Source organism: Novosphingobium album (ex Liu et al. 2023), from assembly GCF_029076845.1.
In the GTDB taxonomy this organism is placed as follows: domain Bacteria; phylum Pseudomonadota; class Alphaproteobacteria; order Sphingomonadales; family Sphingomonadaceae; genus Novosphingobium.
In genome coordinates this window covers 1-57,671 of the sequence record NZ_JARESE010000033.1, presented here as the reverse complement: position 1 = coordinate 57,671, position 57,671 = coordinate 1, and the positions used below count along the sequence as shown (strand labels likewise).

At 60.8% G+C, this 57,671-nt stretch carries 49 protein-coding genes and 6 pseudogenes (1 of these 55 running past the window's edge); 26 read left to right on the top strand and 29 right to left on the bottom strand.

What is annotated here, in order from left to right:
- Window positions 1-854, top strand: the 3' portion of a protein-coding gene (locus PYV00_RS11305) for an IS110 family transposase (RefSeq protein WP_275228390.1). 160 nt of this gene lie to the left of the window's left edge; 854 of the gene's 1,014 nt are visible here — the last part of the coding sequence; the start codon falls outside the window, past its left edge; it ends in the stop codon at window positions 852-854.
- A 229-nt stretch (window positions 855-1,083) separates the two neighbouring features.
- Here the strand turns inward: PYV00_RS11305 and PYV00_RS11300 are convergent.
- The 3 genes and pseudogenes from PYV00_RS11300 to PYV00_RS11290 all read right to left on the bottom strand — a co-directional run.
- A pseudogene (locus tag PYV00_RS11300) lies at window positions 1,084-1,344 on the bottom strand (transposase); the annotation flags it as partial.
- Window positions 1,345-1,416: 72 nt separating this feature from the next.
- The gene (locus PYV00_RS11295) at window positions 1,417-1,644 is read right to left on the bottom strand and encodes a hypothetical protein (protein WP_342803809.1); all 228 of its coding nucleotides are present in this window, start codon (window positions 1,642-1,644) and stop codon (window positions 1,417-1,419) included.
- A 159-nt stretch (window positions 1,645-1,803) separates the two neighbouring features.
- A complete protein-coding gene (locus tag PYV00_RS11290; RefSeq protein WP_275228371.1) occupies window positions 1,804-2,586 on the bottom strand; it encodes a sulfite exporter TauE/SafE family protein in 783 nt (260 codons plus the stop codon).
- A gap of 283 nt (window positions 2,587-2,869) precedes the next feature.
- Between PYV00_RS11290 and PYV00_RS11285 the strand changes: the two genes are divergently transcribed.
- Complete coding sequence (locus PYV00_RS11285) at window positions 2,870-3,949, top strand: IS5 family transposase (RefSeq protein ID WP_275228370.1); 1,080 nt, start codon at window positions 2,870-2,872, stop codon at window positions 3,947-3,949.
- A gap of 234 nt (window positions 3,950-4,183) precedes the next feature.
- Here PYV00_RS11285 and PYV00_RS11280 read toward each other — a convergent pair.
- Window positions 4,184-4,273 (bottom strand): annotated as a pseudogene (locus PYV00_RS11280) (recombinase family protein); the annotation flags it as partial.
- 305 nt (window positions 4,274-4,578) lie between these two features.
- Between PYV00_RS11280 and PYV00_RS11275 the strand changes: the two are divergent.
- The 9 genes from PYV00_RS11275 (at window position 4,579) to PYV00_RS11235 (ending at window position 14,362) form a co-directional block, all read left to right on the top strand.
- Window positions 4,579-5,745 (top strand): nucleotide sugar dehydrogenase, encoded by a 1,167-nt coding sequence (locus PYV00_RS11275; protein WP_275228369.1) that lies wholly within the window; start codon window positions 4,579-4,581, stop codon window positions 5,743-5,745.
- 44 nt (window positions 5,746-5,789) lie between these two features.
- Entirely contained in the window at window positions 5,790-6,698 is a 909-nt protein-coding gene (gene rfbA / locus PYV00_RS11270; protein WP_275228368.1) for a glucose-1-phosphate thymidylyltransferase RfbA, read from the top strand.
- Window positions 6,689-7,234 carry a dTDP-4-dehydrorhamnose 3,5-epimerase gene (gene rfbC, locus PYV00_RS11265; RefSeq protein WP_275228367.1) on the top strand — a complete coding sequence of 182 codons (546 nt, stop codon included), beginning with the start codon at window positions 6,689-6,691 and terminating at the stop codon, window positions 7,232-7,234. Before rfbA ends, rfbC begins: the two co-directional genes overlap by 10 nt.
- On the top strand, window positions 7,231-8,088 hold the full coding sequence (gene rfbD, locus PYV00_RS11260) for a dTDP-4-dehydrorhamnose reductase (RefSeq protein WP_275228366.1): 858 nt from the start codon (window positions 7,231-7,233) through the stop codon (window positions 8,086-8,088). Before rfbC ends, rfbD begins: the two co-directional genes overlap by 4 nt.
- Window positions 8,081-9,151, top strand: coding sequence for a dTDP-glucose 4,6-dehydratase (gene rfbB, locus PYV00_RS11255; RefSeq protein WP_275228365.1), 1,071 nt, complete (start codon window positions 8,081-8,083; stop codon window positions 9,149-9,151). The genes rfbD and rfbB overlap by 8 nt, the downstream gene beginning before the upstream one ends.
- 68 nt (window positions 9,152-9,219) lie before the next feature.
- A complete protein-coding gene (locus PYV00_RS11250; protein WP_275228364.1) occupies window positions 9,220-10,320 on the top strand; it encodes a DUF1972 domain-containing protein in 1,101 nt (366 codons plus the stop codon).
- Between the two features lie 70 nt (window positions 10,321-10,390).
- Window positions 10,391-11,554: a glycosyltransferase family 4 protein gene (locus tag PYV00_RS11245; RefSeq protein ID WP_275228363.1), complete on the top strand. Its 1,164-nt coding sequence runs from the start codon at window positions 10,391-10,393 to the stop codon at window positions 11,552-11,554.
- A gap of 6 nt (window positions 11,555-11,560) precedes the next feature.
- Window positions 11,561-12,862 (top strand): polysaccharide biosynthesis C-terminal domain-containing protein, encoded by a 1,302-nt coding sequence (locus PYV00_RS11240; RefSeq protein ID WP_275228362.1) that lies wholly within the window; start codon window positions 11,561-11,563, stop codon window positions 12,860-12,862.
- A gap of 114 nt (window positions 12,863-12,976) precedes the next feature.
- Window positions 12,977-14,362 (top strand): hypothetical protein, encoded by a 1,386-nt coding sequence (locus PYV00_RS11235; RefSeq protein ID WP_275228361.1) that lies wholly within the window; start codon window positions 12,977-12,979, stop codon window positions 14,360-14,362.
- 96 nt (window positions 14,363-14,458) lie between these two features.
- On the opposite strand, the gene PYV00_RS11230 is transcribed toward PYV00_RS11235, so the two are convergent.
- Complete coding sequence (locus PYV00_RS11230) at window positions 14,459-15,859, bottom strand: BNR repeat-containing protein (RefSeq protein WP_275228360.1); 1,401 nt, start codon at window positions 15,857-15,859, stop codon at window positions 14,459-14,461.
- Between the two features lie 377 nt (window positions 15,860-16,236).
- Here PYV00_RS11230 and PYV00_RS11225 point away from each other — a divergent pair, with 377 nt between their 5' ends.
- The 4 genes and pseudogenes from PYV00_RS11225 to PYV00_RS11210 form a co-directional block, all read left to right on the top strand.
- Window positions 16,237-16,995, top strand: a complete 759-nt coding sequence (locus PYV00_RS11225; protein ID WP_275228359.1) for a hypothetical protein — start codon at window positions 16,237-16,239, stop codon at window positions 16,993-16,995.
- A 179-nt stretch (window positions 16,996-17,174) separates the two neighbouring features.
- Complete coding sequence (locus PYV00_RS11220; protein ID WP_275228358.1) at window positions 17,175-18,029, top strand: hypothetical protein; 855 nt, start codon at window positions 17,175-17,177, stop codon at window positions 18,027-18,029.
- 74 nt (window positions 18,030-18,103) lie between these two features.
- On the top strand, window positions 18,104-18,823 hold the full coding sequence (locus tag PYV00_RS11215) for an acyltransferase (protein WP_275228357.1): 720 nt from the start codon (window positions 18,104-18,106) through the stop codon (window positions 18,821-18,823).
- Between the two features lie 47 nt (window positions 18,824-18,870).
- A pseudogene (locus tag PYV00_RS11210) lies at window positions 18,871-19,062 on the top strand (transposase); the annotation flags it as partial.
- 31 nt (window positions 19,063-19,093) lie between these two features.
- On the opposite strand, the gene PYV00_RS11205 reads toward PYV00_RS11210, so the two are convergent.
- The 3 genes and pseudogenes from PYV00_RS11205 to PYV00_RS11195 all read right to left on the bottom strand — a co-directional run bounded on the left by PYV00_RS11205 (window position 19,094) and on the right by PYV00_RS11195 (window position 24,639).
- Window positions 19,094-22,645, bottom strand: a complete 3,552-nt coding sequence (locus tag PYV00_RS11205; RefSeq protein ID WP_275228356.1) for a calcium-binding protein — start codon at window positions 22,643-22,645, stop codon at window positions 19,094-19,096.
- 191 nt (window positions 22,646-22,836) lie between these two features.
- A pseudogene (locus PYV00_RS11200) lies at window positions 22,837-23,285 on the bottom strand (transposase); the annotation flags it as partial.
- 133 nt (window positions 23,286-23,418) lie between these two features.
- The gene (locus PYV00_RS11195) at window positions 23,419-24,639 is read right to left on the bottom strand and encodes a glycosyl transferase (RefSeq protein ID WP_275228355.1); all 1,221 of its coding nucleotides are present in this window, start codon (window positions 24,637-24,639) and stop codon (window positions 23,419-23,421) included.
- A 202-nt stretch (window positions 24,640-24,841) separates the two neighbouring features.
- Here PYV00_RS11195 and PYV00_RS11190 point away from each other — a divergent pair.
- The 9 genes and pseudogenes from PYV00_RS11190 to PYV00_RS11150 all read left to right on the top strand — a co-directional run.
- A pseudogene (locus PYV00_RS11190) lies at window positions 24,842-25,099 on the top strand (transposase); the annotation flags it as partial.
- A gap of 156 nt (window positions 25,100-25,255) precedes the next feature.
- Complete coding sequence (locus PYV00_RS11185) at window positions 25,256-25,963, top strand: hypothetical protein (protein ID WP_275228354.1); 708 nt, start codon at window positions 25,256-25,258, stop codon at window positions 25,961-25,963.
- Window positions 25,964-26,583: 620 nt separating this feature from the next.
- Entirely contained in the window at window positions 26,584-28,449 is a 1,866-nt protein-coding gene (locus PYV00_RS11180) for a putative bifunctional diguanylate cyclase/phosphodiesterase (RefSeq protein ID WP_275228353.1), read from the top strand.
- Between the two features lie 727 nt (window positions 28,450-29,176).
- The gene (locus PYV00_RS11175) at window positions 29,177-29,782 is read left to right on the top strand and encodes a PilZ domain-containing protein (protein ID WP_275228352.1); all 606 of its coding nucleotides are present in this window, start codon (window positions 29,177-29,179) and stop codon (window positions 29,780-29,782) included.
- A 736-nt stretch (window positions 29,783-30,518) separates the two neighbouring features.
- Entirely contained in the window at window positions 30,519-31,001 is a 483-nt protein-coding gene (locus PYV00_RS24410) for a sigma factor-like helix-turn-helix DNA-binding protein (RefSeq protein ID WP_428981629.1), read from the top strand.
- A 437-nt stretch (window positions 31,002-31,438) separates the two neighbouring features.
- Window positions 31,439-31,984, top strand: coding sequence for an RNA polymerase sigma factor (locus PYV00_RS11165; protein ID WP_275228350.1), 546 nt, complete (start codon window positions 31,439-31,441; stop codon window positions 31,982-31,984).
- A complete protein-coding gene (locus tag PYV00_RS11160; protein ID WP_275228349.1) occupies window positions 31,977-32,987 on the top strand; it encodes a FecR family protein in 1,011 nt (336 codons plus the stop codon). The genes PYV00_RS11165 and PYV00_RS11160 overlap by 8 nt, the downstream gene beginning before the upstream one ends.
- 165 nt (window positions 32,988-33,152) lie before the next feature.
- Window positions 33,153-35,615, top strand: coding sequence for a TonB-dependent receptor domain-containing protein (locus PYV00_RS11155; RefSeq protein ID WP_275228348.1), 2,463 nt, complete (start codon window positions 33,153-33,155; stop codon window positions 35,613-35,615).
- A 55-nt stretch (window positions 35,616-35,670) separates the two neighbouring features.
- Entirely contained in the window at window positions 35,671-37,758 is a 2,088-nt protein-coding gene (locus PYV00_RS11150) for an Atxe2 family lasso peptide isopeptidase (protein WP_275228347.1), read from the top strand.
- A gap of 10 nt (window positions 37,759-37,768) precedes the next feature.
- On the opposite strand, the gene PYV00_RS11145 is transcribed toward PYV00_RS11150, so the two are convergent.
- From PYV00_RS11145 to PYV00_RS11110, 8 genes are all read right to left on the bottom strand, one after another.
- On the bottom strand, window positions 37,769-39,514 hold the full coding sequence (locus PYV00_RS11145; RefSeq protein WP_275228346.1) for an asparagine synthase C-terminal domain-containing protein: 1,746 nt from the start codon (window positions 39,512-39,514) through the stop codon (window positions 37,769-37,771).
- On the bottom strand, window positions 39,511-40,113 hold the full coding sequence (locus PYV00_RS11140) for a lasso peptide biosynthesis B2 protein (RefSeq protein WP_275228345.1): 603 nt from the start codon (window positions 40,111-40,113) through the stop codon (window positions 39,511-39,513). The genes PYV00_RS11145 and PYV00_RS11140 overlap by 4 nt, the downstream gene beginning before the upstream one ends.
- A 105-nt stretch (window positions 40,114-40,218) precedes the next feature.
- The gene (locus tag PYV00_RS11135; RefSeq protein WP_275228344.1) at window positions 40,219-40,356 is read right to left on the bottom strand and encodes a benenodin family lasso peptide; all 138 of its coding nucleotides are present in this window, start codon (window positions 40,354-40,356) and stop codon (window positions 40,219-40,221) included.
- Between the two features lie 134 nt (window positions 40,357-40,490).
- The gene (locus PYV00_RS11130; RefSeq protein ID WP_275228343.1) at window positions 40,491-41,078 is read right to left on the bottom strand and encodes a GntR family transcriptional regulator; all 588 of its coding nucleotides are present in this window, start codon (window positions 41,076-41,078) and stop codon (window positions 40,491-40,493) included.
- Between the two features lie 180 nt (window positions 41,079-41,258).
- A complete protein-coding gene (locus PYV00_RS11125) occupies window positions 41,259-41,564 on the bottom strand; it encodes a MarR family transcriptional regulator (RefSeq protein WP_275228342.1) in 306 nt (101 codons plus the stop codon).
- A gap of 19 nt (window positions 41,565-41,583) precedes the next feature.
- The gene (locus PYV00_RS11120; protein WP_275228341.1) at window positions 41,584-42,123 is read right to left on the bottom strand and encodes a hypothetical protein; all 540 of its coding nucleotides are present in this window, start codon (window positions 42,121-42,123) and stop codon (window positions 41,584-41,586) included.
- Between the two features lie 22 nt (window positions 42,124-42,145).
- Complete coding sequence (locus PYV00_RS11115; RefSeq protein WP_275228340.1) at window positions 42,146-42,430, bottom strand: hypothetical protein; 285 nt, start codon at window positions 42,428-42,430, stop codon at window positions 42,146-42,148.
- 61 nt (window positions 42,431-42,491) lie between these two features.
- Window positions 42,492-42,965 carry a response regulator transcription factor gene (locus PYV00_RS11110; protein WP_275228339.1) on the bottom strand — a complete coding sequence of 158 codons (474 nt, stop codon included), beginning with the start codon at window positions 42,963-42,965 and terminating at the stop codon, window positions 42,492-42,494.
- A gap of 417 nt (window positions 42,966-43,382) precedes the next feature.
- On the opposite strand from PYV00_RS11110, the gene PYV00_RS11105 reads away from it, so the two are divergent.
- Together PYV00_RS11105 and PYV00_RS11100 are read left to right on the top strand one after the other, a co-directional pair.
- The gene (locus tag PYV00_RS11105) at window positions 43,383-43,574 is read left to right on the top strand and encodes a hypothetical protein (RefSeq protein ID WP_275228338.1); all 192 of its coding nucleotides are present in this window, start codon (window positions 43,383-43,385) and stop codon (window positions 43,572-43,574) included.
- Between the two features lie 317 nt (window positions 43,575-43,891).
- Entirely contained in the window at window positions 43,892-44,221 is a 330-nt protein-coding gene (locus tag PYV00_RS11100; protein ID WP_275228337.1) for a hypothetical protein, read from the top strand.
- Window positions 44,222-44,593: 372 nt separating this feature from the next.
- Here PYV00_RS11100 and PYV00_RS11095 read toward each other — a convergent pair whose 3' ends face one another.
- From PYV00_RS11095 to PYV00_RS11035, 13 genes and pseudogenes are all read right to left on the bottom strand, one after another.
- The gene (locus PYV00_RS11095; protein WP_275228336.1) at window positions 44,594-45,298 is read right to left on the bottom strand and encodes a thermonuclease family protein; all 705 of its coding nucleotides are present in this window, start codon (window positions 45,296-45,298) and stop codon (window positions 44,594-44,596) included.
- A 288-nt stretch (window positions 45,299-45,586) separates the two neighbouring features.
- Window positions 45,587-45,931, bottom strand: coding sequence for a hypothetical protein (locus PYV00_RS11090; RefSeq protein ID WP_275228335.1), 345 nt, complete (start codon window positions 45,929-45,931; stop codon window positions 45,587-45,589).
- A gap of 77 nt (window positions 45,932-46,008) precedes the next feature.
- Window positions 46,009-48,789: a conjugal transfer protein TraG N-terminal domain-containing protein gene (locus tag PYV00_RS11085; RefSeq protein ID WP_342803808.1), complete on the bottom strand. Its 2,781-nt coding sequence runs from the start codon at window positions 48,787-48,789 to the stop codon at window positions 46,009-46,011.
- Between the two features lie 40 nt (window positions 48,790-48,829).
- Window positions 48,830-50,266: a conjugal transfer protein TraH gene (locus tag PYV00_RS11080; protein ID WP_275228389.1), complete on the bottom strand. Its 1,437-nt coding sequence runs from the start codon at window positions 50,264-50,266 to the stop codon at window positions 48,830-48,832.
- Window positions 50,267-50,324: 58 nt separating this feature from the next.
- On the bottom strand, window positions 50,325-51,161 hold the full coding sequence (locus tag PYV00_RS11075) for a conjugal transfer protein TraF (RefSeq protein WP_275228333.1): 837 nt from the start codon (window positions 51,159-51,161) through the stop codon (window positions 50,325-50,327).
- Window positions 51,142-52,866, bottom strand: coding sequence for a conjugal transfer protein TraN (locus PYV00_RS11070; RefSeq protein ID WP_275228332.1), 1,725 nt, complete (start codon window positions 52,864-52,866; stop codon window positions 51,142-51,144). Before PYV00_RS11070 ends, PYV00_RS11075 begins: the two co-directional genes overlap by 20 nt.
- Window positions 52,863-53,573, bottom strand: coding sequence for a type-F conjugative transfer system pilin assembly protein TrbC (gene trbC, locus PYV00_RS11065; protein ID WP_275228331.1), 711 nt, complete (start codon window positions 53,571-53,573; stop codon window positions 52,863-52,865). Before trbC ends, PYV00_RS11070 begins: the two co-directional genes overlap by 4 nt.
- A 50-nt stretch (window positions 53,574-53,623) precedes the next feature.
- Window positions 53,624-54,652 carry a conjugal transfer pilus assembly protein TraU gene (gene traU, locus PYV00_RS11060; RefSeq protein ID WP_275228330.1) on the bottom strand — a complete coding sequence of 343 codons (1,029 nt, stop codon included), beginning with the start codon at window positions 54,650-54,652 and terminating at the stop codon, window positions 53,624-53,626.
- Entirely contained in the window at window positions 54,649-55,293 is a 645-nt protein-coding gene (traW, locus tag PYV00_RS11055; protein WP_275228388.1) for a type-F conjugative transfer system protein TraW, read from the bottom strand. Before traW ends, traU begins: the two co-directional genes overlap by 4 nt.
- Window positions 55,290-55,814: a S26 family signal peptidase gene (locus PYV00_RS11050; protein ID WP_275228329.1), complete on the bottom strand. Its 525-nt coding sequence runs from the start codon at window positions 55,812-55,814 to the stop codon at window positions 55,290-55,292. The genes traW and PYV00_RS11050 overlap by 4 nt, the downstream gene beginning before the upstream one ends.
- Window positions 55,801-56,196, bottom strand: a complete 396-nt coding sequence (locus tag PYV00_RS11045) for a TrbI F-type domain-containing protein (RefSeq protein ID WP_275228328.1) — start codon at window positions 56,194-56,196, stop codon at window positions 55,801-55,803. The genes PYV00_RS11050 and PYV00_RS11045 overlap by 14 nt, the downstream gene beginning before the upstream one ends.
- Window positions 56,197-56,204: 8 nt before the next feature.
- Window positions 56,205-56,600, bottom strand: coding sequence for a hypothetical protein (locus PYV00_RS11040; protein WP_275228327.1), 396 nt, complete (start codon window positions 56,598-56,600; stop codon window positions 56,205-56,207).
- 32 nt (window positions 56,601-56,632) lie between these two features.
- Window positions 56,633-57,619: pseudogene (locus PYV00_RS11035) on the bottom strand (type IV secretory system conjugative DNA transfer family protein); the annotation flags it as partial.
- Window positions 57,620-57,671: the final 52 nt, after the last annotated feature.

Here is a 57,671-nt window from a genome sequence, read left to right as displayed (position 1 = left end):
ACTTTCTGGGCCGGACGCTCGCGCTTTACGGGCACACGATCCGGCTGATGTCGCCTGAATATGTTCAGCCGTACGTCAAGGCGCAGAAAACCGATGACCGCGATGCCGAGGCAATTGCCGAAGCGGCGACGCGACCGACGATGCGATTTGTATCACTAAAGAGCGAAGCTCAGCTCGACCTGCAGATCCTGCATCGCGTTCGGGAACGGCTGGTGAATGCGCGCACGGCGCTGATCAACCAGTTGCGTGCGGTGTTGCTCGAGCGCGGGATCATCCTGCCCAAGGGCCGGATCAACCTGATGCGTCGTCTCGAGGATCTCATGACCAGCGATCCGGCCGTCAGTGCTCGCACCCGGGCGTTGCTGGCTGACCTTCGCGACGAGTGGGCGGGCCTTGATCGACAAGTGAAGAGGTACGACGATGAACTTGCCGCGCTGACCCGCGATGATGAGCAGGCTCGGCGCCTGGCGACCATCCCTGGCGTCGGCGTCATCAACGCGACCGCGTTGCTCGCAGCTATCGGGGACGGCAGCGCCTTCCCCAAGGCGCGGGATCTGGCCGCATGGCTCGGTCTGACACCGCGGCAACACTCGACCGGCGGCAAAACGAAGCTGCTCGGCATCAGCAAGCGCGGAAACGGCTACCTTCGCAAGCAACTGATCCACGGTGCTCGCGCCGCCATGCCGCATCTCGCGGCCAAGCCGAACCAGCTCGGCACTTGGCTGCAGGCTATGTTGACGCGCGCCCATCCCAACGTCGTGGTGGTGGCACTGGCCGCGAAACTGGCGCGCATCGCTTGGGCGGTGCTGAACAAACAGCAGGACTTCGATCGGCAGGCGCTCGTCGTCGCCTGATCGTCTGGAACAGCGGGCGGACGGATACCGCACGCTCACGATGTCTGCGGGAGGTGAAGCGGAGATGGCATAACAGGTCGTACCGGCAGCCTGGAAACCTGGTTCTAAATGTGGTGCTCGGTACCGGGGCGTTTATGAGGACCAGACTGCGCGGATATCCATCTTGGCCAAGGCTTCAGCCTTGAGACCGGATACGTTGATGCAGACCCATCATGCCATCTAGAATTTACCCCTTGCCGACGGGGCGGGCCATACGTTTTAGAATGTCGCGCTCCTCGGTCACCCGGGCCAGTTCACGCTTCAGCTGACGGATCTCCGCATCCTTGCCGGCATCGCCGGACACCTGCCTCGCCAACTGCCGCTTCCACGAATACAGCGAGTGCTGGCTGACCCCGAGCCGTTGCGAGACCTCGGCTACCGGATACCCTCGCTCGGTGATCTGGGCCACCGCATCACGCTTGAACTCATCGCTGAAATTGGGCTTCCCCATCATCGCCTCCTGTCCTCAAAATTAGGATCGAAGGCGTCCAGAAATCTAGGGGCTATTCAAGAGGCTATTCAATCAAACATCTAGAGGCGGCAACCGCCAGGCCAGCGGGCGATCGCCAAGCAAGGCAATAGACGCCGCAAGGATTTCCTTACCCACCAACGGATGCTCCAGGTTGGCAGGGGCGAGGTGCAACAGCGAACGCGCTGCCGGAATATAGTGCAGTTCGTCGAAGTAGAGCGTGGCTGGCGAAAGCAGACCGTACGAGCCCACCGCAATGAAGATGGCGGTGAGGCAAAGCACCCAAAGAAAGGGGGGCGGATGGAGGTTTGACCGAGCCGGTCATTCGGGAATGGTAACGCAAAATTCGAGACTTGGGTAATTCACAATGAGGAAAGCACGTACCGGGCCGACTTTGCTCGGAGAAATCCTAGTAATTCGGGCCGCAAATGCGAAAAGCGGTTAACCCAGCAGCATCTTAAGCCCGGAGATGGCGAGCATCACCGCAAGACAGTTCCGAATCCAGTGATCCTCGACCTTGCCGGTCGCCAGCGATCCGAGGATCACGCCCGGAATCGATCCGATCAGGAGATTGCCCAGCAAGGTCCAGTCGACATTGCCGAGCCACGAGTGGCCGATCGCCGCGACCAGAGCGAGTGGAATCGCGTGGAGGATGTCGGTGCCGACCAGGGTCTTGGCATTCATCCTGAGCGGATAGACCAGCATCAGGAAGACCGCCACCAGCGCCCCCGCGCCGACCGAGGTGATCGTCACCAGGCAGCCGATCAGCGCGCCACTGACAACCGTGAGGATGAGCTGGTGCGAGCGGAATTGCGGCCCCGCCTGCGCGCGAAAGCGGCGCAGGGGGATGCTCAGGCGCTCTTTCATCGGAGTGATGCAGGCGACGACCAGCAGCGCCACACCAAGCAGCCGCATGAGCAGATCGGCTTCCAGCCGCCCGCCGTAGTAAAACCCCAGCCACAACAGGGTGATGACCGCCGCCGGCACGCTGCCCAGCGCCAGCCGGCGCACGACCTGCCAGTCGGGAGAACCGATCTGGCCGTGCAGCGTGCCGCCCACCATCTTGGTGATCGCCGCGAACCACAAGTCCGTGCCGATGGCTTTCGCCGGGGTGAAGTTGAACAGGATGATCAGCAGCGGCGCCATCAGCGATCCGCCGCCCACGCCCGTCAAGCCTACAAGGAAGCCGACCGCCGCGCCGGACAAGACATAGGGAAATTCCATCTAGGTTACGTTTTTGCCCGAGCGGAGGCCCCAGTGAGGCGGGAACAGTGATTTTGAAACACAGAATAGCCAATCGGTAACGTGACCAAAATTGCCTCCGGCGAACGGAATCCGGGACTCTAATTGAACCCATCGCAGCCCGAAAGCAATTCGCTTTGCGTTCGGGACGACTTACGGCATGCCTTCTTACGAGAGCATCGAATGAGCTGGGCACCCGCAAAAACCTGTAGCGTTGGGATGGCTATGATGATTCACTGATCGGGAGCGATCATGGAGGCCGGTCATGGATCCCAAGTCCCTGTTCAGTTTGAGCGAACACCTTCAGATGTTGAGCAAGGAGGGCGATCCGCTCGAGGTTTTGCAGCAGACTGTGGACTTCGAGTATTTCCGTGCCTGGCTCGTGGAGGGGCTCGGCTACGGCGATGGTGCCAAGGGCGGGCGGCCGCCGTTCGATCCGGTGATGATGTTCAAAGCCTTGATCCTGCAGGCGCAGCACAACCTCTCGGATGCGTGGATGGAGTTCATGATCCGGGACCGGTTGAGTCGGCTGCGTTTTCTGGGGCTGTCGCTCGGGGACCGGACGCCGGACGAGAACACGATCCGGCATTTTCGCAACCGCCTGACCGAGACCGGCACGCTCAAGCGGGTCATGAAGGCCTTCGATTGGCAATTGCAGAAGAAGGGCTACATCCCGATGTCGGGGCAGATCGTGGATGCCTCGCTGGTGCCTGCGCCCAAGCAGCGCAATACCGAGGGTGAGCGCGACGCGATCAAGTCGGGCATGAGTGCGAAGGAGATCTGGCCCGACGAGCCGAACAAGGCGGCGCAGAAGGATACCGATGCGCGCTGGACGCTCAAGATCGGTGGCAAGGTCCGATATCGCGCGGATGGCACGCCATTGCCCATGATTGCCCTGCCAGTGTTCGGCTACAAATCGCATATCAGCATTGACCGGCGTTATGGCTTCATCCGGGAGATGGCGGTGACGTCAGCATCGGCCGCGGACGGGCGTATGCTCCGGCAGGTCGTCAGCACGGACAATACCGGCTCCGAGGTCTGGGCCGACAGCGCCTATCGCTCCAGGCGAAACGAGAAGTGGCTGTCGGACCAGATGCTCACATCCCGCATCCACCGCCGCAAACCCAAGGGCAAGCCCATGACGAAGGTAACCGCGCGGGCCAACGCAGCAAAGTCCTCGATCCGGGCTCATGTCGAACATGTCTTCGCGCATCAGAAGATCCGCTTCGGGCTGTTCATCCGCACCATCGGCCTGGCCAGGGCCGAAGCGAAGCTCACCCTTTGCAACTTGGCCTATAACTTCAACCGGCTGATCTTCCACGAACGCCGGGCAAGCATGGGATGACTCTGCCTGCCATCCGGCGAAATCGGGTCACACTGCCCGAAATACCGCCGAAAGGAGACCAACAACGCGCCATTATGGTCGCGCAACGTCGGGCAAAGTCCTCATCGGACGGACCGCTCCAAATTACGCGGTTTTTGCGGGTGCCCAGCTGTCTATCAGGGGGCATTACGTGAAATACCTCATTTGCGCTCAGCCGAAAAGTACATCCACATCGCTGATGAAAAGTGTCGGTCGGATAGCCCGCTCGCACCCCGCCGCCTGCAACGCGTCGTGCTGGAGCGCGGTGGTCTGGTCGGCGGAAGAGACGCGCGCATAGCCGATCAGTGCCGTCCTGTTGGGCCCTTTGTCCGAATTTGCGTCCGAGAATCTAGTTGTCCGACATGCCGTTGAGCAAGCTTGAATTTCTGGACATTGTGTCGTGGTCCGGAAAACCTTGGTATCTCAGACAGCTGGGCTTGGCGTCCGCTCCTTCGGTGAAGGAGATTAAACGAGCCTGTGACAGCTCTGACTCCGTTCACAGAACATAAGCACTGTTCGCAACGGGAGGAACCTCGTATAGCCTTCAGTGTGCAGTTGCAGCATGGTGCAAGGCTGTGTCATTACACTGTGAGGCGGTGCGGGATACGCGAATGAAGATTGCGGTTTTCGGCCTCGGCTACGTGGGGCTTTCCAATGCCGTGCTGTTGGCCCAGCACAACGAGGTGGCGGCGGTCGACATTGCCCAGGAGCGGGTCGACCTGCTCAATGCGCGCAAGTCGCCGATCGTCGATGCCGAGCTGGAGGAGTTCCTCGCCACTCGGCCGCTGAACCTCACCGCTGCCACCGATCCGCAGGCGGCGCTCGCAGGTGCCGACTACGTGATCGTCGCCACCCCGACCAATTACGACGCCGACACCAACAAGTTCGACACGTCTTCGGTTGAGGCGGTGATCGATACCGCCAAGGCCGCCAACCCGCAGGCCACGATCGTCATCAAATCGACGATCCCCGTGGGCTTCGTCGAGGATGTGCGCCGGCGCCTCGGCACCCACCAAGTGATCTTCAGCCCCGAGTTCCTGCGCGAGGGCCGCGCGCTCTACGACAATCTCCATCCGTCGCGCATCATCGTCGGCGAGCAATCAGAGCGGGCGCGGATCTTCGCCGATCTGCTGCTGGAAGGAGCGGAGAAGAAGGATGTCGAGATCCTCTTCACCGATCCGAGCGAGGCGGAAGCCATCAAGCTTTTCGCCAACACATACCTCGCGATGCGCATCGCCTTCTTCAACGAGCTCGACAGCTACGCGATCGCGCACGGGATGGACTCGCGCCAGATCATCCTTGGCATCGGCCTCGACCCCCGCATCGGCCAACACTACAACAACCCCAGCTTCGGCTATGGCGGCTACTGCCTGCCAAAGGACACCAAGCAGCTGCTGGCCAACTATTCCGAGGTCCCCCAAAACCTGATCCGCGCGATCGTCGACGCCAACCGCACCCGCAAGGACTTCCTCGCCGACCAGATCATTGCCCGGCGGCCACGCAAAGTCGGGGTCTTCCGCCTGGTAATGAAGGCAGGATCGGACAATTTCCGCCAGTCCTCGATCCAAGGCATCATGAAGCGGATCAAGGCCAAAGGCATTGAGGTCGTCGTCTATGAACCGGCCATGCAGGGAGACGAGTTCTTCGGCTCGCGCGTGATCCGCGATCTTGCCGAGTTCAAAGAGGCGAGCGATGTCATCGTCGCCAACCGCATGACGACCGAGATCGAGGATATAAAAGACAAGGTCTTCACCCGTGACTTGTTCGGGTCAGATTGATCTCTGTTATGTTCGAATACTGCGATCAAGACTAAGGGGGTAAAGTGAGAAAAGGAATAATCCTTGCCGGTGGGTCTGGAACTCGCTTATATCCGCTGACCCGCGGTGTGTCGAAACAGCTTATGCCTGTCTATGACAAGCCGATGATCTACTATCCGCTATCGGTGCTCATGCTGGCCGGCATCAGAGAAGTTCTGGTCATTACGACTCCCCATGACCAGGCCGCCTTCCAAGCGGTGTTGGGTGACGGAAGCAGCTTCGGCGTCCAGTTGCAGTACGCTGTACAGCCAGAGCCGGCAGGGCTTGCACAAGCTTTTCACATCGGCGCTGATTTCGTGGGCAGTCAGCCTTCTGCACTTATCCTTGGCGATAACATCTTCTATGGCCACGGCCTTCCTCAACTCCTCGACCGTGCCGATGCGCGAGAGAGCGGCGCCACCGTATTTGGCTACTACGTCAACGACCCCAAGGCCTATGGTGTGGTCTCATTCGACGCGCAGGGACGGGCGGAAATCATCGAAGAGAAGCCGGCCCATCCCAAGTCCAACTATGCCGTCACAGGGCTCTACTTTTACGATGGGCAAGTTGTTGATCTTGCCTCCGATCTAAAGCCTAGTGAGCGCGGCGAGCTCGAGATCACCGACCTGAACCGGCTCTATCTGGAACGCGGCCAGCTTTCCGTGGAGATCATGGGCCGCGGCTATGCTTGGCTCGACACTGGCACACACGGTTCGTTGCTTGATGCGGGCAACTACGTGAGGATTATTGAGGAAAGGCAAGGCTTGAAGATTGCCTGCCCCGAGGAGATCGCCTGGCGCAATGGCTTCATCGATGATGCGCAGCTTGAAGTGATCGCAGCTCCTTTGGTGAAGAGCGGCTACGGCGCTTATCTTCTTAATCTGCTCGAGAATCGAGAAGCCGTGCTTGAGAATGGGATCTCGACATGGAATTGACCCCGACTGAGATCGAAGGCCTGCTGATCGTAGAGCCACGTGTGTTCGGCGACGAACGCGGCTTCTTTCTGGAGAGTTGGAACCGGCACACTTTCGCGCAGCTTGGCCTGGATCTGGATTTCGTTCAGGATAACCACAGCCGTTCCGCACGCGGCGTGCTGCGGGGCCTGCACTATCAGCAGCCCAATCCACAGGGAAAGCTCGTCCGTGTCGTTGCCGGGCGCGCATGGGATGTGGCGGTGGACCTTCGTGCCGGCTCGCCCACATATGGTCGCTGGGTTGGGGTGGAGCTGTCAGCCGAGAACAAGCGGATGTTCTGGGTTCCGCCAGGCTTCGCGCACGGTTTCGTCAGCTTGGAGGATGGCACTGACTTTCTCTACAAGTGCACGGCCTTCTACGATCCGGCTAACGAACACTCGCTAATGTGGAACGATCCGACAGTCGGTATCGAGTGGCCACTTGATGGCATCGAGCCGCAGCTCTCCGCCAAGGATAAGGTCGGCAGGCCCCTGCAGGATGTCGAGGCTTTCGCGTGAAGGTTCTGATTGTCGGCGCCAACGGCCAGCTCGGCAAGGGCCTCTCGCGCACGGCGCCGGACGAGGCGAGCATCGTTAGTCACGATATCGACACGCTCGACATCACCGATGCCGAAGCGATCACGGCTGTGGTGAGCGAAGTTCACCCCGATATCGTCTTCAACGCGGCGGCTTACACTGCGGTAGACAAGGCTGAGAGCGAGGAAGAGGCTGCGTTCGCGGTCAATGCTACCGCGGTTGGCTACCTAGCCGAGGCTGCGCGTGGCGTGGGTGCGCAGTTCGTCCACGTCTCGACCGACTTCGTGTTCGACGGCCGCTCGGGCGTACCCTATTCGCCAGATGCCCCCACCGCACCGATCGGCGCCTACGGACGTACCAAGCTAGCCGGTGAGAAAGCGGCAGGCGAGGACGCGTTAATCGTGCGCACGGCTTGGGTCTATGCCCCCACTGGGGGCAACTTCGTGCGCACGATGCTGCGTCTCATGGCTGAGCGGTCCGAAGTGCGCGTGGTCGCCGACCAAATCGGTACTCCGACTTACGCGCCGGGCTTGGCGGCTGCTCTGTGGACGATGGCGGCGAAGGGTGCCAAGGGTATCTACCACTACACCGATGCCGGCGCCTGCAGCTGGTATGACTTTGCCGTGGCGATCCAGGAAGAGGCGCTGGCGGCGGGCCTGCTAGACAGGGCGGTTCCGGTGATCCCGATCAACGCGGTGGAATACTCCACGCCCGCCGAACGACCGCACTATTCGGTGCTGGACAAGGCGTCGACCTTCGCGGTCTTGGGTGGACCAACCTCGCACTGGCGCGAAAACCTTCGCAAGATGATGATTGAGATCAAAACTCATGGCTAACTTGATTGTCACCGGAGGCGCAGGGTTCATTGGCGCCAACTTCGTCCATTACCGTCGCAAGGTTGCGCCTGACGACCAAATCGTGGTTCTCGACTTGCTCACCTATGCCGGCAACCGCCACAACCTAGATGGGCTGGACGACGTGTTGCTGGTCGAAGGAGATATTTGTGACACTGAGCTGGTGTCGTCCCTCATTGCCGACCATCAGATCGACACGATCGTCCACTTTGCGGCCGAAAGCCATGTCGACCGCTCGATCACAGGCCCGGATGCCTTTGTCACTACGAACGTGATTGGCACCCACAGCCTCCTGAAGGCGGCCAAAAAGGCCTGGCTCGATGAAGGCAGCGGTAAGCCCCACCGGTTCCACCACGTGTCCACCGATGAGGTTTATGGATCGCTGGGGCCTAATGACCCCGCCTTCAGCGAAACCACGCCCTACGCGCCCAATTCGCCGTACTCGGCATCCAAGGCCGGTAGCGATCATCTGGTGCGCGCCTATCACCACACCTATGGGCTCGAGACGACCACCAGCAACTGCTCGAACAACTACGGACCCTTCCAGTTTCCCGAAAAACTGATCCCGCTGTTCACGCTCAATGCCTTGAGCGGCAAGCCCCTGCCGATTTATGGTGACGGTATGAACGTACGCGATTGGCTGCATGTCGAGGATCATTGCCGCGGTATCGAAGCTTGCCTGCGCAAAGGCCAGCCGGGCGAGGTCTACAACATCGGCGGTGGTCAGGAACTGCCGAATTTGACGGTGATCGAGGAGATCTGTCGTTCGGTGGACAAGGCGTTTGCTGCGGATCCATCACTCGCCAAACGCTTCCCCGACGCACCGGCCGCGCAGGGTCGCCCTAGCGCGGAGCTTAAGACCTACGTCACCGATCGGAAGGGCCACGACCGCCGCTATGCCATCGACGAAACCAAGGCCCGCACCGAACTGGGCTACGCGCCGGCGCGTGACTTTCCACAGGGCTTCGCCGAAACCTTGGCTTGGTTCCTTGCACGGGAAAACTGGTGGCAGCCACTGCTCGAACGAGCTTCCATCACACGCTGATCTCGACGCACCGCGCGGACCGTGACGAGGGCGCAATCGAACGCATCGCCTGACTGGTAGGAAAGTCCTTGCAAAAGCATCTTATCATACTTGGAATTCGCGGTGTTCCCGCAGCTCATGGCGGGTTTGAAAGCTTCGCGGAACATCTTGCGCCATGGATGGTCCAGCATGGTTGGAAAGTCACAGTCTATTGCCAGGGAAGCGATGCCGGCAAGTGGTATGAGGACTTATGGAAAGGGTGCCGCCGCATCCACGTCCCGGTCAAGCTCGAGAACGCGATCGGGACGATCGAGTTCGACATCAAGTCGACTCTTGATGCCGTAAAACAGGACGCGATTCTGCTCACCCTCGGCTACAACACCGGTTTCCTCTCGGTTTATGCACGTATGCGCGGGGCCTTCAATCTCATCAACATGGACGGGATAGAGTGGAGGCGCGATAAGTACACCAAGGCGCAGCAGATCTATCTCTGGCTGAACGAGCGCATGGCGGCGGCCTCGGGCAATGTCTTAATTGCCGACCATCCAGAGATTGTCCGCCACCATTCCAGCCACGTGCCTGCCGGCAAGATCGAAATGATCCCCTACGGCAGCGACCATATAGATACGGCCGACGCCGCTCTGCTCGACCGTTTCGGGATCAGACCGGATAAGTTCTTCACGGTCATCGCCCGGCCCGAACCCGAGAATTCACTGCGTGAAATCGTCCGGGCCTTCTCACGCAAACCCAGGGGCATGAAGCTCGTCGTGCTGGGCAAGTACGATCGGGCGCATGCCTACCATCTCTCGGTGCTCGACGCGGCGAGCGACGAGGTCGTCTTCCCCGGCGCCATCTACGACAAGCCGACGCTCCATGCCTTGCGGCTTTACAGCCTTGCTTATATTCACGGCCACCAGGTCGGCGGGACTAATCCCTCGCTGGTCGAGGCCCTGGGTGCCGGCAATGCCGTGATCGCTCATGACAATCCTTTCAACCGCTGGGTTGCCGGCGACGCAGGATACTTTTTCTTGGATGAGGATGAATGCGAACAGCAGATCGAGCGCTTAATTACTGTGCCCGAGGCAGGCACCGCTCTGCGTACTGCCGCCCGCATGCGCTGGGAAGCGGCATTCTCTTGGCCCCGGATTCTGGCCGACTATATGGCACTGATCGAACGGTGCCGCTTGTGAGGATTGCCAGGTCGTGCGCCGCGCGTTGGCGTGAACGGGCCGCGAGGCTTTCGTTGCAATACCGCTTGCCATGAGCCCGGATACGATGGCAAGCGCGGGACCCAAGCGCATCCTGTGCGTTCATCAGGGTGGCGAGCTATACGGTTCAGACCGCAGCTTTCTACAGATTGTCGAAGCGATTCGGGAAGGTTGGCCCGACGCGCGCATTCGCGTCATCCTCGCGGTCGATGGCCCCCTGCGAATGCTGCTCGAAAAAGTGGCAAACGAAGTGACCGTGCAGGATCTGTGCGTACTGCGTTTGGCGAATGCGGTCTCGACCCTGTTCAAAGGAACGATCGGCCTTCCTTATTACCTCATGGCCGCCAAACGCGAGATCAATCGCGCTGATCTTGTCTACATTAACACCACCGTGATTGCCGACTATATGATCGCGGCAAGGCTTCCTCCGCACAAGTCGGTGATTCACGTCCGTGAGATTCCCAAGGCCAAGGCTATGCTGGTTGTCCAGCGGCTCGTACGTTTCTCGCGCGCGAAAATCATCTACAATTCGCAGGCCACGGCCGACGCGTTCGCGCTTCCGGTCGATCAGATCCAGACCGTGATCCACAATGGCGTTGCTCCGATCGACCGTCCGGCCCAGCCCGAAATTCCGGCGGTCTTCACGCCTGAGCGGCCGCTGAAGCTCGCCATGCTGGGGCGGATCAGCGATTGGAAGGGGCAGAACCTGCTGATCGAAGGGGTGGCGGCATTGCTACCGGAAGACCAGAAGCGGGTGTCCGTGCGAATCGTGGGCAGTACCTTCCTCAATGTTCAGGGCCCCGTCGATGCCCTGCAGCGTCAGATCGACAAGGCCGGCCTGTCACGCAACGTCTCGCTTGAGCCGTTCAAGGACGACCCGGCCGAAGTCTATCTGTGGTCGGATGTTTGCGTCGTGCCCTCTCGGCTGCCCGAACCGTTCGGCCGGGTCGCCATCGAGGCCATGTCCCACGCACGTCCGGTGATCGCGGCGGCGCACGGCGGGCTTCTGGAAATCGTCCGGGATGCCAAGACGGGCTGGCTGTTCAAGCCCAATGATGCGGCTTTGCTGGCCGAGGCCATCCGGCAAGCACTTGCGTGCCCCACGCGGCTGCGGGCAATGGCCCTTACGGCATTGCATGACTTCGAACAGCGTTTCTCCTCAAACATCATGACCGAACGGGTTTGCGACTTCCTGGGCCGAGTTATGGAGACATAGACTTCAATGAAACGCTCGATGCTTTCAAATTCTCTTGGCGTTGCCGCCCTGAAATTCGGCTCACTCCCGGTGACCCTGCTGACATCGGTCTTTCTAGCACGGACCTTGGGGGCCAGAGACTTCGGCGACTATTCCTATTATCTCTCGCTCGCAAAGATCCTCGCTATTCCACTCGGCATGGGGCTGTTGCAGCTAGTCCTGCGCGAAACGGCCAGCGCCATCAGTTCGCAAGACTGGAACCTCCTGCATGGCGTGTTTAGACGGTCCACCCAATGGTACCTGTTCGCAAGCGCTATACTGTTCCTTGCGGGCGCGGGGTATCTTATCTTTTTTGCCGGAGAAAAGACGACTAAACTCATCCTCACCGCCGCCTGCGTCCTCTCCCTTGCATCGCTGATAGGCCTCATCGCCATCTTAGCCGGCGTGTTGCAGGGCATGAGGAAACCCTTTGCAGCTCAACTCTCGAATTTATTTCTTATGCCGTTTCTTGCTCTTTGCTTTACAGCGGCGTTCTATTTTACGCTTCCCAATGCGTTCGACTTAAATGTTGCGCTCTGCCTCCAAGTGCTGGCAGCCGCGCTGTGCTCGGCTTTCGGCCTAATCCTGGCACGCCGCTACGCACCAGCGCAGGTCCGGGGAACGACTGCAAGCTTTGAGGATCGCAAATGGCTTGCAGCCATGGTGCCATTCTCACTGATGATTGCCGCCAGCGCTTTCAACAACGAGGTCGGCATTCTCTTTCTTGGCTGGCTCAGCACTTCGACGGAGGTAGCGGGATTGAGGGTGGCGCAGAGCGCTGCTCAACTCGTTGGATTTCCTGTTATGATCGCAAATATCATTCTTGCCCCTCATGTAAGCATTTTGGCTCGCGCAGGGATCGAGAACAGATCAGAGCTTCAAAAACTATATACAAATTCCGCAAAAATATCCTTTTTTTCAGCTGTTATGATCGCTCTCCTACTGGGAGTACTTGGAGATTTTATTTTAGAAGTACTGTTTGGAGAAAGGTACATAATTCTCTCATTTTGGCCAATGATAATCATAACATTTGGCAATATCTTCGGGGCGACTTGCGGTTCTGCCGGCACGTTCCTGACAATGGCCGGCCACGAAAAGGATACATTGGCGGGGCAGGCTATTGCCGCCGCGTTTACTTCAATTTCCGCTGTGCTTCTTATCCCCCATTTTGGTGCGGTAGGCGCCGCCATGTCTGTAACGCTTGGATTGATAGCGTGGAACCTATTGCTGGCTATAAGACTAAATCGTCGCCTCGGGATTAGAGTCGGTATTAGGTCCTTTCTGACATGAAAGGTGGACGGCCCTCGCGCGAGCGCCACGCCCTTGGCCGGGCCGTTGCGTGACGAGAACGAAGAACTCAGAATCCATGCCTGCTAGAGAACTGCGCCCATGACAACTCCGTCGATGATCATGCTGTTTGTCATGCTGGCTGCGTTAGCCTTCTCCAGCATCTCCGCGCTTCTTGGTCGCAGCAAGCCGATGCTCTACACCTCGGTGATGCTGCTGGTGCTGAATGACTTTATCCTGGTCCCCGTTAGGGGGACAATACCAAGTGCGCTGCTGCTTGCTTTCAGCAGCTGGCCGGATCTGTTCGTCCTTGTCGGCTTCATCGCTTATGCAATCTGGTTCGGGCACTCGCCAAGAATCCCGGAAATGCCTACGTGGTTCTGGCGGCTAGTGGCTATTATGGTCTTCATAACGTTGCAGGGTATCGTGTTCGGGCTCATGCGCGGCAGTCTCTTCGGCGTTATCGCGAATGCTCGCACGTACGTCCTGCCGCTCTTCCTGCCCCTAGCCCTCTATGCGAACGGTGCCTTCCAGGGCAGGGAACCGATCCGGATGCTCATGGTGATCTTTACGCTGGCGATCGCCATGGCGGCTTATTCCGCCTATCTCAGCATCACCTTCAACGGCGATCCCGCCAGCATCTGGTATTTCGATTTCATCTTCAACACCAAGGTGAGCGGTGGGCTCGCCGACCGATTCGTGACCTACCAGGTTGTTCGCGGCGGGCATCTTCGTGCTGCCGGATTCCTGATCTCTGCGGTTGATTACAGCATCTTTTGCGGTCTCATTCTCGTTCCGGCGCTTTGCGGCGCCTTGTTCTTCCGCAGCCTAAAATATCGAATCTATTCGTTCGTCGCGGTTATCGCCTGCGTCGTCGGGACCGAACTTTCCCGGACACGCGTTGCCTATTCGATTTTCGCCGTCTCGATGGGCATGCTGTGCCTCTACAGACTGCTCGGAATTCGCAAGGCAGCCCAGCAGGTGCTCATTTCGATCACCCTCGTGGTCATGTTTCTGGGCCTGGTCGCGGTTGCCCCTTCGCTGTTCGACGCCTCGGTGAATGGCCGCATCGGCCAATTCTTGGAAACGCTGGTGACGTTCCGGCCCCAAGGATGGGGATTTGGCGCTACGACCAATCTTGCCACGAACTTCAAGGACTCAATGTACCTTTCCTCGATTGGCGCATTGGGGGCCTCAGCGCTGCTGTTCTGGTATGTCCTTTTCACCGTCCACAGGAAGGCGGCCCAGTCCCTGATGGCCTCGCGCCCCAGGACCGATGACTACGCCCTGCGGATGGGTGCGGTGATGGCGATGGCTTCGGCGTGGTTCGCGTTCGGCGTGCATTACTTCATCGGCGGAAGCGGCTGCGCAATGCTGTTCCTTCTGCTATTTGCCGCGATCAGGGACCCCGAGCGAAGGCCGGCGCGCACCACCAAGATCGGGCGTAGTCTTCCGGACACTGTCAAAAGCGCGAATTCCGAGCCATTGCGCGCGGCGTCCTGATTTGATCGTGCGGCTGACGCAGAGCGAAGGGCGACGCCTGGTCGTCGAGCCCATCCACCGCCTCGGACAAGGCTGGGAAGGAACGGCCGCAGATTCTCAGCCGCTGGTCGCAGGGTGGCAGATCTTGGCGTACTTCAAGTCAAACAGTTGTAGCTTGGAAGGAGGGGGGGCGACGTTGCGGGGCTTGTCGCGATTATAAGGTAATGTCTCCCAGCGCAAAAGGTAGCGCGGGGACTGCCCCGTGGAAGCCAGCGCCACTTGGACGGTCATTCCGGCCCTGTTCTTCGAAACCTGCATCAAACCCCGCGGAAGACTTGACTGGTTGTGCAAGCAGTCCTGCAGTGTCAGGTCCTTGTTCGAAATCATGCACTGGTAGCTCTGTTGCCTCAGGACATAGCGTGCCACAAGTTCTCCATCGGCCGCCCTCTTAGTGGCCTGGATCCGCAGTTCCTTGCTAACCGATCCTCCTCCGCTGATCTTCCAGAGAACGCCAAGATCCTTCGCTTGTACGGTGCGCCAACGGCCATCCTCCAACCTGCTGACGAAGATTCCCAGAGTGTCTTTCGCTGTATACTTGCCGAAGACGATCACGGGACGGTCCTGGTTGTCGAACGCCATCCGAATGTTACCGTTAACGATCCCGCTTCCCACCGGCGAGTCCACGACTTTTTCGCCCATGTCGAGCCTGATGGGGATTGGAAGGGGATTGCCCTTGCTGTCGGTCCAGCGGGCAAGGTCGGTGCTGCGGGCATAGAAGATGTCGCGGTTGTTCTCGGCCCCCCGTTTGGCCCGTATCGTCCAGGCGATGTGGTACAGGCCATTACTGTCCTGATAGGGGCCAAGGATATAGGGGCTTCCCGCGCCTCTGAAATCCAGAAACGGTCCATCTGTCTGACTGTTCCAGTGTCGGCTTGCCGGGTCATAGGCGAGCAGGTTGTAAGCGCCGTCCGACGCCACGCCAGTCCTGAACAGATAGAACAGGTCGCCATGTCTGTTTTTGTAGAACTCAGGGTATGTGCCGCTGGCAAATAGGTTACCTTCGCCTATGGCGAGCGGCCGAAGACTCTGGATCATGTCGGGGCCATCCGACTCGAAATAGTTCACCTTAGTGGAGTGCATGTTGCCAGACACATGGAGACGCCCCGAAGGGCCGATGGCCATTACGATTCGGTTGTGGCTGTCCCAGCCGACTCTCGTTGGCAAAACGGTCCGGTCATTAAAGCCCTCACCGTCGTTGCGGGTAACGACCAATTGGCGCTTGTCATTGTAGTAGGCGACGATCTGGCTCGAACCGTTTTCGAGCAGGGCGAACCCAACCGGCTGCCCGGACCAGGCTAATCCGACATCGAAGCATCCGGGAGCGCCGCAAGACTGTTCGTCGGGTTCCCAGCAGGCAACTCTCTGGGCGGAGGCAATATCACTCGTGGCCGATATGCCAAAAGCGGAGAGTGTGATGACAACGCCGCATTTGCTACGAAACCCGCTCAAGATGTCCATATTGGTGTGCGCGCCTTATACGCCCGTAGTGCCTTGTGGTTTTTCAAACTCACAAAGCAGGGTGATATCAGTATGACACTCCAACATGAACCCTGCCTGTAAATGACGGGATTCGATTATGGTTCCACGGTGATATCCGATTGGATCTGCGCATCTCCGCTGGGAATGTCATCAACTATTGATCGTGGCGGACGGTTTGGCCGGCCTGACCGGCGCTGCGCGGGTGTCGGCCGAGCCGTCCGGCGCACCGGTAATCGCGCCCGCCGGACATCCGTGCCCGGTGGGTTGGAATGCCTATTGACACTATCATTCCCCGAACGGCAGATGATGGTGGGTTCCCTCGATTTTCTAGTGGCAGCGCCGGAAACGGAGAGATCATGACAGGTAAGATTTTTTGTGTCGGGATGCACAAGGCGGGCACAACGTCGATCCATGCGTTTGCCAAGGCGATGAGATTGAAGTCATCCCACACGCTCCAGTGGTCGAGAAAGCCTTTGCTCAAGAATTTTCTGGATAAGTACGACGTCTTTAGCGATGGTGGCAATCACTACTACGCCGAGGATGATGAATTTGGGGGCAATCATGACCTGCGCGGCCTTCGTAATTTGTATCCCGACTGCAAGTTCGTCCTGCAATACAGGGAGATAAGGCCCTGGATGGTCTCGAAAATGATCCATGCGGGTTGGTCAGCCGCTACCAGGGTTGAGCCTGACACCGGTGTACTGATTCACGATCAGTGGAAATCCACCAGAACAATGGAAGTGCTGCGGGCATGGATTGCCAATCGCGTCAAGTATCATGCCGCCGCCGCTGCATATCTGAAAAACTTTCCGGAAGATGTTCTTGTCATCGACGTCACGAAGGACAGCAACGCGACTCTGAAATTGGCAGATTTCGTATTTGGTCCCGGCACTTATGAAACTGTCGACAGGCTGGACCAGCTGGACAAGATCAAGAACAGGATAGGCAGGCGGATCGTTCCGATCAACATGCCAAGAGAAAACAAGTCGAAAAACAATCAAGCGGACAGAGCGCGATGCTCGGAGATTGTTAATGGCCTCGTGGATGACCTTGGATTCCAAGTCGAACAGAGCATCCTCGACCTAAAGGACGCCACTGAGAAAGTTTCTGCTTGATCGGGATCGCGCCTCGAAGGCGTTCGGAACATGAGAGTACAAGACGCAAGGCGTCCATGGGTAATGGCGCCGGCCATATCGCGGCGCGCAAGCCATTGTGCCGAGCTTCCCCAAAGTCACCGTGGGCGCAGCCAACGGGCGCCGGTTCCTTCATCTCCCTCTAACGATCCGGAAAAATGATGAACACGGTTGAATCCGGCCAGCTTCCTTGGTTGCATGTCGTGGTCGTACTCTACAAGACACCCGCGCAGGAGAGTACCACTTTGCGTGCGCTCGCCATGCAATCGGAGCGCGCTCCCAACATTTCGATGACGATCTGGGACAATAGCCCGCAGAGCGTTTATGAAAGCGCCACTTTCGAGGGGCTGAAAGGTTGCTTTCAGGCAGTTGAATACGTGCATGCCCCTGAGAACACTCCTCTCTCGATACTGTACAATCGTGTCATCAAGGCAAATCCTGCCGATATTTATCTGCTACTAGACCAGGATTCGGACCTGCCCGCCACCTATCTTGAAACCTTGCACGAGACCTCGCGATCACGACCTGATATCCTCCTCTTTGCGCCAAAAGTCGTGGCGAACGGCCAAATCGTGTCTCCCGGCCAATTCGGCCGGATAAGGGGCAAGCTTCTATCCGGAATCGAACCAGGATTGCGTTCGGCGGAAAAGGCGACGGTTGTGACAAGCGGCCTTGCATTGCGCCGCGCGCTGTTTTTCCAGTTCGACTTGTGGTTCAATGAAAAACTGTGGCTATACTTGATCGACACAGACTTTTTTCTGAGGTTCCGATCTAAGATCGTGTCTTACTGGGTTCTTAGCGAAGAAATCAATCATGGCTCGGCGTTGCGGGAAGAACTCACTCTCGATCAACAAATTTTCAGGTTCCGCAATCTTCGCTGGTCCTACTTGACCATGATGCGCAGTCAGCGCAAAGCAATGGCACCCGCATATGGCTATGCCCTCGCTATGTCATTGAGTCGTGCCATCAAGCAGCGGTCAGCGACCTTTCTTTTTGGCTGGAACAAAAATAGGTAGCCAGTACGCAATTCGGTCATGGCACTTGCCTGAGCCATGCACTTTGTTGGACCGGACCTCCAGGAAAGCACGTCATGCTGAAAGCGATTATCAACATCGCCCTCGCTTGGGCAAAAAAGGATGTTTACATCTCCGAGGATATCCCGTCGGGGCTGGTGCTCGGCGAACTACTCTCTCGAGGAGTTGCGCTTGCAAGAGGTATTTTGCGTGGCTGGGGCGGGGTGTTCGTCTACCGACGTGTGCGAATTCGTGGGCGAAACTTGCGCCTTGGCAAGTTTGTGACGCTAGAGGAAAACGTCGAAATCAATAGCTATGCCATCGATAGAATTGAGATCGGCGACCATTCTAGGATTGGCGCCTATACCATTGTTTCGGCTACGAACAATTTCACCAAGCTCGGCAAAGGTGTCAAAATTGGAGCTTATTCGGGCATTGGCCAGTTCGGCTACATTGGTGCATCGGGGGGCGTGGAAATTGGCTCGAAGGTTATCATGGGCCAGTATGTTTCATTCCACGCATCGAACCATATCTTTTCCGATAACTCCCGTCCGATCAAAGATCAGGGCGTGACCAGCCAGGGCATTCGCATCGAAGACGATGTTTGGGTCGGCGCCAAGGTCACCTTTCTCGACGGAACCGTTGTCCGCAGCCATTCCGTGGTTGCGGCTGGTGCCGTCGTTGCGGGTGAATTTCCGCCCAATGCCCTGATCGGCGGGGTCCCGGCGAGGGTGCTCAAAACACTGGGTCGTGCGGACGAATTTGATCAAGCATCGCGTCCAATGCCCACGCTATGACCGCAACCACGAGGCCGCAGTGAACGCCGTACGCCTTCGGTGAGGGCCTGCCGAACTGGTCGCTCGAGCCCCTCGTGCGGAGCCTGCAGGCGCTGCGTGGCGTCGATCTGATCGTCGCGGTGACCTTTGCCGCCGAAGTGGGCGACGTGACGCGATTCGAGAGTCCTCGCCGGCTCATGGGCTATCTTGGCCTGGTCCCAAGCGAACGGTCGACCGGCGCGTCCGTACAGCGCGGCGGCACCTGATCTGACTGGCCGAACCACATCGCGGTCACCATTCAGCCGGAAGAGCGGACAAGCCAACGGGATCAATCCCGACAATCTGGCTTCCGATCAGAACCCGCCCCGTCTCGGCTTGATAGACCAACATGCGATCGTCATCGGCGAACTCGATCATCATGCCCATGGGACCGACCGGCACGGTCACGGCGAACTCTGCGCCGGTGAGGATAACCGAAGAACCGTAGAGTGCCGCCGTCACCGCCTGAGGCGGTACGTTGAATACGAGAGTATCGTCGCCCAAGTTGAAGGAAGGATCTAGTGTTACCTCTCCACTGAACACTTTGAGATCCTCGGCATTCGAGGTCCCGAACACGGCAATATCGCCAGAAATCGTCGCCGATCCTTTGGCAGCGAAGATTAGTTCGCCCGAAGCTTCAGGATTAGCCCCGCTCGGCAATGGACCGATCTCGGGCGCGGCATCAATCGCGAGCAGCGTAGTGGTAATTGCCTGCTTACCGATCAAGACATCTCCGGTTGTGCTATCGACAAACAGGCTTCGCGCACCATCATCAAAGACGACGTGGATCGCGCTCTTTCCGAAAGGCAGGTAAACGACGGTATCGCCGTCGCTGAGGACGGCGTTAGAGCCATTGCGTCCCACCAACCAGGCTCCTGCGTTGCCGAACAGCCTGACAATGTCGCCGCCCCGGTTGAACGATGGGTCGAAGCTGATTGCACCGGGTTCTTCGAGCACGGTGACATCCTGGAACCCTACGCCGCCGAACATGGCTCCGCTGCCGCCAATCTGAACGACAAGGCCGGTCTGCGCCAGCAACCGGAACTGAGCCGGTTCGTGGGGCAGGCTTGGCAATTCCATCATCTTGGCGTCACCCTGGAAAAATAGCGCGGCCATGCCCGCCAGCACGTCGGTCCCCTCGTCGACGCCGTCGGCGAGATTGCGATCGATCACGGACACCCTGCCATCGGCGTTTAACGTGATCGCGTAGTCATTCGACGAGCCGAGAAATCCTGCGGTATCATCATTGCCGCCGGTGAGAATATCGCTGCCGGCAAGGCCGTAGATGATCCCGCCAACCGAACCGCCGGTCCCGATAAATGTGTCCCTGCCCGCTCCGAGCAGGACATCGCCCAGGATATCGCCGCTGTTCGTAATCCTGTTGGCGTTGGGTGTGTTAGCGTCCAGAAGGATCGAACCGTCGATGTTCCCGGAGTTGTCAATCGTAAGGCCGAACACCGTGTTCAGGCTGCCCCGGGCCGCCTGCACGATCGCGCCATCGATCAGACCGGAATTGTCTATCCTGCTGAATCCTAGGTTGTCGTCATCCGTGATGAGCACGGCTATTTCGGCGGAGATCATACCTTCGTTGCGCAGCGTCCCGCCACAAAGCGTGACGCCGATGGCATAGTTCTTGGCGGCCTCTCCTGCGATGGCCAGAATCGTGCCGGTATTGGTCAGTGTGCTTTGACCCTGCTCGGTGAAGTCGATACCGATGGCGCCGTCCCCCCCTTGGGCCGTGACGAATTTTTCGTTGAGCACGTTGCCCCGGTTGCGGGTCTGGATGGCGACCGCAAACCCGGCCTGCGAATAGGCACCGATGCTGCCCGAATTGGTCAAGGTATATTCGTCGAAGCCGACCGCTGCGTTCGCGAGGATAGCGTAGGCATCGCCAGCGTTGGCCTCGGCATACACAAGGCCATCGTTGGCGATGCTTGAGAAAGTCGTACCCCAGATCCCGATGGCCTCTTCATGTCCGGCCGTCACCGCCTTGATCGAGCCATGGTTGTTCAGGATCAGAGGCGAATAGCTGAGCAGCGCCAGCGCACGGTTCGGTGCCGCGCTCGAAACGACGCCGAAATTCTCGAGCGAGAAGTTGCCCTGAGGAATATCGGTCGAAAATATGACGGCAGTATCGTCGGTACGCACGAAGATGGTGTCGGGATCGATCACCGTCCGGCGCATCAGCGCCGCTGCGTCGAGTGGCACCTCAAAGCTCAGCCCCGTTCCGGCGACGCCGCCGGGCAAGGGCGCCGCCGTCCCCGCACCGACCGGATCAAGGCCACCACCGGCCGCCGCAGGCGTGTCCAGCAGAACCGAAGCGTCGGTGTCGACTGCGACCTTGACGCCTCCTTGAGCATAGACGCGATAGTCACGTCCATTCACGGAGACGACCTGCGCCATCTTCCACAGACCCGCCAGATGAACGCTGCTGCCCGCTGCCTCCGATACGATAAGATGATCGCCTCCTCCGCTGAGCGTTGCGATATCGTCGGCGCGGATCGTAATCGCCTTGCCTGATCCGAGAGCGAGTTCCTCGATGCTGAGTACCCGGCCACTGGCCGCGATCTCGGTCAGGTCGAGATCGCGGCTGCCATCGGCCAAGCGCCACGTGTCGAATCCATCGCCACCGTCGATGCGAGCGAATGCATAATCGCCAGTTTCTATCACGTCGTCGCCAGTGCCGCCCTCGGCCACGTCGCCTGCTTGCGTCACGAGTTTGTCGTCGCCGGTCCAGCCATAAAGCCCGTCGTTGCCCGCACCACCGATCAGCACGTCGTCATTGCCATCCCCGATCAGCAGATCGGTCCCGTCGCCCCCCTCCATGCGATCGTCGCCGACCGAGCCGCGCGCGATATCCGCGCCGCTGCCGCCGATGTAGACGTCATTGCCGAAGCCGAGGTCAACGAGCCCTTCGATTGTGCCGCCCTCGCTGTCGACGCGATCGTCACCTTCGCCCATGAGTACATCCCCGACGATCGCTCCCCGGTTCTCCATCACATCGTCGCCGCGGAACAGGACGACCTCACCCTCGATCCGGCCGCCTGCTAGGTTGCGTACACTTTGGGCATTGTCCTGGTTTGAGGTGGTGAAAACTTCGGGTGGATCGGACGGGGCATACACGGCAATATCGGCGCGGATCGTTCCGTCGTTGACGAGAGTAAAGAACTCAACGAACAGGTTTTCTGCCTGGATGCCTATCGAGGGTATGGCTGCATCGGTCGATACCGCTTCGATCAGGCCGTGATTGGTAAGTTGGAGCGAATCGCCATCAAGGGAACCGCGCCCAAAAACGACGGCGTGTGCGTGCGGCCCCTCCGCATAGATGATCCCGCTGGCTTCGTTCGTCACTCTGCCGCCATTTTCAAGGCGAAGCGCGTAAGTTCCCCCTGACTGGCTCTCGTCTTCACCATAGGTGGCCTTCGCAGCAATTGTGCCGCGGTTTTCGACGATCGCATTGGCTGCTTGTGTTTGCACGGCAAAGGCGTTGCCCCTTGCTGCGTAAGCAACAATGGTTCCGGTGTTGGTGAGGCGTTCGAAAGCGAAAGTGGCAAAGGCTGAGCCGTAGAAATCACTGACACCCGCGTTTCCCGGCTGGATCACTGATTCCGCAATGATCCAGCCGCCGTTGGTAATCACCCCGAACCTTACGGCAGTCGCGCTGTATTTCGTCGAAAAATTCCAGATCGTGCCGGCATTATTGAAAGGCTGTAAGTGCAACAAGTAGATCGGACTGCCGTAGGGTGGTACGAACTCGCTGAGCGGCGGCTTGATCAGATCGTCCAGCGAAACCGCGTACTTCACTTCACCAGCGGTGACCGAGGCTTGGTCGAAGACAGTGATCGTCCCAATGACATTTGCCGATCCCGGACGAGCTGGGAGTATCGGAAAGCTAGTGCCCATATTGATGCAATAATCCCGCTACCAAGCGGTGCAGTGGAACCGCCTCTTGCCAACGCTGTATGGCACGACCACGGTTCCTGTCATCTTAGATTCTAGAATCCGTTTAAGAATGACCAGGGATGGACGATCCGGCGCATCATGAGACCGCCCGGGGGCGATGTGGATCATGACCTCGGAGACGTCCAGACGCTGCTTATAATCGCAAACGTTTCCACCAGCCGAAGGTGCGTTCGACGACCCATCGCTGGGCCAGAACCTTGAAGCGGGGCTTCCTTGTCAGTGCGTCGGACGATCTCCCGTACGAAGTCGCGATATGCAGCGGCCTCCATGAGGCGGATGCGATCATGGGCAACAGATGCTTGAGCCACGGCCAGCGTTCGCGGATCGCCACGACGATGGCCTGGGCGCCGGCACTGTCGGAGATCGGCAGTGGTGAGATTGACCGTGAGCAGCCGGTCATGGGTATCGACGGCGATATGGCGTTTGCGGCCGACGATCTTCTTGCCCGCATCGCCGCGCTTTTCGCCGCCGGCGCCTTGATGTCGCCGAGCTCAGAATGGTGTTTCGCACGGCGTTAAATGAACACGCTTTGAGTCTCGTGATAGTGGGCCGGCGGATATGCAGATTGGCGGCCCTGTTCTCCAACCGCCCCCTTATGCGGTCCTAGGATAAAGTCATCGCCAACTATCAAGCCACATCCATTTTTCGAAAGCACCTTGGCCTTCTCCTAGGGGAATAGCTGATATGATCGGATAGAACCACGCGAATAATCCGATCGATACCGCCAACGCGGCATAAGCAAATGCACGCCATTTACCGTTGCGCGCCCATGCCGCGTCGAGCGCAAGGGCCAGACAGCCCATGAGAAATGCCGCCGGGATCAGGTAATGGTAATAGAACTGCACGGGTTTGGCGCTGCCCATCCAAAAGCCAATCCCCACCAGGTAGAGTATCGAAAGAGCCAGAGTGTCTGCTCGCCGCAGGGTGCAAGCGGACCATACGCACCAGCCAAGACCGCCAAGGCCAGCAAGCATCGAGAAAGGGTTTCCGACGAACAGCACACCACGCCACGCGCCGTCGAGATACTCATAAAGGTACCAGACTGGCCGCAGGTTGAAGACCCATTGAAACCAGACGCTCTGGTAAGGATGCGGCGTAAGCGCTGCGGTTTGCGCGACAATCATGCGTCGGTGGAGATCGATGATGTCGAAGAGGCCATGCCGTGCGCTGATCGGCTCGTAAAAGAGCGCAGGCGCAAACGTGGCCCAATACACGCCAAGAGGCACTATGATGAGCCATGTCGATGCCTCGGGTAGGGACAACCCTTGGGGGATCGACCGAAATGGCGGGTTGTGAGATCGCTTCGAGCGAAGAATGACGAATGCGAGCCAGGGCAGCGGCAGAAATGGCGCCACGCTCCACTTCGCGCCCAGCGAAAGGCCAAGCAGGATTCCCGAGCAGGCCATGTTTGCTCGTATTCCAACCCTGCTCGGGTGGACGGCAGCAGCGAATTGCCAAAGCGCCAGCAGCAGCAGGCTCGCGGCAAAGATATCGAGCATCGCGATGCGGCTCTGGATAAACCAGAGCAGGTTGGTCGCCAAAAGGATGGCTGCGGCAAGCGTGGCGAAGCGACGCCCGCTTGTCCACCAGATGAACCTTGCAAAAGCAAAAAGACCCAGTCCGCCGAACAGCAATGGCGGCAATCGCCAAGCAAGGGGCCGGTCGCCGATGAGAGCGATCGAAGCGGCAAAAATCTCCTTGCCCAAAAGCGGATGTTCCTGGTTTGCCGGGCTTAGATCCAGCAGAAGACGCGCCGCGGGCACATAGTGCATCTCATCAAAATAAAGAGTGGAAGGCGATAGCAGGCCGTAAGCGCCGAGCGCGGTGAACAGCATGGCAATGAACAAGCACCCAAGAAAGGGATCGTCAGATGATGCCGCCGTGTGTCTCATCATTGGCAAAGACTATCCTCAAGGTGCGAGTCTCAGCAATCGAGAAGGTCGAAAGCCACCTCAAGGCTCAGGCTATGGTTCCTTTGTCAAGATGAACCGCGCCGGGCTTGCCGGAGGCTCCAACTTTTGAGAAGGTGGAGCCTATATGAGCAAGACAACGAACAGGTTTGCGCCGGAAGTCCGCGAGCGCGCGGTGCGTATGGTGATCGATCATGAACGCGATTACCCCTCTCGCCGGGCGGCTGTGGTGTCGATCGCAGAGAAGATCGGCTGCGTTCCTCAGACGCTGCATGAGTGGGTGAAGAAGGCCGAGGTCGACAGCGGCAGGCGCGCTGGCGTCCCGACCGAGGTAGCCAACAAGATGAAGGCGCTGGAGCGCGAAGTCCGCGAGCTGCGACAAGCTAAATTCGGTGCGATTTGATCGGTTCCGGCCGGTCTGAGGCGGAATTTTATGGCCTGCAATGGGAAAATTATCGCGCCATTTCACTTTGCGTATGGACCGGAATAGGGCATCCTGCCTTCAGCTAGCATCGGACAGGCGCCTGACAGGGGAAACCAGGTGAAGTATCTGATCTGCGCTCAGCCAAAGAGCGCGTCGACGTCATTGATGACAAGCATCGGGCGAACAGCTGGAATCACCTTCGGACAACAATTCGGGGTCGACAACCGTCGAACGGTGAGATTTCAGCGTCGCTCACTGGAAAAGCTGAACCGACCGATGCGGACCTTGTTCGGCAAAAAGTTCGGGATTCGTCTCGACCATATCGAAAAGGGCACCCTGCGAGAGGCATTCCCCGCGTCGGAATATGGCATCATGGCCCGGTTTCATTCCGACATCGCCGATTTCACGCAAGGCAGGGCGACCAAAATCGAACTGGTCTACACACTTCACAAGCAGCATTTTCCACCCACGAGCGGCAATATCGCCCTGCTGCGCCCTGTTCCCAAGATCGTTCTTGTCCGAGACATCGAGCAGACCCTCGCGGCCTACAAGCGCGTCCCTCGCAACAGCCGCAACCTGGTCTTGATCGAACGGGTCACACACGATCGGATATTCGCCCAGAAGCTTGCCGACGAAATCGAGCGCTGGCAGCGCGGATGGATCGAGGAGGCCAAGGCGCATGGTGGATTGATCTTGGACTTCCAGGATGTCGTCCATTCGCCCGCCTGCGCCATGGCGTCGATCTTCCAGTTTCTGGGGCTTGATCAAGATCTTGTAGGCCCCGATTTCATGATGCCCAAAGAGCGATCTTATCGAGGTCGCTAGCGCCAAAAGGCCGGCATCTTCTGCCTTGGCCGCTCAGCGGCTCTTGTGCCCCGGACAACCCGCGAATGTTCCAAGCCGGAGGCAAGGGCATGGCGAGCGGTTGGAGGGGCATCCGGCAGACCAGCGCGCGTCCTGCGCCCCGGATGGCAGCGCCTTCGGATATCGGTAGAGCGGCAAGCTCTCATCGCCCGCTGCTTGCGCGCGCAGGAGCGCCGCGCCTGTCGGTATTGGCTAGCGAGCGCAGTGCTGCGGCGATGCACGTCGCGGGTTCGGTCTTCATCGGCTGTGCATGGTGGGGAAGCGATTGTCGTGGCCTTGCCTGGTGAGCGCCATGCTCATTCGCAGCCCCTCGGTTGATCGATTAGACGGGGCGGTTTGCATGGCGAATGCGTGACGGCACGGGCCAGCGTGAAAATGGTTGGCGATGCAAATAGCGGATCTGGCAGGCGATTTTGCCAACAGCACGGCCCAAAGACCATTTCCCACTTGGCGATGTCATTGAGTAGCGAACACGAGCCAGCCGATAAGCAATCATTTAACTGCCAATCTGGTAGATCGCTTAAAGCATTGCTGGCGGGAAGTTTTCTCTCGTGCTTACCTTTAGGACGAAAATACTTGAAATGATTGCAAGGGGCGTCCCACTGGCTGACGTCACCGATGAAATATGTCGCGGGATCGAGACGCGTTTTCCGGACCTGAAGTGCTCGGTCCTCTTGGTCGATGCCAGCGGAACGCTGCGTCCCCTTTCCGCGCCATCGCTGCCGGATGCCTATTCGCAATCCCTTGATAGCCTGACGATTGGTCCCAACGTAGGCTCGTGTGGGACCGCTGCCTACACGGGCGCGCCGGTTGAGGTCATCGACATCTCCACCGACCCGCGTTGGCGCCCGTTTCCCGCATTTCGCGATGCGACACTCGCGCTAGGTCTTGTCGCGTGCTGGTCATCCCCGGTCGTCGACCCGACAGGCGTGGTCCTCGCCACTTTCGCTGTCTACTTCGCGGAAAAGCGCGGTCCGCGCGAGACCGAGCGCCAGATCGTGAGTATCGCGCTCCACTTGTGCGATCTGGCGCTCGCCAGGCATCGGCGCGTTGCCGAGCGCGAGCATCGCGCCAATACCGATGCGCTCACATCGCTGCCCAATCGAGGAAGCTTCGCCAGAGCGCTTTCGCATCTGCCGTGCGGCACGGATGCCCACTGGGCGATCCTGCTCATCGATCTCGATAATCTCAAGACCGTCAATGACACCTTCGGCCATGCGTCGGGCGACAGGCTTTTGCAGGAGGTTGCCGCCAGGCTTGCCGCTTTTGCCCTTCCGGATGGCGTATTCCGCATTGGCGGTGACGAATTCGCGATCATTCTCAAGGATCTCGATCGCCTCGGTGACCTTGAGTTTACGGCTGCTGCAGCCCTCGAGACGCTCGAGGCCCCGGTCCATTTCGAACATTTCACCGTTGCTCCCCAAGCGACGATGGGCGGCGCCATGGTGACCGCCGCGGACGATTCGCCCGATCGCGTTCAGCACCACGCCGACCTCACATTGTATCACGCCAAGGACACGCATCGCGGGGGATTTGTCCGCTATTGGCCCGCCATCGCCACGCGTATGGCATCCCGTCGCTCCTCGATCGAAAGCGTCGATGCCGCACTCAAGGGGGGACGGCTCCGGGCCTGGTATCAGCCGATCGTCAGCCTGGCGGACGGCAGGATCGTTGGCCTCGAAGCACTTTGTCGGATGGTGACGCCGGCAGGCGAGATCATCCCGGCACAGATCTTCGCCGAAGCCACCCGAGACGCCCGGATTGCGCCGCTACTGACGCGGCATATGCTTTCGGCCGTCCGCGAGGACATGGCAGACTGGCTCAGTCTGGGACTCGACTTCGGCTATGTCAGTGTCAATGTCACCGCCGTCGACTTGCGCGGCGGCCGATTGCAGGCGGCCTTACGTGAGACGGTCGCCGATGATGCGCTGCTGGAACGATTGGTGCTCGAAATCAGCGAGTCCGTCTACATCAGCGAGCGCGACAGCGTCGTAACAGACGCGGTCTCCACACTCAGATCCACCGGCTTGCGCATAGCGCTCGACGATTTCGGGACGGGCTATGCCTCGCTGACCCATCTGCTCGACCTCCCGGTGGACTTCATCAAGATCGATCAATCGTTCATTGCGCGTTTGCCCGACGATGGAGTGAGCGCAACGATCATCGCGGGTCTGCTTGCAATTGCCCGGGAACTGGGCGCAACCGTTCTGGCCGAAGGCATCGAAGTCGGTCCGCAGGCCGAAAGGCTTCGCGGATTGGGCTGTCAGTTCGGCCAGGGATTTTATTTTTCGCCGGCAGTTGATCGCCACGAGTTGGCGCGGCTGCTGATGCGCCATTCCTCGGCCAATCCGCACAGCATTCCGCTCGCCGGTCGAACACGATCGAACGCGGAAACTGCGCTCGCCCAGCCGCCTGGCGGTAGGCGTATATTGGCGAATCGAGGCTGATTCCCTGCGCCCGATCAGCCGCGCTTGCTTACGACTGACAGCAGCCAGTCGCTCGCCAGTTTCGCCGCCGCTTCCATTGGACGTGAGCCTCGTCGATGGCCGTCATCCGCTATGTCCTGCGTGCCCATTGCCGAGACGCGGCGCGCTTTCTCGGCAAAGGGCACGCAGAAAGCTTGGCGAACCCCGCGAAGATCACTTCCTTCAATCTGCGCGAGCCGCGTTTCCAGTGGAGATGGCGCGCGCTAGACAGCCGAAGATGCGGTCGTGTCGGACCCTATGCGAAGATTGGGCTATAAGGAATGAGGGCGTCGATGTCCTGCGGGATGCCAGGTCGGCACATTTGGTCCTCGAAGTCGAGCGAGCGGTGCTCGTCCAAATCCGGGGTTCCAAGTGATGAGAACCCCTTCCGCTGGATTCCTCCAGCCAGCAGAACTGCTTATGGATTTACTTACACACCTTAGTGCATCTTTAGCTCGTATGCAGGCTATTGCGGATTTGCCAAAAATAAAAATCGCATTGCAATGAGCGATGTATAAAATAAATCTCAACTTAACCACGCATTCTTCTTCTAATTGCACCCCATCCATAATATCGTCCCTCGAGTGCAAAATCGTCGGGTCGCATGGTCGATTGGGGATTTCCCAACTTATCGTGTTTATGTGCGGCCCGGGCTCGCGAAGCCAAGGCCGCCGCTGGGATGCTGTCAGTGGAGTGTCGCTTGACGTGCATGAGCGAATCCGGGCCGAACCAAGGCGAGGGGCAAATCGACCACCGCGGGGCAGGGCGCACGGTGCTGCTCTTGCGCAGCGCGAAATTGCTCACGCCGGCTGGCCAGTTCCTCTGCCTCTTGCGCGATGTGTCCGCGGCTGGCGTTCGATTGCGCTTCCTTCATGCCATGCCCGAGTTCGACAATCGCGTGACGCTCCAGACAGCGAGCCAGGATCAATATGCGCTTGAACTCGTCTGGCAATCGCAGGTCGAGGCGGGCTATCGGTTCTCGCGCCCGATCGATCTGGAGGCATTCATCACCGAAAGGACGCCTTTCGAGCACCGCCCCATCCGCGTCGTTGTCAGCAGCGCTGTGGTGCTGACCATCGGTGAAACCCGGATTCCCGCCAGACTACGGGACGTCTCGCGCGAAGGCGCGAGGCTCGATATCGAAAGCAAACTTGCCCTTGGACAACGTCTGAAGATCGTGGGCCGTGACTGGCCCGAAACCGACGCCACGGTTTGCTGGCGGCTCCATCCCGAGCATGGCGTTTCATTCCAGCGGTCTGTCGAGCTCGCCGAACTCGCACAGCGAATCATGGCAATGAACATGCGAAATGCCTGAAGTGCCGTCTCGTCCCTCGCAATCCTCGCTAGCCGCCTTGCGCCGGATGAATAAAGGGTGAGGTCGGGACCCGCCGCATAGGCAAATGGAAGCGTCATCCTTGAAAGGGCGACATGCGAGACGCTCCGAGAAGATAGAACATGTCTGAGGCGGCTTGCACAAACGTACGGAACGGAGTTTTTCAGCCGTGCAGCGAAAATGGCGCGCCAAGCCCGGGCCTGAGGTTAGCGCTGGCGCAAGCCATTTGAACCGACGCCAGCGACGAGGACTTGCCTTTCTCGACCGAAGACGCAAACTGACCAAAAGAGCGGGCGCTTCTCCACACTGAACCCTGGTGCCGACACAGTCGAACGGATCAGCGGCGACAAGCATTGACGCTATCGCATCGTCGCGCCTCAGCAAAAACCACCCAAATAAGTCGGCTCGCGGAGCGAATTCACGTGCACTTCGGATCGCTGCGCCTCGCCCGCTGGCTTTTTCTTTTGACGCCTTGAAAGCCAGGACAAGCGCGACTGCATCGGCGGCGGGCGAGCGCGTCCTCAATCGTGAGCATCACCGAGATGTATAGGGCAAGCGACCATGCAAAGCGATGCCCGCGAGGTGACGTGAACGCGAGATCACAACACAAATCGCGCACCCAACGACCAGAGGGGAGGGAGCTTGGCGGAGATTGAGGCGTGCCGGACACAGCGTTGCCCTGGCCGCCGCATCTCAAGCCAGCGAGGTCACCAGTGTCATGTCTGTCCGGTTCCTAGGTACGCTCTTGCGCCGCCTTTTCGATCGACTGTTCGATAAGGATAGATCTTCCCCCAACCGCCTCCCGAACGCGGACCAGCGTGCGCTCGTCGTCCGGTCTTGTTCGCTTCTCGATCCAGGGCCGCCAGATGTATCACCAGCGGATGTGGCTGCGGCAATGCAGCGGCTTTGGGCGGCAAATAGCGCGGTCTGGAGCCAGGATGATGCGCACATCGGCAATGACATCGGGATTGGTGGCCGGCTCTTGGCCAGTGATCCGCCAAACCATATCCTCGCTCAGGCGCGGATCGCCGAGGTCATCGCAGGTCTCGAGCCCCTCCCACGGCATGTCCTCATGCTCAGCTGCCGCGATGACCTTGACGATGCCACCATTGCGGCCCGGCTCGGTCTTACCCAGCAGGCTGTCCGGCGTGAACTGGTTCATGCCCTGATCGAACTCGACAAGGCACTCGTCGATCGCTGAACGGCGATGACGTGCAAAACCGCGAACGCGCAAATGTCTCGCCAGTGTGTCGATGGCCGACGCATCGATGCGAGGCCGCACGGGCCGATTTCGCCGACGGTCGGGTGTTGCGCAAGCTCATGGGCCAGTCTTTTGGAGGCTTGCGGAGATGCCGCGCAACGCGTGAACGCTGGCGACTTGCCAATGCATTTCTCGAGAATTTTCAGTTCCTCCTTGCCGACAATCGGAGATGACCGCATAGTGAGGGAAGTCATCGCACGAGGTGCGGGGGCGGATTTAAAAGCGTTCGACCGGACGAAGGTCGACCGTCACATCGTTAGCGCAGATCGGCCGCCTTTGGTGGATGGAGATGCGTGCCTGTGGATCGGTCGACTTATGGTATCTCTTTTCATTCTCGGTTGCGCCCGGTCTGACCGGGGCGGGACTTCGCGAGAGCCATGAAACGTGGTGCCGAGACCCGTACCGAGCGTCGCGATGATGCGCCGCGCGATCATCTGCTCGATCGCCTGTTTCGTTCCGAGGCTCCGCGCCTCGCGCGCTTCATCCGAAAATCAGTCGGCAACCAAGATGAGGTGCAAGATCTTGTTCAGGAGACTTTCGTCAGCTTCGTTGCTGCCGCAAGGACCGGCAAGCTGCGCACGCCGGAAGCCTACCTTCGCACCATTGCCAGAAACCTGCTGTGGGGCCGCGCGCGACGCCCGCAGCACAGGGACGCCTTGCATCTACCCGTCGATGAAGATTTTGAAATCGCCGTCGCTCCTGAGCAGGAATGGATGATGGAGGCTTCCGATTTCCTTCGTCGCTACGAACAGGCCCTGGCAGAGCTACCAGCGCGCACACGAGAGGTCTTCCGCCTGCATCGCCAGGAAGACCTGACATATCAGCAAATCGCGGAGCGCCTCGGACTTAACGTTCGCGCGGTCAAGTATCATATGAGAAAGGCGCTGCTTTATCTCGACAGCAGGGTCAACACCGATGACTGACGCTCCCCGCAATCCCTTTGAAAAAGGGCAACTTCGTTTGGAAGCGACCGAATGGTTCGTCCTCATGCGAGGACCGGACGCCGAACAGCACCGTGCTGCCTTTGAGCAATGGCTTGCAAGAGGTGCCCTCCATAGAGCGGCTTACAACCGTGTGGCGAACCTTTACGCGGCCGGAAAACAGGTCGACTGGGATGCACTGCCGCCGCCGCGACCGGTTCGTGGTGCCTTGTGGCGCACCAAGGCTGCCGCGCTCGCTGGCCTTACGATCATTGGTTTCCTCAGCTGGCGCCTTCTTTCCTCGCCAGGCATGCCAATGGGACATGAGACGCAGCCAGCGGCGATTGCCTCGTCGATTCCACCGGTTTCTGCCTACCTCGCGAACGCGGGTGAAATCCGGCGGGTCCAGCTCACGGATGGGTCTCGCCTGACGCTCGATGAGGGCGCCCTCGTTCTGGTCGACTATCAAGTCCACCGGCGCGGCCTGCGCCTCGAGCGTGGCCGTGCGCGCTTCGAGGTGGCCCACGAGCCGCGCCCCTTTATCGTCGAGGCGGGGGGCAGCGAAATCATCGCGCGTGGCACTGTCTTTGATGTGGCCCTTGAGAAGGGCCGCAGCCTGCACGTCCATCTGCTTCACGGCGCGATCGATGTTCGCCCGCTCGGCGCGTCGAGTGACCGGGACGTGGTCCACATGACCGCCGGGGAAGGGCTGCGCTACCAGGACGGCAGTCCGGCCATTCCGGAGCCCCGCCCAGAGCCTGCGCCCAACTGGCTTTCCTCGCGCATCGAATTTCGGTCGGCAAGCCTTGCGAGCGTTGTCGCGGCCGCTAACAGTCGCTCCGCCCGGAAGATCATCCTTGGCGACCCGTCGCTCGGAGAAACCAGGATCTCGGGCCTGTTCGAAATCGACGATCCCGAAAGCCTTGCCAGCGCGCTCGCTGTGCTTCTCGATCTGAAGGTCGCAAGCGGCCCTGATACGATCGTTCTTGTCAAAAAAGAGAAATAAATTTTCAGGGACAAGTGTCCCGTCCCGCGAAAATCCACTCATTGCCTTGTGACGCCGGCCTCATCGCGGCCCGCTCATCACAAGGGGGAAACCATGCCAATCCGCACTGGCGTGGCGAGCATCGCGCTCGCCACGACGAGCATTCTTGTCTCAACCGCTCCGGCAATGGCGCAGACCGATGTCGCCGACTACGATCTGCCGGCACAGGATCTCGAATCATCCCTGCGCGCAGTCGCAAGACTATCCGGGCGGCAAATCATCATCCTGAGCGAGAAGGTGGCCGGACACCAGGCGCCCGCGCTGATCGGCCGGTTCGACGCCGAGGCGGCCGTGGATCGCCTGCTTGCCGGCAGCGGCATAAAGGCGCGCCGCGCCGGCGAGACGATCCTGGTTGGCGCGCAAGACAAGTCCGGCGAGAACATGGGCGCGTCGGGCGACATCACCGTGACCGGCTCGCGCATCAAAGGGGCGCCTCTGGCGTCTCCGCGCATTACGATCGGCCGCCAGCAGATGTTGGACGCCGGCTTCGGTGATGTCGGGTCGGCCTTGCGTGCCTTGCCGCAGAACTTCGCGGGCGGGCAGAATCCCGGTGTCGGATCAGGCGCGAACGCGGGCGGGATCGTCAACCAGAACATCACCGGCGGGTCGTCTGTCAATCTTCGCGGGCTGGGTCCTGACGCCACGCTTACGCTCCTTGATGGCAATCGCCTTGCCTATGGCGGCTTTGCGCAGGGAATCGATATTTCCGCGATTCCGCTCGAGGCCGTCGATCGTGTCGAGATCGTTCCCGATGGCTCTTCCGCGCTTTACGGTTCCGACGCCGTAGCAGGCGTCGTCAATGTCATCTTGCGCCCGCCCGCCAATGGCCTTTCCGCCCGCGCGCGCTGGGGCAAGGCTACCGATGGCGGGGATTTCTCGCAGCAATATTCGCTCGTGGGTGGAAGCGAGTGGCAGACCGGCGGGGCCATGGCAGCCTACGGCTATCGGCAGAATGACAGCATCCAGGCGCGCCAGCGCGGCTACGCCGCGGCCCTGGGCGATCCTTACGTGCTGTTTCCCGAGCAGACGGTCCATTCCGGCATCCTTCGGTTGACGCAGGATGTCGGCAACGCGGTCCAGTTGCGGTTTGACGGGCTGTTCAACAGCAGAAAGACCGGCCGGCAGATCTCAGCCTACGGCGCCGTGTTGACGAGCGCGACCAGCGATCGCCTTTACGCCCTGGCACCAACCCTCGAAGCCCGCCTGGGCACCAGCTGGCGCTTTTCGCTGCGGGGTGCCTATTCGAAGGGCCGCACGATCGGGCGCGAACGAGATTATGTCGAGGACACCGAGATTTTCAACGCCGCCGTCTGCTATTGCAACGTGCTGCTGGGCGCCGAAGCATTCATCGAAGGGCCGGTGCTGCGCCTGCCTGCCGGAACAGCGCGCCTGGTCGCGGGCGGGGGTTATCGCACCAACAAGTTCGCGAACCGCAATGTCGACACTGGCAGCGGATTCTCCGGCCGCCAGAACGATGGCTACGCCTACGCCGAATTGTTCGTCCCGCTTGTCGCGGAAGCCGACCAGGTTCCCTGGGTGAGAAACCTCTCCGTCACGGCGGCGGGCAGATACGATCGCTACAACCGCTTCGGCGACATCGCCACGCCCAAGCTCGGTCTGGTCTACGGGCCCTTGCCCGGTGTCGAGCTGAAGCTGTCGTGGGGCAGATCGTTCAAGGCTCCGACGCTGCTTCAGCAACTCCAGACAAGGTCAGCTTCACTGGTCAATGCGCAGGCACTGGTGGGCGCCAACGTTCCTGAAGGCGCAACTGCTCTTTATACCGAAGGTGGTGCCCCGGACTTGCGGCCTGAGCGGGCCACCAGCATGAGCTGGACCGCCCAGTGGCAGCCCTCCCAACGCTTCTCGCTCGACGTCACATATTTCCGGATCAAGTATGATGACAGGGTCATCCAGCCCATCGGGAGCTATCTCAACGCCCTCAATCCGGCCTACGGGCAGTTTCTCGTTCGCGCTCCGACTCCGGAAGACGTCGAAGCCGCCATTGCCGCGTCGTCGACCGGGCTGCAAAACTACTCAGGGCTTCCCTATGATCCCTCGCGCGTCGCCTACATCATCGACAACCACTACACCAACGTCGCGAACCAGAAGGTCCAGGGGCTCGATTTCGCCGTTTCCTATCAGCAGCCGGTCGGGCCGGGCAGCATCCTCACCTCGCTAAACGCAACCTGGCTGGAGACGCGACAGAAGAACAGCGCCACCTCTCCCTATTTCGCCTTGTCCGGCACGATCTGGAATCCCCCGAAGGTGCGTTTGCGCGGCACGCTGGGCTGGGAAGGGGAACACATCAAGGCCTACGGTTATCTGAACTACATGGGTGAGCTCGATGACCTTCGCGATACGCCCTCACGTCGTCTGGGCTCCCAGGTCAGCGCGGACCTGTTCGTCGGCTACACCTTCGGCGAGGAAGCTGGCCTTCTGGCCGATCTGGAATTGAGCCTCGCCGTGGATAACCTGTTCAATGCGAAACCGCCGCTGATGATGGCCGCGCCTTTCGTTGAGCCATATGATTCGACCAACTTCTCTCCGGTGGGGCGAGCGGTGGCGCTCTCGATTTCCAAGAAGATCTAGCGTGATCATGGACTCGCGGTTCACGCGCTTGGCACGCTTGGCGGCGGTGCCTGGCATGCTGCTCTTCCTCACCTTGCCCGCTCCATGGGCCTTCGCCCTGGTTCACACCGTCCGTTTGACCAGCACAGCGGCAATTGATGCTCGGGAAGGCTCTCAGCCCTTCGACATTGAGCGGCCCGCTGCGCCTGCCGACACTTGCAAGAACCTGGCTTTCCGCCTGCCCAGGCAAGAGCACGGCAGGGCGGCTGTGCCCGCCGACCTGTTGGCGTTGCGCGATTTCGGGCCCTCTGCACTCGACATGGGTTCCCCTGCGGGCTTTTCGATAGCGCCTGGCGGCCGCCAACTCGCCGTGCAGGTTCGGCAGGCGAACCCGGCGGCCAATGCCTATTGTCAGGCGATCCTTATCTTTGATCTGGCCAAGCCCAAAGCAGCGCAGCGCATCATCGTCATCGGAAATGAGCTCGCGCGGGCCAGCTTCACGCTCGATGGGCTCGCCGGGTTTCCTTCCGGCGGAGCCGTCGCTCTTACGCCCCGATGGTCCCCCGATGGAAGCTGGCTTGCGTTTCTCATGCAGGAGGCGGGCACAATCCGTCTGTTCGTCACGCGCTGCTCGGGCGGCATGCTGTTCCCCGTCTCGGGGCACGGTGCCAACGTCACGGACTTTGCGTGGTCGGCCGATGGCTCCGCAATCACATATGCCGATGACGAGGGGCTTCAGAAGGCGCGGCGTCGTCTCGCGGATCAAGGCCGGGAGGGTTATCTTTATGATGATCGATTCTGGATGCTCGCGGAGCCGCGGCCATTTCCGCGAGGCACTTTCGCAGACTCCGCCCGCGTGGCCCGCATGGCACCCGCCGGCCCTGGAACCAGCGAAGATGCAAGGGCAGACAATGGTCTTGCGAGCATCGCGCAGGCCGACGCCGACAAGGCATGGGTAGAATTCGATCCCAGCCCCCGATTTGCCTACATTTCGCGGCTCCATGTGCGACAAGGCGGGCGGGAAATCGCATGTGGCTACGCGACATGCACCGATGTCGGCGCGGCATGGCTCTTGCCTGGCGGAACTGATGTCGTTTTCCTGCGGCGGGAGGGCTTTGCCCGCGCCCAGACAGGGATCTACCGCTGGCATATCGATCACGGCCACCCGCGACGCCTGGCCAGTACAAGCGACGCCTTTGCCGGCTGCGCTTTCGCGGCGCATCGTCTCTTGTGCGGACGGGAGCGATCGGACCACCCGCGCGACATTGCCGAAATCGATCTCGATGACGGCCAAATCCGAACGATCGTCGACTTGAATCCGGAATGGGATGAGGTCGCACCCGCGCCAGTGCATCGCCTTTTCTGGAAGAACCGCTTCGGGCTCGAGGCGATCGGTGACCTCGTCATGCCCAGTACGACGCCAGCGGGCGCGGCCTTGCCCCTGGTCGTGGTGCAGTATGACACGCGCGGATTCCTGCGCGGCGGGATCGGCGATGAGTATCCCATTTTTCCATTGGCCGAGGCCGGGTTCGCCGTGCTCAGCATCAGCCGGCCGATGGACTACAACACGATGCTTGCGAGGTCGGGCCGCCCAGTGGACCAGGAGAAGCTCATGCGGGACTGGACCGATCGTGCCAGCGTGCACGATTCGCTCGTTACCGCCATAAAGCTCGTCCAAAGCCGCGTCGCCATCGATCCGGCCCATCGCGCCATCACCGGGCTGAGCGACGGGGCTTCGACAGCGACGTATGCCCTTATCCATTCGCGTCTGTTCAGCCTCGCCATCCTTGGCACATGCTGCGAAGATCCCAGCGTGACGACGACAGCGATCGGGCCCGCCTACGAGGCGATGCTCAAGGATTATCAGTATCCCTTGCCTTGGGATCGCAACAAGGAGAGCTGGGCCAAGATAAGCCTGGCGATGAATGCGCAGCGTATCTGTGCCGAAATTCTCATCGAAGCAGCCGATCGCGAAGCGCGGATGGCCCTGGCATCACTGGCATCGCTTCGCGCCCATCGGATCCCGGCTGAAATGTACATTTATCCCGACGAATATCATGTCAAATGGCAACCCGCCCATCGCCAGGCGATCTATCGACGCAACATGGCCAAGCTTATCACCTGGAGAGCGGGCGCTCCGGCGGCGTGTCCGCAATCTGATTGAGCACGGCGCTTCAGTCCCAGCACGAGATCCAGGCCTCGAAGTCGCATAGCCGGAGCAAGCGCCCATATTTGTCGGATTTCAGAGCACTATGAGGCTTGAGATGGTCTTCGATGGCGGGTCGATCGAGCAGCCCCTGCCGCTGCAAGCGCCCGCTCAGGAGCATTTCACGCATCAGGTCGCGGTTGCGCCTGAAAATCTCGCGCTGCAGGTGTCCCAGTCCACCCTTCGAAGTTCGCCACACCACCTCGTCCGGCAAATAGGAAGCCATCGCTCGCCGTACCAGCAACCGGTTGCGGCCCTCGCCGAGCCAAGCCCAGCTCGGTATCGCCAAGCAGGTTTCGACAAGTGGCTGCGACAGCAGGGGAAAGACAGGCTTGAGCAGCCGCGAGCGCCCAAATCCATTCATATTGAAGCAGCTATTGTAGAGCCCGAGTACATGTTCGCGCTTTCCCGGTGGCGTAACCGCGGGCGGCATTGGCCAGGGCGGCCGGTGCAACACTTCGTTCGCGCTCCAGGGTCTCGCCAGAAAACTGGTGTCCCTGCGCGCTTCAAGACCCGCGTGGCTGCGGCGCGCCTTGATCAGGCTCTTTCTCAAAACTTCCCAAGTGCCGCACTGGGCGGCGCGGGCAACTTCATGCACCACCCGGAAATACGCCGGCCCGAAGCCGCAGGCGCCGAGCACATCGGCCGCCGGCCCAGAACTTTGCAAATGGCAGAACACGCTGTCGCCGCCGCCGCCATTGACGAAAGCCCTTGCCTCCGGCGCGGCGAAGAGCGTGAGACGGTCGATCTCCTGGACGAACGATCGCGCGTGCGGGCGCGGCAGCTGGGGAGAGCCGCATCGCACGATATCGACCCGATCGGGATCGGGGCAATATTCGATGAGGCGCAATCCCAGGCGGTTCGCCGTGGTCCGCGCGTAATGGCGTTCATCGCCTTCCGTGGCGGCGCTGAAGAGATTGACCGGACACAGCGACACACCGCTCTGAGCGGTGACCGCGGCGATAATTGACGAATCAAGCCCTCCCGAAAGATCGAGAATGGCCCCGTCGAGGTCCGCAAGGCGCTTGCCGATGTACTCGAAAATGTCGTGATGAAGGCGGGCCGACGCTTCTTTGCGCTCGGCGATGACGCGATCATTCGCGGTGAAGTTCCACGGGTTCCAGTGGGCCGCGGTCGAAGGACTCTCGCCGCGCTTCCATCTCAGTACCTCGCCGCAGCGGATTTCGCTGATGCCAGCCACGCAGGTCCGCGATTCGGCAAGGTCATCCCATAGAAGCTGCCGTGCCATCACGTCCCAGTCGATCGCGCGCGCGCCGATGAGTTCAGCCAGAATCCTCGCGTCGGAGGAGATGGCCAGCATCCCGCCCAAAAGCGTGAAATAGGCATTGATCGAACCGAAGGCAGATCGATGAACGATCAGCGCATCGTCCTGGCGGTCAAGATGGATCGCCAGAAACGAGCCCCAGCACTCGTCACCCAGCGCGCGGCGTGCCAGGCAACTGGTCAGCGAGGCCGTGCTCTCATTTGAACCGTCAAGGCTGTCGCATGGCCCCGTGCGGAAATACAGATTGCCCACGACCGCGCTCGCCGACCGCTCGGTGGATTGGGTCCACGCCTCACGCGGGGCCGCGATCACCAGATCGTCTGCTTCAAGCGCGATGTGAAGACCATGGCGACGCGCAACCGGCCCCACCCGCCTTGCCTCCCGGCAATCTTCGCGCATCACGATCGCGGCGAGGTAGCGGTCGCTCATCTGATCGCCATGATCGGAACGAACAGACCGACCTGCTCGATAGTGTCGTTGATGAGCACAGCGTCCCGCTGCAACCAGCAGTGCGCTTCAAACGGATGCAACTTCACGCCAAAGCTCAGCGTGCAGGCATGACCATGGCGAGCAAGCAGCGCATGCAGCGCGAGCGCGCGGGGCAAGCAGCTGTTTCGCGGCATCGTAAAGCGAGCGGTCGTTTCGAATGCAGCGACAAGATCGGCGATCGCGCGCGATCCGGTCCTAGCCCCTGCATTCGCGCTGCGCCGGGCCACTGCGGCGAGAAGGCGTTCGAGCGGCATGGTGCGCAGCGATATCCGGGCGTAGACGAGCGCAACAAGCGCTTGGCCAATCAAGGCGCGGGAACCTCGCTCATGCCGCGCTAACGCGGCCAGTTCGCGATTGGCCAAAGTCGGCGCCGTCGCTCCAGGCAGAGGTCGGGCGTCGGGCGCAAACCAGCCCATTTGTGCAACTGTCTGCAGAATCGGGCCCGGGACGTTCGCGAATTCCTCTTCGATGAGAGCGCTCGCTGTCCGCGATGCCAGCGCAAGGTATCGGTTGCGCCTGACGTCGAGAAAAATGACCATCTCGCCAACGCGACAATGAAATACCCTGGGTGAAAGCATCGCAATTCCCCCTGCCAGCCACAGCGGGCCGGCGGCGATGGATCGCGCCGACCCGCGGGCCCGGCCTCAGTCGGCGAGAACGCCGAGCTGAATCCGATTTTGCGGGGAATCCGGTTGCACGGTTCCGAAGTTGCCGTGCGTTTCGCTGGTGACGGCACCGAGGTCGATCAGGTCCTCTTCGTCGTGCTCTCTGTCTTGGTTCATCGGTATGCTCCTTTGGGTTTGAGCCGCGTTGCCGCGACCCTCCGGAATCATCCTTCCTCTTGATGATATACCCAAGCAAATATGACACCAAAATGCGTCAATATATGTCCCGGGATCTTGGTTTGCGCGGAGCCTTAGATAGCAGCGACAATTTTTTCGACATTTCGCAAGCGGCGATAATGATACTGAACAATCGTCCGGCGAAGCGCTCGACAATTTCCTTGCCGGAAACACTGTTCGATGGCGTCAAATTCACGCCGTAGTCCAGACAATTGGATGGCCTCCGCCTTGCGAATTGGCCGCATGCGGTCGTTAAGCGAGCCGATTATTGCGACAAATTCCAGGTTTTGCGTATGACGCGCAAGTTCCAAAAACAGGCGGTCGGCCGGAGGCTTGAGGTCGCTGACCGGCGTGCCTGGCCATTCCGGCGATGAGGGTGCCCAGCGAGCCAGCATGGCAAGCGCCAGCGCCAGATTGATGTCATAAAGGTCGCGGGCGCGTTCGACATCGATCGTGCATGGGACGAAGCCTCCCCTGTCGGGCATGTCGACGAGGCCTTCGCCGACCAGACGCAATAGCGCTTCGCGCACCGGTGTGGCGCTGGTCTCATAATGCACGGCGAGCGCGCTGATGTTGAAAGTGCCGGATCGCCGCATCCCATCAAGAAGATCGGACTTGAGCGCGGCGTAGACCCGCTCGCTTGTTCGATGATCTGCCGTCATCGGTCGCTCCCGCCTGAGGATCCCGCCGATCGGTTCCACAAAAAACGGCATGGCGCCGCGATCGGCTCGAAACACCGGTGCCGATCGACCAACCGGACCGCCGCCTTCCGTCGCGCCCGATAGGCAAGCGAAGGCTTGGCCCAGGCGGCATCGGCAATGACCGATTGCAAGCGCGTTGCGCTATTCGACGTTCCGCCTGACGATACCCGCGGCGATGATCAGGTCGGCAAATTCAGCCAGAATCTTGTTCATCGCCTCCAGCCCGGAACTGGTCAGCGCCACGCTGTACGTGCGCTTGTCGCGCGGGTGGCGCAACCGCGTCACGAGGCCGCTCTCGACCAGCTTGTCCAGATACCGCAGTCCTGTCGATTGCGGCACGTAGGCTGCGGCGCATGCTGCCGTCACCGATGTGTTCGCGCCCGAATGCCACGCGATATACAGATCAAGCAGCAAGTCCCACGCCGGATCGGCAAAGGTCTCGCTCACGCTGGCAAGGTGCTTACATCTAAGCCTTCTCAGCTTGTAGGCGATCTGGCCCAGGCGCGCGAGCGTCTCTTCGTCCGGCTTGGCTGGCACACCGAGATGAGTCATGAATGCGCCATCTTTGAAACGACCAGGAATATTCCGGCATAGCCAGCCGCCGCCGCTGACGGTGCCGTCGGACGCCCAACCAAAGCAAGGCGACCATCGGATACGAGGTCTTGCCGATCAACCACCAGTAGGCGAGCGGTACAATCGCGGCATCGTAGCCCCTGGCGCCATGAGCCGCAACCGCGACCAATTGCATTCCAGCCAACCAAAGCGGCCAGAACCGGTCGGCAAAGATCGCGATTAGAGTGAGGGCGACAAGTAGTCCGACATCGATCCACAGCAGTGCCCATTGCACCTGGGCAAACGCGAGGGCGGCATCGATGTTGGTGCTCGCGGTTGCCACCATGGCAATGCACATCGATGCCGCCGCCACGCGTTCCGGTACGCCGCCTTGCCAGCCAGCATAGCCCGACACGGCAAGCATCAAGACGACGAAGAGAACAATCCCGACCAAGATGATGGATCACTTATCGTCTCTAAGCCCGCCGCGCCGCCGGTTCCAGGACGGCCGGAACGACGACGCTTTGCGGGGGCTTGAGGACGTCGCCGAAAGAGGAGACATCGATGCCCAGTCTGCGCCCGAGCGCCTCAAGTTGGCGATGACCGTCCGCCATGTGGCCGAGAGCCGAGGATACCATCATTTGCGCGCTGCTGATGGACGACAGGATCTGGTGACCGGCGACGGGCGAGATGTTCTTCTGTGTCTGGGCAGCGACCGCGGCCGTCGCGAGTTCTCCGCCCTTGGCGTAAAGTGCTTGCAACAGCTTTTCGTAAGCGTGCAGTTCCTCGACGAGCAGATCGACCGGGGTCGCGCTCGACAGCTCATTTTCCGATGAGTCGCGAGAGAACCTCGAGCCCGACGACGAGCATGCCAAAGCCGGTGGCGCAGGCGATACCGATCTGGCCGATCCAGAAGACGCGATAGAGAGGTTTGAGGTCATTGCCGTTTGCTCCGTGCGGACGATAGGGAAGCAGGCTTGTCCAGTTTGAAGACCGCCCGTCCTGAAATCGTTCTGCCTCCCCATCGCCCGATGTGCCGACCCCCAGTGTTTCGGCCCCCAATTTACCGGGGGAGCAGGTCTTCTCGTCATGGGCATGCAGGAGTTCCGCGGCATGCCGGCGATTTCGTGCGCCGAGCACCGCGATCGCTTCCTTGAGATAGGCATCGACAGTGCCCGTCCCGAGGCCGAGCTCCAGAGCAATCTCCTTTGAGGTACGACGTTCGTAAACCAGTCTCAGGCACTGCTGCTGACGGGGCGACAGACGTTCCAGTCGCTTCGCGGCATCAATCGACATGGCGCTTCATCGCGGCAGGGTCGATCGCAGACCATGGAACGTCGGCTCCGGGCAGGTCATGCGCCCGTCGCGAGCAGGACAGACCCGATCGTATCTCGTGTTGGCCAATTCGCGCTTCATTCCCTCGTTGTCGAATACACAGGCTCGTGTCGCAAGGCGGCGATGTCTCGCGAAAAGTCGGATTTCAAAAATCTCATAGCTGGTTGGCGCGTGGGTTGTCATCCCAGGCCGACTTTCTTCCTGTGCCCATCATCTTGTTGAAACGCTCGGTCCAGGGTAAAAATCGGTCACCGAAGAACACAGCGAGTTCAAGGCAACCGATATAACACTACCCCGAGCGGGCTTGCGATTTCACATCCGCAAGAGATCCCGGCAAGCACCTTTGAAGCAGCGACAACAGCTCATGCGGAGGAAGCAATGGAGCATCATCCCAAGGAAGCGACCGTTAACTTGATGGAACAGGCGCTGAAAGAGCTGGTGGACCAAGGGGAAATGATCGCGGCCGGTCATGTTCAATGGGCCATCGACATCCTCGTTAAATCGGAACGAGGGATAACACACTGCGAGCTCTCCGCGAACGAGGTAGAGGCGATCCTGGGCGGCATGTAGCAAGCGAAGTGCTCATGAGCTTCCAGCCACGAGGCAGCCATGAAGTTACCCTTGGCCAATATCCGATGAAGATGCCGCTCGGCGATGCATGCCAAGCGTTCGCGATCGAGCTTTATAGGTGGCCCAAGCCGCTGCTGCCGTAGTGTTTCAGTGGAATGGCTTTGCAGTGCGGGCGACGCGGTCCCTTGTCAGGCCGGTTCGACTTGGTGTCGCTCACGTCCCGCTTGCCCTCACTCGCCAATCGCTTCCGGCTCGTCGGATGTTGAGGAGATCATTCCTACCGTGACCCGCCCGAGGGACTGCAAGGAGTTCCTCCCATGACCGTTCCGCTTCTCGCGCCGCGTCTGACAGGTGGCTTCTCTCGTCTTTGGTCGATCGCAAGTCTTGGGCTTTGCATCCTCGGTGAGACGACAACCGTTTACGCGCTGGCGAACGACGCTGTCGTATGGGCAAGCGAGGACCAATGGGTTTGCACAGTGGGCGAGGTCGCGCCAGGACTATGGAACCCAACAGTTCCAGCCGATGACAAGGTCTTCGCGGAAAGAGCCGGCAACGGCATTACGATGGCGGCTTCTGGAGAGTTGACGTCTCTTGCTCACAAAAAAGGGCGCAAATTGTACACACAAGGGGGGAAGCACTGTTCGTGACAGGTTCGAGCCCCCGATGTGCTGACGCTGCGACTATTGTCGTGACGATCAGCTATGGATTTCTTCCAGAGAGGAAACCCTATCGCGTCAGATATCGGATTCAGCGGAACAACGCCGTTATTGCCGAATTCGAAGACTCCATCGATATTAGCGACCAACCAGAATACCCTGGCTCAACTCGCAACCAGTTCCGGATTGTCGAAGATGCGCGCAGGCGTGCGCAGTAGATCTACGACATTATCTTCTGATCTTCCGAGATCGACTTGTCGAAGCGCACCGGCGACATCGAGAGAAAGCCAGAGGTTCGACAACTCCTATTCACCTATCGTCCATCGAACGCCCGCCGAGTGATCCACTGGCACGCACTCAGGGCTAACGGGTAAGAGCGCGGCGATAGCCCGCCGCGCGTGCCTGCGCTTCGGTACGGAAGATCTCTTCGGGCCGGGTACCGTCGTAGTACGGCATCCCCGGCAGGTGGTAGATCCACTCGCCTTTTCGATTGCGGTTGCCCTTGATGACACAGCCGCCGGAATCGGGCTGGGCCGCGCTCGCCACGCCGGCCGCACTGGGACGACGCGAGGGAATGGCCGTGCCATCGCGCGAACGCTTCTGGTCTCGATGCGCCGCCCGGTAGTCGGAAGGCATTTGAAACTCGGCGTTCCAGATACCAAGATGCAGGGACCGCGCGCGACTTTCGGCCGGAACATAGAGGTCGCTGAACTGCGGCAAAGCGACAGCAAAGCCCGCCTCGATCATGACCCTTCCAAGATCGACACCTTCCGCCACGCATACCGCGACAATGCGCGAAAAGGTATCGGTCGCCTTGCGCTCACATGTGATCTCTAGCCCGTCGACGAGCGATGCCAGGAGATCGGCCGCATCTTTGCCGCAGGACCAATCCGCACCATCGCGGCGACAGGTCTGGCCTTTCTCGGGGGCGTCAATGCCGAACAAGCGAATTCGCGCGCCGGACATTTCGAGCGAATCGCCATCCACCGCAATCGCCTTGCCCGAGATGATCTGGGCCTGCGCACCAAAGGGGATCAGAAAAGCCAGTAAGGCCAGTACGAATCTCATGGGGCAAGCCTAGAGGCCACGGCTTACCGTTTTCTTATAAGTCGCCGACCAAATGGCGTACCGGATGGAAGAACATCGATCATGCCTCGCCAGCGCTGCTTGACTACCCTATGACACCATCATGGCCCTACGTCTCGAAGCCGCGATCATCGCCATCTTGATGCTGGCGCTCGTGGGGCGATTGATCGTCGATCTGTTTTTATCATAGCCTCCCAGGCCTGTGCGCAAGTTGAGCCCATAGGCGCGCCGGCCGGGGCATCTGGCCGCGCGCGTGGCTGCTAGGCTCGCCTAGGACTTGTCGGTGGGGGAATTGGCAAGGAACGGCGCCGCCCGCAGTAATCCCATCAGCAGGGTCGGCCAGAAAAGTGTCGCGTAAATGTCTCCCAATGTGTCAGTCCATCGCCAGCTCCCGTGGGTCAGTCGATCGAGCGTTTCATTGCCAAATTCAGCCAGCGCGACGATCAATAGCGGCGTCCAGGCCTTCAGCGGCTTGCCGAGAAATATCGCCGCTTCAATCCAGATCGCCATGCCAACACACAAGTGTACGAACTTGTCCTTGCCGGGCGCGGCGTTGGTGAACGCCTCGACGATCCCTCCGTACCACGCAAGGAATTCCGTCAAAGCATGCTGCATCGCGGCAGAACTAGACCATGCGCGAAGTTAGTCCACGAAAATCGGTTGCAGGGGCATGCGGCATGTTGTCCCGGGCCCTACTTCTTTGGGCGCGGCCGTCCCCGCGGCCGTGCCGGCCCATGGCGCGCGCGATCGGAATGCGGGGATTTCCATTGCTTCACTTCGTCGGCGCCTTGCGCGCTCGCGCCGCGAGCACCGCTCGTAAACCGTTGGAGCTGCGCTCGCTCGTTTTCGATTGTCGCGCGTCCCTGCGCCTGCGCGGCCCGAACCTCGCCGTGCAAATCGGCGCGATCGTCAACCGGGGATGCATCCATGGGCGGCCCGTTGAAAACGCCTCCTGGCAGGGCCGGGAGTTCCGACCTGATTGGCAGCGTGCTCGGCCTGCTGACCGGAGCGACACCGGCAAGAACCAGTTGATCCTCGATCTCACCGCGCAGCACATCTCCATAGCTTGCGACGAACTTTGCCTGGAGCGCCCGACCTTGGCTGCTCAACTGGAAGCTCATGTCGTCGAAACGCACCGAGCCGTAGAAATCGCGATTGCGCTCGATCTCGACAATGCCCCAGTCGCGATACGCCTGCGAGAGGTTGAGCGAGCCAGCAGCAGTGCCGCTGCTCAAAAAGGACGCCTGGCTCTCGAGTCGGCTGGCGAGCTCCTCGGCGCGGCGCGCCTCCCGGCTATAGGTCTGCGCTTCGGTGAGCGAGGCATTCATGCCGCTCGCCAGCGACGAAATCGAGGAACTCGAAGACGTGGTCACGGTGCGGACGAATCCATCGCGCGTGTTCGACCAGTTGCGCGTGTCGGATGTCTGCGAGAGACTGCCGAATATGCGCGAACGGTCTTCGGAAGCAATGCCGATATCGCTGTCGGTCCATGTCCGGTTCCCGCCGCCCTTGATGCCGACTTTGGCTGATGCGATCCCGTTGGTTACGCCCGCGCTGGCCCCAGCTTCCCCGCCGAGAAACCATGCAGTGGAGATGTCATCCGCCGCTCTTCGCGAAAGACCGAACTGACGCTGCAGGTTGGTCGATGCCTGGTCAACCTCGTTGAACGCGGTCTGGATACTGTCGGAGTTGGAGGATCCGGCGGCGCTCTCGAGGTTCGACCCGCGGCTGAATTGGCTGCGCAGCTCGCGGAACCTTGTGACCGCGCTGGCGGTCGATTGGGTGGCGATGTTGGCATAGCCTTCGCTGTTCGAGCGGGCCTGCGATGCCATCGTCGACAGGCGCGAGGTGAACTCCTGCCCGAGGCTTGGAGTAAAGGGATAGCTGGAGTTGGGAAGCTGATCGTAGCTGGCTTCGGGAAAGCTGGTTGTCATCGCCCCCGTGTCGCTGAATGTCCGGTTCTGGGCCGCACCAGAGGTGAAGCTGGGCGCGATCGTCCCTTGCGCGAACTGCCGCGCAAGGACGCTCGAATTCTCGAAGCTGGTATTGCCCAGCGAGACGTTGCCCGTGCTGGCCTCGCGCGCCGCTTCCTCGGCGGCATTCTGGCTCGGGTTGAGGTAGCTCGTGGCGTGGTGCGAAATTGCCATGGCGCCCTTGGCGACGCCGCCCGCCAGAAACGGGACCGAGGCGATAAGATAGCCCGCCAGCAGCCCGATATCGCTGTTCACATCGGCCATGCCGGTAAAGCTTGCGAGGCTGAGACCGTTTTCGCCGGCCACCGCGCTCATGTCCGCCGCGCCCTTGGACATCAGCATCATGTGCAGGATGACGAACAGCGGTCCCCACGCCGCCAGGTAGAAAAAACCCGTCACATAGCCCTTCAATGCCAGTGGCCCTGTCTTGGGCATCAGGAACAGCGGGAACAGGACCGGAAACAGCGCGTAGAAGAGCACGGTCAGCACGACGTTGAGCAGCGGTACCCACTTCATCGCGTTGCTGGCGATCGAGCTATAGGTGCGCTCGGTCTGGATGTCCGCGCGCGTCTGGGAATAGACGTCGACACTCGACGCCCCGCTGCCGCCGGCCATCGAATGCATCGCCTGGCTCATCGCGTTGATCGTCAGGGTCTGTTTGAAGATTTCGGTCGCATTGGCCGAGACGCCGCTCAGATATTGGTAGGCCACCGGCAGGTCGGCGAACAGCTTGGCCTTGGCGAGCGCCGCCGTCTGGTTGGGATAGAGCTGGCGGCCGAAAACGGTTCCCATGTCGTCGACAAGGCCCGCCCACTGATTGTTCAGCGCATCATAGCCTTCCCGGCAGGTCACGATATTCGAGGTTACCTGGCCGGACGTCGTATCGCGGGTCAGGAAGCGCTGCGCCCGGGCCTGACTGCCCGGAGCGATCGTTGCCCATATGTCGTTGGATTCGGCGAGCTGCTTCATCGAATAGCGGCCGAGCAGCACATCGTAGAAGACGCATTGCCGGAAATGCTCGTCGAGGTTGGCGGCAAATTCCGGGTCGGAAATGCGCAAGGACCGCGTGGCATCGTAGAGCCTGGCGCCGTAGATCATGCCGTTCTTCGAGTAGTTGAGATCGCCCGGCAGGGCGAACACCACCTCGGCCGAGCCGGTCAGGTAGTCGCCGACCTGGCTGGTGAAGCTAGCCATGAGCGCAAGCCCCAGCGGCACGTTGCTGACATTGGCGGGAGCGAGGCCGGGGTTGAGCCGGTCGGTCACATGGACATCGAGCCGCGGCACCATCAGGCACGAATAGATCAGCGTGGCGCCCAGGAACCAGTTGATCCAGGCCCGCCAGTCCTGATTGAACGCCAGCGTGATGGCGGAAAGGCCAAGCCCCATGACCATCACGACCTGCAGGAGGCTCTTGTAGCCGCCATTCCCCGTCCAGGCCGCGACCGCTTGAAAGACATTGACCAGGTAATCGCCGCCGCCCACCGTGAAAATCTCGACCATATTGCTGGGCTCCCGCCGTTCCCGGCGCGCTAAAGGGGGATCAGTGAGTAAGGGCGCGCGATGTCAGCCCACGCGACCAGTCGAGCGAGGCGGCCATGCCCGGCGACATCGAAGCGGCGAGCACGTTCTCGATGAACGCCGTCTTCTCGATGATCTGCATGATGGCGCCCACCTTCAGGTGCGTGTTCGCCTGCCGGTCCGCGAGTGCTTGCCAGACGATGTTCACCTGGCCCTGCCACATGGCGATCTTGGCTTCGTCCGCGGCAATAAAGCTCGACATCGAGCGGCCCGCTTCGCCGACGATCCGGTCGAGGAGGGCGAACAGCAGATCGACGCTGGCGATCTCCGCGAGCGTTTCGCGATCATCGGTCGGCATGCCGCGGCCATAGGCCGCCTGGACGGTCAGGATCTTGTAGAGCGGGATCGAGGCGACCTGGAGCAGTTCTTTTTGCGCATCGGTGATCGCTGTGTCGTCATGGATCGCCTGCACCATCCCGGTAATCAGGGCCGCAACGCGGGGGCGCAGCGCCTTGGATGCCGGAAGGCTGAGCGACTTGAAGCCGGGATCGAGACACTTGTCGGGCTCGTCGCAGTCGAAGATCAGGACATTGCCCCCGCCGCTACTACCGCTTGTGCCATCAAGCAGGGAGGTGACGAGCGTTGAGGACGCTTCTCCGACGATCGGCACGAACTTCCCCGGCTCGTCGTCCTTGGGCGGGACATAGATGATCGTGCCCAGCAGCGTCATCGCATATTCGGCGAGTTCCTTATCGAAGGCGCCGCCAGGCGAGAAGAACGCGGACTTCTTGAGGATCGTCCAGGTATAGTTTCTCGCCACGGCGGGATTGACGTCGTCGTACTTGCCCGAGCCTTGCGCCGTGGTGCTCGCCCGCTGGCCCTTGGTGCCGCAACCGTGCTTGGCGGCGGCATAGTCGCTGAAAATGCCTTCGGAATTGCCGATTGCTTCGCAGATCGCCTTGTCGGCAAGATCGCCCCTGGGCCAGATCCCCCCCACCAGCCCCTGCGCCATCTCGCAGGAGTTGATGTTGAGGTTGTTCATGAGCTGAGCCTTCTGGCTGAACTCCTGCATGATCTTCGAGCATTCCGGGCAGACCGTGTCGATGGCGAGGCTGAAAGCGAAGCCGACCGCATTGTTGGCGACCGCCTTCAGCATCGCGACGAGCTCGCTCGCATTGATGAAGCTGAAGGACCCGGCAAAGATGTCGATGCCGCCGCAGCCTGCGCGGGCGCGCGGCAGTTGCAGATTGGCGATGCTGGTCGTCTTTTGCGGGAAGCGCGTCCAGACATTGCCGAGGCTGTAATAGCCGGCCGACTGTCCCTGGAACGCGGTCGGTCCATTGACGTTGGCCGCGCCGCCGACATCGTTCAGGAACGAATCCATCGAGCTGCCGACATCGGCCGATGCGCCACATAGTGGGAGGGTGGCCGCGAGGATCGCGGCGACGGCACATTTCATGCGCATTGGCGCGCATTGCTGACGCCAAAAACCGGTTCCCACTTTTTGGCGCGATGCTTCAGTAGTCATGTCCGGCTTCCTTCGATGTGAGGAGGTAAATACGGTCCTGAAGCTCGTCGGCGCTCATCACGCCGTAACCGATCGGGATGGGCTGGCCTTTCAGTGCATCCCAAAGCACGACCGCCGGCGTGACCTTGGGCTCGAGCCCCATCCGGCTGCGCTGGTTGGTCTCGACCGTGTAGTTCGGGAAATGCCGCGAGGGGCCGCCGTCGGTTGAAATCGCGCGCACCGTGATGTGCCAGCTCGAAGCGACGCTCTGCACGACCGGCGACATGACTTCGCAGGCCCCGCAGCTCTGCGCGAAGAAGTAGAACAGCCCGTAGCGCTCCGAAAGCTGCGCCATGACCGCATTGCGCTCTGCGTTGCGCGCGTCCTGCCACTGGCGCTTGCCGAGCGTCGAGACCGGACGCTGGAGCGTGTAGTCGAGATCGGGATCCTGCCAGATCGCCCGTTGCCAGACATCGCTGAACAGCGATGCCCGGTCGAGCTGGGCGCGCTGGAAGCGGATATAGGCCGTCACATTGGCCGGCGTCGGCTCGAGGATCGCCTTTGCTTTCAGTTCGCGCAGGTTTGCGGTGATGGCATCGAGCTGGCTCGTCGCGCTGTGGGCAGGCTCGGATGCCTCCTCCCACACTTCGGGCGGCCTGGGCTTGGTGCAATAAAACCAGTATCCGAGGCGGCGCTCTTCGCAATAGAAGCTGTCCTGGCTGTCGCTGGTCGTGACCAGCGGGGGCTCCTGGCTGCGTACCGGAGCGCTGTGCGCGCCTGGAACAGCGATGAGCAATAGGCCGGTGGCAAGCCGCCGCCGGGCGGCCTTACTGGCTGGCGCGGGCATAATAGTCCTCGATTTTCCGCTGGATTTCGGTGGCGGCCTCGAGCTCGTCGGGCAGGCGAGCAGCCTCGGTGAACTCGGCGTAGACTTCGCTGAAATCCATCTTCGAGAGATCGAGCCGTGAAAACTCGTCGATGGTGAAGCCAAGGCACTGCTCGCGCCTGGGCTTGTTCCAGGGCTTGCTCAGCTGCTGGCGGCCCTGTTCCTGCAAGATGCGGGTCAGCCTGGATTCAAAGCAGCAGTAGACCTTCTTCTTGGTCACGCACACGCCCAGGATCTTGTCCGAACAGTACGTGCCGACATAGGCGCACAAGCCTTGGGCATCGCGCTGGTGGAGCAGGATCTCCTCGCGGTCACAGCCCAATGCCACGAGCAGGCTGATCCCGGGAATGAGCGGGAAGCCTCTGCCCTTGCAGCAATTGACCACGCCGAAGACCTTGGAATGGCAAGTCTCGCGCTCCCCCTTGAACAAGGTCAGCGTGTCGGGATCCCATTCGCGCCGGGCCTGCCCCATCGCGTTCAGCGCGACCACCGCGTCCTTGAACTCGTCGTTGGGCTCGCGCTCGATCGTCTCGCACGATCCGTTGATGCAATAGACGTCGCCATCGCAGATGAACTGGTCCGCTGCCTTTTGCTCCTCGGGCAACGCACATTCGTATGCCCGCTCAAAAGTGCGGCAGGGTGTCTCGTCAGTGATGCATTGCTCGCTCACGACGCGGCATTCGGGCCTCGCGGCCAGTGGTTCGCAGTCGTTCGCCGGCCTATAACGGTAGCAGGAATAGTCACGTCGCCAGGCCCAGCAGGGCTGGGTAACCTGAACGCCATTGACCATGCGGGTCACAGGCGAACTGTCGCTGCAGGTTTCGACAAAATCGACGCACATCGCGTTTGCGTCATGAGCAGCGCAGCCGCTCTCGTCGCGTGCGGCGGTCACCGTGTGTTCCGCGATGGCGGCTTGGGCGATCCAGCCGGCGATCTCGGATGAACAGGTATATTCATCGATCGGTTCGCCGGGCCCGGCGCATGCCTCGGTGCCCTCGGAACTGGTCGTCGCTTGGACGCACGCCCCGGGATGTGATCCCGTCCGTGCGCAGATGCCGGCGGGAAGCCCCGCGCAGCCGGGAGATTCGCCGGAGCCGGACGGCGAGCAATAGTAGAGGTAGTCGTAGGTCGTCTCGACGTTGACCTGGAGCGGGACCGTGCAACTCATCGGATCGGGTTCGAGTTCATAGCCGGTGTTGCAGGTGGCGCGGTAAGTGCCAGGGGAGGCGCTGCCCGGTGGCAGCGGCACGCAGCGTCCCTGGGTGCTGGTGACGCTCATGCCGCTCGTGTAAGAAAGCGGATCGTCGTTGATGACATTGCTGCGCGCCACAACGGCGTCGAGATCTTCGGGCGCGAACCGGGCCCGATGATCCATGGAATCGCGCATGGTCCGGTATCCGGTGTTCGCCGCCGCCTGGCTCGCGGCCTCCCGCGCCATCCGGTCGGGATCGTCGAAATGGCTTGCCTCGCTTGGAACGCCCCCGAAATTGGGAATGCGGCTTGCATCCGGCTCGGTCGTCGCCGCGCCCTGCGCTGCGGTCGCCTTGTCGCGCCCGAACGCCTTGCCATCCGCCTTGGCGGCATCGGTCGTGGTCTGGGCACAGACGCTTGCCGGCAGGCAGGCGCAGGCGGCGAGGCACAGGATGGGGAGGAGAAGCCGCTTCATGGCGCGCTTCGCCCAAGGCGGGCAAGATGTTGGGAGGCGATGAGGGCACCGGGGCCGCCGCCCTGCGCGAAGGTTTCCAGCGCATAGGATACGCTGACATTGCCACTCATCCGGTCGTGCGGCGGAACCTGGGTCCGGCAATCGAAGCCATCGCACAGATCGAAGTCGCTGCCGGTCACCACATAGGTGGGGACCGCCTCGATCCCGAAGGCGCGAAACAGGCGCGGGTCGATGCCGACAGCATCAAGCGTGCCGCCGTCTTGCGCGATCTTCGAAAGCGCCGCGGTCAGGGTCGTGGCGCTGCCCTCCGGCAGCCCGCGAAGCACGACGACACCGCCTGCACGGGCAACATCGTCCGCCATGGTGCGCAAGGCCGCCGGCGGCATCGAGAGCGAGGCAAAGGCGATGAAGCGGGGCGCTTCACCCAGACCCTCGCTGGCTACGGTGCCCGCATCCGCCACCATCTTGTCGAAGTCAAAGACGTCCTCGCCTTCTCGCCGCGCGGATCTTGCCGCCTGCTCGGTGTAGCGCTTGCCATGCGCCTGCGCTGCGGCGGCGCTGTCATTGGCTTGCCTGAGGAGCGCCTCGGCGCGCGCGCGGGCACTGGCGGCAAGCGCGTCGGCTTCGCTCGTCTCGACCTTGGCGCGGGCGCGGATGGCTTCCAAGTCGAGCTCGGCTTCGCTCGTCTGCGCCGCGGCGCCCGCCATGGCGGCCGCGCCAGTGATCGACGCGATTACAAGGAGATGACGGATTATTTTCATAGCGCGCAGCAGTTCCGTTTGCGCCAGACCAGATAGCCCATGTCCTCGCCGATGGCGGGATAGACTTGGGTCCCCGGCATGAAGGTGGTGGAGGCGCCGAGGGCTGCGCAGGCGTAGCGGCCCCTGGTCTGCGGATTGGGATTGGTGGCCTGGAAGCGGTATTGCTGCTTGCGCATCACCGGCATCAGGTACTTGCCGCAAAGCCCTTCGGCTCCCATCGTGCCCCAGGCGACGAGTTCACGGTGGAGCTTGTAGGAGAAGCGGGCGAGAGCGAGCCGCGATGCCTGGACATGCCCGATTGTCGCCGAGACATTGCCATTCAAGGGATACATGCTGCCCTGGCATCCGGCGCACCAGAAGAGTTGGTCGGTCGCAAGCTTGGCCGTCGCAGCAACGCAGTCGGCCGCGCAGGCCGCAAGCGCGAGCGGATTGGTGAAGAGCACGCTTTCCGGATTGATGATCGCGGTGAGTTCGCTGTCCTGCCAGAGCGGATCGATCTCGGTGATGTAGAGAATGTCGACCGAGCCCTGCTCCAGGCACAGGAAATCGGCGACGATCTCCATCCAGAAGATCAGCGGATAGGCGTACCAGTGGACGTGCCACTGCGAGTTGTACTGCGTCGCGCCGCCCACGGCCGAGGGCCCCGCCATCGACTTGAACCCGATGTCGAAGCCGGGATCGAGCTTAATCCCGCCGAGATTGACGAAGCACCAGGGCTTCATGCTGACGTCGGCAAGCCTCACCGGCTCCCAGAAGCCCATGGCGATGCCGGGCCGCAATCCGCAAAGGCAAACCGGAAGCGGCGGGTTGCTCGTGTCGGGACGGCTCGAGGGCCAGATCTTCAGGCCGCCAACCGAGATCGGAAACAGGCACGACCAGCAGATGTCGGTGATCGGATTGACGAACTTGCCCGTGCAGCGGCCGGGACCGGCTGATGCCTGCGCAGGTGAAGCCGCAGCAAGGGTGAGACCGAAAAAGAGGATCGCACCGCATAGCCATGTGAAAAGGCAGCTTTTTGTTCTCATGACGATGCGCGCGCCTCGGGGCGAACCGGCTGCTCGGTGATGATGAGCGCGCGGCCCTGCTGCTCGACGATGGCCGGCACGGCGCGAATGCCGAAGTGCTTCACAAGGCTGCCGCCCTGGTCGAAATAGAAGCGGCGCTGGCGGGCCTTCATGATTTCGAGCGGTGCGCCGCGCACGAGGATGAGCTTGGCCTTGGTGCTGGCATAGCGCCGGGTCGCCCAGGCAAGCTGATCGGGGTCGTCACCGTCGAGGAACACCAGCGGCACTCGCAATGGCACGGTGTCCAGCGGATTGACGCGCGTGCCGGCCGCGACGATCACCCGTCCCTTGTCATCGGCAATGTCGCGCTCGACGCTGATCGTTGGATCGAAACGCCAACTACGCGCCGCCGCCGCGGCACCAATGCCTGTGACCGGCTCGGGGCGGTTGACCCGCGCTATCGTACGCCGCGTCAGCTCCTCGCCCAGCTTGGCTGTCTCGCCGGTCTTCTCGAGATGGGTGAGACGGGCATGGATCTGTTCGAGGAGGTCAGGCTCGATCACGGACCAGACCGTGCCGTGCTGGCCATAGTCGCGCGCGCTTGCCGGAGCAGCGACCAGCAGAGCGGCGAGGAGGAATGGGGCGGCGCGCAGCGGTGTCACAGGATCGGCCTCCCGACCCCGAGAATGCGCCTGGCGCAGATCCACCCGATTGCCGCATAGCGGCTGTCAAAGCCGTCCTTGTGCGCGGTCGTGACGAAGTAGCAGCCCGCCGGCACAATGCCCGTCGGACCGAGCGCCAGCGGCTCGCCAAGCCGGCTTGCACGCTTGGCCATTGCGACTTTGCGGCCATTGATGAAGAAGCTGCGATCCTTCTCGGTCACGACATCGCCGGGCACGCCGCTTACCTTCTTGCCGAAGGGCTTGGGCTTCTTGCCGAAGTGCCTTTCGAGCAGCGGCGAAGCCGGAGGATCGAACACGATGATCTCGCCGCGCTCCGGGAGCGCGCCACGTGTCAGCCAGATCGCCCAGCAAGGCAGGCTCCGACTGGCGTTGATCATCAGCGCATGATCCTTTGCAAAGGTGCTGAGCGACGTGAGCGCGAGGGCGGCCGCGCCCAGGCCGGCCCACAGGCTAAGCCGACGCGCCGTGAGCGAGCGGAGGACAAGATCAGCGGCGCGCATCGGGCATGGTTCCCACGCGGCGCGCTACGTCGGCGCGCACGTCTTCGGTGAGATCGGGGGTGCTGCCGGCCACCACCGCTTCGGCGACAAGGACCGTGTGGCCCTGGCGCCCCAGCTGTTCGACCGACGCTTCGACCGCCTGGAGATAGGCCTGGACCCGCATCTTCGTTTCGTCTGGCGGCCGTCCGACGCGCGCTTCGGCCTCGATGAAATCGCCCATGATGCGGCTCAACTGGACGGTCACCAGTTCGCGCTTTTCGAGCGCGAGCAGCTTGTCGGTCGCCCAGATGCCCCACAGCGCCGAGCCGACCATGCTCACGCCGATCGCGGCAGTGGTCCACGTGACCCCGCCCATGCGGACGCGCAGGGTATTTGTTGCCAAGATGTTCCTCACGGCTTTTCCTCCGAGAGTTCGCGCTCGAGATCGTTGATGAAGCGCGGCAGGCGCCAGACCACGACGAGCGTCGCGACGCCGATGAGGACGAACTTGAACTCGCCCACGAATCCGGCCTGGCGGCCCTGTTCGGCACCCAGGAAGCGCTCCGAGATATTCGCAAGATGCGCGAAGAAAACCCCGGCATCGCCGCCTGAGATCATAAGGACGAAGAGCAGCGGGAGCCCGAGCGCGATGAGATAGCTCGAAGCAAGGAAAGTGCTGCCGCGAAGCACGATATAGCAAAGATCGGCGGCATGGACGCGCCAGCCTTTGGCCGCCAGGTCGAGGCTGTCGCTGTCGGCACGGGCATCTTGGACCCGGTCGATTGGTTTAACGAAATGGAGTGGCATCGGTTTTGGGTGTCCTTGGATGGGGGGAGAGGTCAGGTCCGATTGGCAAACGCGATCCGCTCGATCGCGTCCGCGAGCTGGTGGCCTCGCGCGATTTCGGCATCGATCGCGGCAAAGGTCTGGGGCGAGCTTGAGAACAACGTCGCTGAATAGGCGTCGAGCACGAGCCGGCCGATGGCTTCCGTCTCCGGGCCCTTGATGAAGACCTCCGAATAGTCGCTGCCCGAGCGCTTCAGGCTGCGGATCAGGGTCTCGGTGCGGTCGTCCATGTCGAGGCGCTTCGACGCCTTGAAATCGGCGATCGTCTCGGGCTTCTGCTGGAGGATCAGCATCCAGTCGCTGTTCTCGAGCGCGGCTGTCGCCCCATCGGACTTGTAATAGTCGTTGAGTGACTGCGTCGCGGTCGCCAGCGCCCCGCCATATTTGCGGCAAGTGCGCGCATAGGTCTCGACGAACTCGCCCATCGAGCCGCCCTTGAGCATCGACCAGGCCTCGTCGATCAGCAGCAGTTTCCTCACCGAGCGCGGGCTTCGGGTCATGGCCTGGCCGGTCATGAACATGATTGCCGAGAGCACGACGCTGCGCAGTTCCTCGCGGGTGGCAAGGTCCGACATCTCGAAGACGGTAAAGTCAGTGTCGAGATCGAGGCTCGCCTGGCCCTCGAAGAAAGCACCATAGGTGCCGCCATTCATGTAGGGCGCGAGCGCGGTTGCAAGATCGCTCGCTGCATCATTGCCGAGACTTGCCAGTGCTTCGCCGACGCCGGTGATCGAGGCATTGACGCCCCGTTCGCTCCAGACTGTGTTGACCGCCCGGTCTATCAGGCCGCGCTCGGTATCGTTGAGCTTTGCGCTGTGCCGCGCCATCTGGCCGACGATGGCCTTGACCATGCCGAAGCAGTCGAGCCGGTAGTCCTCGTCGTCGGCCGCCCGCTCGCCATCGATCATCGAGAACGGATTGAGGCAGAAGCCCGCCTTCATGGTGAACTCGACGAACCGGCCGCCCTTGTAGCGCGACGATTACGGAGTCCGGTCGGCGTCAATTTTGATGGCCGATAGGTGGCCGCGCCGG

Bases quoted from the DNA above. Each gene is read 5' to 3' on its own strand.
- PYV00_RS11215 (WP_275228357.1), top strand. From the start codon at position 18,104: ATGCTGAAAGCGATTATCAACATCGCCCTCGCTTGGGCAAAAAAGGAT.
- PYV00_RS11175 (WP_275228352.1), top strand. From the start codon at position 29,177: ATGAGCGAATCCGGGCCGAACCAAGGCGAGGGGCAAATCGACCACCGC.
- PYV00_RS11100 (WP_275228337.1), top strand. From the start codon at position 43,892: ATGACCGTTCCGCTTCTCGCGCCGCGTCTGACAGGTGGCTTCTCTCGT.
- PYV00_RS11290 (WP_275228371.1), bottom strand. From the start codon at position 2,586: ATGGAATTTCCCTATGTCTTGTCCGGCGCGGCGGTCGGCTTCCTTGTA.
- traU (WP_275228330.1), bottom strand. From the start codon at position 54,652: ATGAGAACAAAAAGCTGCCTTTTCACATGGCTATGCGGTGCGATCCTC.
- PYV00_RS11235 (WP_275228361.1), top strand. From the start codon at position 12,977: ATGATCATGCTGTTTGTCATGCTGGCTGCGTTAGCCTTCTCCAGCATC.
- rfbC (WP_275228367.1), top strand. From the start codon at position 6,689: ATGGAATTGACCCCGACTGAGATCGAAGGCCTGCTGATCGTAGAGCCA.
- PYV00_RS11275 (WP_275228369.1), top strand. From the start codon at position 4,579: ATGAAGATTGCGGTTTTCGGCCTCGGCTACGTGGGGCTTTCCAATGCC.
- PYV00_RS11110 (WP_275228339.1), bottom strand. From the start codon at position 42,965: ATGTCGATTGATGCCGCGAAGCGACTGGAACGTCTGTCGCCCCGTCAG.
- PYV00_RS11245 (WP_275228363.1), top strand. From the start codon at position 10,391: ATGAGCCCGGATACGATGGCAAGCGCGGGACCCAAGCGCATCCTGTGC.
- PYV00_RS11130 (WP_275228343.1), bottom strand. From the start codon at position 41,078: ATGACGGCAGATCATCGAACAAGCGAGCGGGTCTACGCCGCGCTCAAG.
- PYV00_RS11145 (WP_275228346.1), bottom strand. From the start codon at position 39,514: ATGAGCGACCGCTACCTCGCCGCGATCGTGATGCGCGAAGATTGCCGG.
- PYV00_RS24410 (WP_428981629.1), top strand. From the start codon at position 30,519: ATGTCTGTCCGGTTCCTAGGTACGCTCTTGCGCCGCCTTTTCGATCGA.
- PYV00_RS11240 (WP_275228362.1), top strand. From the start codon at position 11,561: ATGAAACGCTCGATGCTTTCAAATTCTCTTGGCGTTGCCGCCCTGAAA.
- PYV00_RS11095 (WP_275228336.1), bottom strand. From the start codon at position 45,298: ATGAGATTCGTACTGGCCTTACTGGCTTTTCTGATCCCCTTTGGTGCG.
- PYV00_RS11090 (WP_275228335.1), bottom strand. From the start codon at position 45,931: ATGCAGCATGCTTTGACGGAATTCCTTGCGTGGTACGGAGGGATCGTC.
- PYV00_RS11225 (WP_275228359.1), top strand. From the start codon at position 16,237: ATGACAGGTAAGATTTTTTGTGTCGGGATGCACAAGGCGGGCACAACG.
- PYV00_RS11150 (WP_275228347.1), top strand. From the start codon at position 35,671: ATGCTGCTCTTCCTCACCTTGCCCGCTCCATGGGCCTTCGCCCTGGTT.
- PYV00_RS11160 (WP_275228349.1), top strand. From the start codon at position 31,977: ATGACTGACGCTCCCCGCAATCCCTTTGAAAAAGGGCAACTTCGTTTG.
- PYV00_RS11180 (WP_275228353.1), top strand. From the start codon at position 26,584: ATGATTGCAAGGGGCGTCCCACTGGCTGACGTCACCGATGAAATATGT.
- PYV00_RS11195 (WP_275228355.1), bottom strand. From the start codon at position 24,639: ATGCTGTTCACCGCGCTCGGCGCTTACGGCCTGCTATCGCCTTCCACT.
- PYV00_RS11230 (WP_275228360.1), bottom strand. From the start codon at position 15,859: ATGGACATCTTGAGCGGGTTTCGTAGCAAATGCGGCGTTGTCATCACA.
- PYV00_RS11140 (WP_275228345.1), bottom strand. From the start codon at position 40,113: ATGGTCATTTTTCTCGACGTCAGGCGCAACCGATACCTTGCGCTGGCA.
- PYV00_RS11050 (WP_275228329.1), bottom strand. From the start codon at position 55,814: ATGCGCGCCGCTGATCTTGTCCTCCGCTCGCTCACGGCGCGTCGGCTT.
- PYV00_RS11085 (WP_342803808.1), bottom strand. From the start codon at position 48,789: ATGGTCGAGATTTTCACGGTGGGCGGCGGCGATTACCTGGTCAATGTC.
- PYV00_RS11040 (WP_275228327.1), bottom strand. From the start codon at position 56,600: ATGCCACTCCATTTCGTTAAACCAATCGACCGGGTCCAAGATGCCCGT.
- PYV00_RS11155 (WP_275228348.1), top strand. From the start codon at position 33,153: ATGGCGCAGACCGATGTCGCCGACTACGATCTGCCGGCACAGGATCTC.
- PYV00_RS11285 (WP_275228370.1), top strand. From the start codon at position 2,870: ATGGATCCCAAGTCCCTGTTCAGTTTGAGCGAACACCTTCAGATGTTG.
- PYV00_RS11105 (WP_275228338.1), top strand. From the start codon at position 43,383: ATGGAGCATCATCCCAAGGAAGCGACCGTTAACTTGATGGAACAGGCG.
- PYV00_RS11165 (WP_275228350.1), top strand. From the start codon at position 31,439: ATGAAACGTGGTGCCGAGACCCGTACCGAGCGTCGCGATGATGCGCCG.
- trbC (WP_275228331.1), bottom strand. From the start codon at position 53,573: ATGGCGGGCGCCGCGGCGCAGACGAGCGAAGCCGAGCTCGACTTGGAA.
- PYV00_RS11075 (WP_275228333.1), bottom strand. From the start codon at position 51,161: ATGCCCGCGCCAGCCAGTAAGGCCGCCCGGCGGCGGCTTGCCACCGGC.
- rfbB (WP_275228365.1), top strand. From the start codon at position 8,081: ATGGCTAACTTGATTGTCACCGGAGGCGCAGGGTTCATTGGCGCCAAC.
- PYV00_RS11220 (WP_275228358.1), top strand. From the start codon at position 17,175: ATGAACACGGTTGAATCCGGCCAGCTTCCTTGGTTGCATGTCGTGGTC.
- PYV00_RS11080 (WP_275228389.1), bottom strand. From the start codon at position 50,266: ATGAAATGTGCCGTCGCCGCGATCCTCGCGGCCACCCTCCCACTATGT.
- PYV00_RS11135 (WP_275228344.1), bottom strand. From the start codon at position 40,356: ATGAACCAAGACAGAGAGCACGACGAAGAGGACCTGATCGACCTCGGT.
- PYV00_RS11070 (WP_275228332.1), bottom strand. From the start codon at position 52,866: ATGAAGCGGCTTCTCCTCCCCATCCTGTGCCTCGCCGCCTGCGCCTGC.